At 67.7% G+C, this 55,536-nt stretch carries 64 protein-coding genes (1 of these 64 running past the window's edge); 9 read left to right on the top strand and 55 right to left on the bottom strand.

Annotated elements, in window-relative coordinates:
* The 4 genes in view from alr to IEY87_RS24995 are tightly spaced (at most 17 nt apart) and all read right to left on the bottom strand, a layout consistent with a single transcriptional unit that may run on beyond the window.
* Nucleotides 1-738, bottom strand: the 5' portion of a protein-coding gene (gene alr, locus IEY87_RS24980; RefSeq protein ID WP_189141443.1) for an alanine racemase. The gene continues 393 nt to the left of window position 1, outside the view; the window shows 738 of its 1,131 coding nt (coding positions 1-738); its start codon is at nt 736-738; the stop codon falls past the left edge of the window.
* Between the two features lie 14 nt (nt 739-752).
* The gene (locus tag IEY87_RS24985; protein WP_189141444.1) at nt 753-2,234 is read right to left on the bottom strand and encodes an NAD(P)H-hydrate dehydratase; all 1,482 of its coding nucleotides are present in this window, start codon (nt 2,232-2,234) and stop codon (nt 753-755) included.
* Between the two features lie 10 nt (nt 2,235-2,244).
* Entirely contained in the window at nt 2,245-2,595 is a 351-nt protein-coding gene (locus IEY87_RS24990; RefSeq protein WP_189141204.1) for a holo-ACP synthase, read from the bottom strand.
* 17 nt (nt 2,596-2,612) lie between these two features.
* On the bottom strand, nt 2,613-4,034 hold the full coding sequence (locus IEY87_RS24995; RefSeq protein WP_189141205.1) for a PhoX family protein: 1,422 nt from the start codon (nt 4,032-4,034) through the stop codon (nt 2,613-2,615).
* A 187-nt stretch (nt 4,035-4,221) separates the two neighbouring features.
* On the opposite strand from IEY87_RS24995, the gene coaA reads away from it, so the two are divergent.
* The 5 genes from coaA (at nt 4,222) to IEY87_RS25020 (ending at nt 8,792) form a co-directional block, all read left to right on the top strand.
* On the top strand, nt 4,222-5,139 hold the full coding sequence (gene coaA / locus IEY87_RS25000; protein ID WP_189141206.1) for a type I pantothenate kinase: 918 nt from the start codon (nt 4,222-4,224) through the stop codon (nt 5,137-5,139).
* A gap of 267 nt (nt 5,140-5,406) precedes the next feature.
* The gene (locus tag IEY87_RS25005) at nt 5,407-6,315 is read left to right on the top strand and encodes an ABC transporter ATP-binding protein (protein WP_189141207.1); all 909 of its coding nucleotides are present in this window, start codon (nt 5,407-5,409) and stop codon (nt 6,313-6,315) included.
* On the top strand, nt 6,308-7,165 hold the full coding sequence (locus IEY87_RS25010; RefSeq protein ID WP_189141208.1) for an ABC transporter permease: 858 nt from the start codon (nt 6,308-6,310) through the stop codon (nt 7,163-7,165). The genes IEY87_RS25005 and IEY87_RS25010 overlap by 8 nt, the downstream gene beginning before the upstream one ends.
* Nucleotides 7,162-8,076 (top strand): ABC transporter ATP-binding protein, encoded by a 915-nt coding sequence (locus tag IEY87_RS25015; RefSeq protein ID WP_189141209.1) that lies wholly within the window; start codon nt 7,162-7,164, stop codon nt 8,074-8,076. Before IEY87_RS25010 ends, IEY87_RS25015 begins: the two co-directional genes overlap by 4 nt.
* Nucleotides 8,076-8,792, top strand: coding sequence for an ABC transporter permease subunit (locus tag IEY87_RS25020; protein ID WP_225277653.1), 717 nt, complete (start codon nt 8,076-8,078; stop codon nt 8,790-8,792). The genes IEY87_RS25015 and IEY87_RS25020 overlap by 1 nt, the downstream gene beginning before the upstream one ends.
* Nucleotides 8,793-8,849: 57 nt before the next feature.
* Here the strand turns inward: IEY87_RS25020 and glmM are convergent, their stop codons facing one another.
* The 3 genes from glmM to rplM are packed head-to-tail and all read right to left on the bottom strand — an operon-like array spanning nt 8,850 to nt 11,203.
* Entirely contained in the window at nt 8,850-10,208 is a 1,359-nt protein-coding gene (gene glmM / locus IEY87_RS25025) for a phosphoglucosamine mutase (RefSeq protein ID WP_189141210.1), read from the bottom strand.
* Between the two features lies 1 nt (nt 10,209).
* Complete coding sequence (rpsI, locus tag IEY87_RS25030; RefSeq protein WP_189141211.1) at nt 10,210-10,731, bottom strand: 30S ribosomal protein S9; 522 nt, start codon at nt 10,729-10,731, stop codon at nt 10,210-10,212.
* Nucleotides 10,732-10,759: 28 nt separating this feature from the next.
* Complete coding sequence (gene rplM / locus IEY87_RS25035) at nt 10,760-11,203, bottom strand: 50S ribosomal protein L13 (RefSeq protein ID WP_189141212.1); 444 nt, start codon at nt 11,201-11,203, stop codon at nt 10,760-10,762.
* Nucleotides 11,204-11,512: 309 nt separating this feature from the next.
* On the opposite strand from rplM, the gene IEY87_RS25040 reads away from it, so the two are divergent.
* The 3 genes from IEY87_RS25040 to IEY87_RS25050 all read left to right on the top strand — a co-directional run bounded on the left by IEY87_RS25040 (nt 11,513) and on the right by IEY87_RS25050 (nt 16,299).
* A complete protein-coding gene (locus IEY87_RS25040; protein ID WP_189141213.1) occupies nt 11,513-12,256 on the top strand; it encodes a CAP domain-containing protein in 744 nt (247 codons plus the stop codon).
* A gap of 23 nt (nt 12,257-12,279) precedes the next feature.
* On the top strand, nt 12,280-13,491 hold the full coding sequence (locus IEY87_RS25045) for a hypothetical protein (RefSeq protein ID WP_189141214.1): 1,212 nt from the start codon (nt 12,280-12,282) through the stop codon (nt 13,489-13,491).
* Between the two features lie 102 nt (nt 13,492-13,593).
* Nucleotides 13,594-16,299, top strand: a complete 2,706-nt coding sequence (locus IEY87_RS25050; protein WP_189141215.1) for a hypothetical protein — start codon at nt 13,594-13,596, stop codon at nt 16,297-16,299.
* Here IEY87_RS25050 and truA read toward each other — a convergent pair.
* The 43 genes from truA to IEY87_RS25265 form a co-directional block, all read right to left on the bottom strand.
* Entirely contained in the window at nt 16,264-17,151 is an 888-nt protein-coding gene (gene truA / locus IEY87_RS25055; protein WP_189141216.1) for a tRNA pseudouridine(38-40) synthase TruA, read from the bottom strand. The two genes, IEY87_RS25050 and truA, sit on opposite strands and share 36 nt — an antisense overlap.
* A gap of 118 nt (nt 17,152-17,269) precedes the next feature.
* The gene (gene rplQ, locus IEY87_RS25060) at nt 17,270-17,812 is read right to left on the bottom strand and encodes a 50S ribosomal protein L17 (RefSeq protein ID WP_189141217.1); all 543 of its coding nucleotides are present in this window, start codon (nt 17,810-17,812) and stop codon (nt 17,270-17,272) included.
* 148 nt (nt 17,813-17,960) lie between these two features.
* Nucleotides 17,961-18,977 (bottom strand): DNA-directed RNA polymerase subunit alpha, encoded by a 1,017-nt coding sequence (locus tag IEY87_RS25065; protein ID WP_189141218.1) that lies wholly within the window; start codon nt 18,975-18,977, stop codon nt 17,961-17,963.
* A gap of 105 nt (nt 18,978-19,082) precedes the next feature.
* Complete coding sequence (gene rpsD / locus IEY87_RS25070) at nt 19,083-19,709, bottom strand: 30S ribosomal protein S4 (RefSeq protein WP_189141219.1); 627 nt, start codon at nt 19,707-19,709, stop codon at nt 19,083-19,085.
* Nucleotides 19,710-19,729: 20 nt separating this feature from the next.
* Nucleotides 19,730-20,134 (bottom strand): 30S ribosomal protein S11, encoded by a 405-nt coding sequence (rpsK, locus tag IEY87_RS25075; protein WP_020542285.1) that lies wholly within the window; start codon nt 20,132-20,134, stop codon nt 19,730-19,732.
* A gap of 42 nt (nt 20,135-20,176) precedes the next feature.
* Nucleotides 20,177-20,557: a 30S ribosomal protein S13 gene (gene rpsM, locus IEY87_RS25080; protein ID WP_189141220.1), complete on the bottom strand. Its 381-nt coding sequence runs from the start codon at nt 20,555-20,557 to the stop codon at nt 20,177-20,179.
* A gap of 216 nt (nt 20,558-20,773) precedes the next feature.
* Nucleotides 20,774-20,887 (bottom strand): 50S ribosomal protein L36, encoded by a 114-nt coding sequence (gene rpmJ, locus IEY87_RS25085; RefSeq protein WP_003956441.1) that lies wholly within the window; start codon nt 20,885-20,887, stop codon nt 20,774-20,776.
* A gap of 21 nt (nt 20,888-20,908) precedes the next feature.
* Complete coding sequence (gene infA, locus IEY87_RS25090) at nt 20,909-21,130, bottom strand: translation initiation factor IF-1 (RefSeq protein ID WP_012887858.1); 222 nt, start codon at nt 21,128-21,130, stop codon at nt 20,909-20,911.
* Between the two features lie 352 nt (nt 21,131-21,482).
* Nucleotides 21,483-21,899, bottom strand: a complete 417-nt coding sequence (locus IEY87_RS25095; RefSeq protein WP_189141221.1) for a hypothetical protein — start codon at nt 21,897-21,899, stop codon at nt 21,483-21,485.
* A 107-nt stretch (nt 21,900-22,006) separates the two neighbouring features.
* Complete coding sequence (locus IEY87_RS25100; RefSeq protein ID WP_189141222.1) at nt 22,007-22,438, bottom strand: DUF1707 SHOCT-like domain-containing protein; 432 nt, start codon at nt 22,436-22,438, stop codon at nt 22,007-22,009.
* A 23-nt stretch (nt 22,439-22,461) separates the two neighbouring features.
* Nucleotides 22,462-23,265 (bottom strand): type I methionyl aminopeptidase, encoded by an 804-nt coding sequence (gene map, locus IEY87_RS25105; RefSeq protein WP_189141223.1) that lies wholly within the window; start codon nt 23,263-23,265, stop codon nt 22,462-22,464.
* Nucleotides 23,266-23,375: 110 nt separating this feature from the next.
* Entirely contained in the window at nt 23,376-24,026 is a 651-nt protein-coding gene (locus IEY87_RS25110) for an adenylate kinase (protein ID WP_189141224.1), read from the bottom strand.
* On the bottom strand, nt 24,026-25,336 hold the full coding sequence (secY, locus tag IEY87_RS25115) for a preprotein translocase subunit SecY (RefSeq protein ID WP_189141225.1): 1,311 nt from the start codon (nt 25,334-25,336) through the stop codon (nt 24,026-24,028). The genes IEY87_RS25110 and secY overlap by 1 nt, the downstream gene beginning before the upstream one ends.
* 168 nt (nt 25,337-25,504) lie before the next feature.
* Nucleotides 25,505-25,960: a 50S ribosomal protein L15 gene (rplO, locus tag IEY87_RS25120; protein WP_189141226.1), complete on the bottom strand. Its 456-nt coding sequence runs from the start codon at nt 25,958-25,960 to the stop codon at nt 25,505-25,507.
* Between the two features lie 2 nt (nt 25,961-25,962).
* Nucleotides 25,963-26,145 carry a 50S ribosomal protein L30 gene (rpmD, locus tag IEY87_RS25125; RefSeq protein ID WP_189141227.1) on the bottom strand — a complete coding sequence of 61 codons (183 nt, stop codon included), beginning with the start codon at nt 26,143-26,145 and terminating at the stop codon, nt 25,963-25,965.
* 3 nt (nt 26,146-26,148) lie between these two features.
* On the bottom strand, nt 26,149-26,778 hold the full coding sequence (gene rpsE / locus IEY87_RS25130; protein WP_189141228.1) for a 30S ribosomal protein S5: 630 nt from the start codon (nt 26,776-26,778) through the stop codon (nt 26,149-26,151).
* 52 nt (nt 26,779-26,830) lie between these two features.
* Nucleotides 26,831-27,214, bottom strand: coding sequence for a 50S ribosomal protein L18 (rplR, locus tag IEY87_RS25135; protein ID WP_189141229.1), 384 nt, complete (start codon nt 27,212-27,214; stop codon nt 26,831-26,833).
* 2 nt (nt 27,215-27,216) lie between these two features.
* Nucleotides 27,217-27,759, bottom strand: coding sequence for a 50S ribosomal protein L6 (gene rplF / locus IEY87_RS25140; RefSeq protein ID WP_189141230.1), 543 nt, complete (start codon nt 27,757-27,759; stop codon nt 27,217-27,219).
* Between the two features lie 16 nt (nt 27,760-27,775).
* Entirely contained in the window at nt 27,776-28,174 is a 399-nt protein-coding gene (rpsH, locus tag IEY87_RS25145) for a 30S ribosomal protein S8 (RefSeq protein WP_189141231.1), read from the bottom strand.
* A gap of 196 nt (nt 28,175-28,370) precedes the next feature.
* Complete coding sequence (locus IEY87_RS25150) at nt 28,371-28,556, bottom strand: type Z 30S ribosomal protein S14 (protein ID WP_189141232.1); 186 nt, start codon at nt 28,554-28,556, stop codon at nt 28,371-28,373.
* A gap of 1 nt (nt 28,557) precedes the next feature.
* Entirely contained in the window at nt 28,558-29,133 is a 576-nt protein-coding gene (gene rplE, locus IEY87_RS25155; protein WP_189141233.1) for a 50S ribosomal protein L5, read from the bottom strand.
* Nucleotides 29,133-29,429 carry a 50S ribosomal protein L24 gene (gene rplX, locus IEY87_RS25160; protein ID WP_189141446.1) on the bottom strand — a complete coding sequence of 99 codons (297 nt, stop codon included), beginning with the start codon at nt 29,427-29,429 and terminating at the stop codon, nt 29,133-29,135. The genes rplE and rplX overlap by 1 nt, the downstream gene beginning before the upstream one ends.
* A gap of 8 nt (nt 29,430-29,437) precedes the next feature.
* Nucleotides 29,438-29,809 (bottom strand): 50S ribosomal protein L14, encoded by a 372-nt coding sequence (gene rplN, locus IEY87_RS25165; RefSeq protein ID WP_106253399.1) that lies wholly within the window; start codon nt 29,807-29,809, stop codon nt 29,438-29,440.
* Between the two features lie 238 nt (nt 29,810-30,047).
* Nucleotides 30,048-30,341 (bottom strand): 30S ribosomal protein S17, encoded by a 294-nt coding sequence (rpsQ, locus tag IEY87_RS25170; RefSeq protein WP_189141234.1) that lies wholly within the window; start codon nt 30,339-30,341, stop codon nt 30,048-30,050.
* The gene (gene rpmC / locus IEY87_RS25175) at nt 30,334-30,570 is read right to left on the bottom strand and encodes a 50S ribosomal protein L29 (RefSeq protein ID WP_189141235.1); all 237 of its coding nucleotides are present in this window, start codon (nt 30,568-30,570) and stop codon (nt 30,334-30,336) included. Before rpmC ends, rpsQ begins: the two co-directional genes overlap by 8 nt.
* On the bottom strand, nt 30,570-30,989 hold the full coding sequence (rplP, locus tag IEY87_RS25180; RefSeq protein WP_189141236.1) for a 50S ribosomal protein L16: 420 nt from the start codon (nt 30,987-30,989) through the stop codon (nt 30,570-30,572). The genes rpmC and rplP overlap by 1 nt, the downstream gene beginning before the upstream one ends.
* Before the next feature lie 2 nt (nt 30,990-30,991).
* Complete coding sequence (gene rpsC, locus IEY87_RS25185; RefSeq protein ID WP_189141237.1) at nt 30,992-31,849, bottom strand: 30S ribosomal protein S3; 858 nt, start codon at nt 31,847-31,849, stop codon at nt 30,992-30,994.
* Nucleotides 31,849-32,202: a 50S ribosomal protein L22 gene (rplV, locus tag IEY87_RS25190; RefSeq protein WP_189141238.1), complete on the bottom strand. Its 354-nt coding sequence runs from the start codon at nt 32,200-32,202 to the stop codon at nt 31,849-31,851. Before rplV ends, rpsC begins: the two co-directional genes overlap by 1 nt.
* 28 nt (nt 32,203-32,230) lie before the next feature.
* Nucleotides 32,231-32,509: a 30S ribosomal protein S19 gene (rpsS, locus tag IEY87_RS25195; RefSeq protein ID WP_189141239.1), complete on the bottom strand. Its 279-nt coding sequence runs from the start codon at nt 32,507-32,509 to the stop codon at nt 32,231-32,233.
* 11 nt (nt 32,510-32,520) lie between these two features.
* A complete protein-coding gene (gene rplB / locus IEY87_RS25200; protein ID WP_189141240.1) occupies nt 32,521-33,354 on the bottom strand; it encodes a 50S ribosomal protein L2 in 834 nt (277 codons plus the stop codon).
* Between the two features lie 133 nt (nt 33,355-33,487).
* Nucleotides 33,488-33,838 carry a 50S ribosomal protein L23 gene (gene rplW, locus IEY87_RS25205; RefSeq protein ID WP_189141241.1) on the bottom strand — a complete coding sequence of 117 codons (351 nt, stop codon included), beginning with the start codon at nt 33,836-33,838 and terminating at the stop codon, nt 33,488-33,490.
* Entirely contained in the window at nt 33,838-34,485 is a 648-nt protein-coding gene (rplD, locus tag IEY87_RS25210; protein ID WP_189141242.1) for a 50S ribosomal protein L4, read from the bottom strand. The genes rplW and rplD overlap by 1 nt, the downstream gene beginning before the upstream one ends.
* Entirely contained in the window at nt 34,482-35,135 is a 654-nt protein-coding gene (gene rplC / locus IEY87_RS25215) for a 50S ribosomal protein L3 (RefSeq protein WP_189141243.1), read from the bottom strand. Before rplC ends, rplD begins: the two co-directional genes overlap by 4 nt.
* Before the next feature lie 14 nt (nt 35,136-35,149).
* Nucleotides 35,150-35,458 carry a 30S ribosomal protein S10 gene (gene rpsJ, locus IEY87_RS25220; protein WP_012887830.1) on the bottom strand — a complete coding sequence of 103 codons (309 nt, stop codon included), beginning with the start codon at nt 35,456-35,458 and terminating at the stop codon, nt 35,150-35,152.
* A gap of 274 nt (nt 35,459-35,732) precedes the next feature.
* Entirely contained in the window at nt 35,733-36,926 is a 1,194-nt protein-coding gene (gene tuf, locus IEY87_RS25225; RefSeq protein WP_189141244.1) for an elongation factor Tu, read from the bottom strand.
* A gap of 111 nt (nt 36,927-37,037) precedes the next feature.
* On the bottom strand, nt 37,038-39,086 hold the full coding sequence (gene fusA, locus IEY87_RS25230; RefSeq protein ID WP_229699387.1) for an elongation factor G: 2,049 nt from the start codon (nt 39,084-39,086) through the stop codon (nt 37,038-37,040).
* 156 nt (nt 39,087-39,242) lie between these two features.
* Entirely contained in the window at nt 39,243-39,713 is a 471-nt protein-coding gene (gene rpsG, locus IEY87_RS25235) for a 30S ribosomal protein S7 (RefSeq protein ID WP_043623423.1), read from the bottom strand.
* Between the two features lie 2 nt (nt 39,714-39,715).
* Nucleotides 39,716-40,090, bottom strand: coding sequence for a 30S ribosomal protein S12 (gene rpsL / locus IEY87_RS25240; protein ID WP_189141246.1), 375 nt, complete (start codon nt 40,088-40,090; stop codon nt 39,716-39,718).
* Between the two features lie 577 nt (nt 40,091-40,667).
* The gene (locus IEY87_RS25245; RefSeq protein WP_189141247.1) at nt 40,668-44,543 is read right to left on the bottom strand and encodes a DNA-directed RNA polymerase subunit beta'; all 3,876 of its coding nucleotides are present in this window, start codon (nt 44,541-44,543) and stop codon (nt 40,668-40,670) included.
* Nucleotides 44,544-44,559: 16 nt separating this feature from the next.
* Nucleotides 44,560-48,039, bottom strand: a complete 3,480-nt coding sequence (gene rpoB, locus IEY87_RS25250) for a DNA-directed RNA polymerase subunit beta (protein ID WP_189141248.1) — start codon at nt 48,037-48,039, stop codon at nt 44,560-44,562.
* 435 nt (nt 48,040-48,474) lie between these two features.
* Complete coding sequence (locus IEY87_RS25255) at nt 48,475-48,972, bottom strand: hypothetical protein (RefSeq protein ID WP_189141249.1); 498 nt, start codon at nt 48,970-48,972, stop codon at nt 48,475-48,477.
* Nucleotides 48,969-49,469: an Rv1363c family protein gene (locus tag IEY87_RS25260; RefSeq protein ID WP_189141250.1), complete on the bottom strand. Its 501-nt coding sequence runs from the start codon at nt 49,467-49,469 to the stop codon at nt 48,969-48,971. Before IEY87_RS25260 ends, IEY87_RS25255 begins: the two co-directional genes overlap by 4 nt.
* Nucleotides 49,470-49,684: 215 nt before the next feature.
* A complete protein-coding gene (locus IEY87_RS25265; RefSeq protein ID WP_189141251.1) occupies nt 49,685-50,236 on the bottom strand; it encodes a TetR/AcrR family transcriptional regulator in 552 nt (183 codons plus the stop codon).
* An 85-nt stretch (nt 50,237-50,321) separates the two neighbouring features.
* Between IEY87_RS25265 and IEY87_RS25270 the strand changes: the two genes are divergently transcribed.
* On the top strand, nt 50,322-50,705 hold the full coding sequence (locus IEY87_RS25270) for a nuclear transport factor 2 family protein (protein WP_189141252.1): 384 nt from the start codon (nt 50,322-50,324) through the stop codon (nt 50,703-50,705).
* A 191-nt stretch (nt 50,706-50,896) separates the two neighbouring features.
* Here IEY87_RS25270 and rplL read toward each other — a convergent pair whose 3' ends face one another.
* The 5 genes from rplL to rplA all read right to left on the bottom strand — a co-directional run bounded on the left by rplL (nt 50,897) and on the right by rplA (nt 55,513).
* Entirely contained in the window at nt 50,897-51,286 is a 390-nt protein-coding gene (gene rplL, locus IEY87_RS25275) for a 50S ribosomal protein L7/L12 (protein WP_189141253.1), read from the bottom strand.
* A gap of 69 nt (nt 51,287-51,355) precedes the next feature.
* Nucleotides 51,356-51,880: a 50S ribosomal protein L10 gene (gene rplJ, locus IEY87_RS25280; protein WP_189141254.1), complete on the bottom strand. Its 525-nt coding sequence runs from the start codon at nt 51,878-51,880 to the stop codon at nt 51,356-51,358.
* Between the two features lie 242 nt (nt 51,881-52,122).
* Complete coding sequence (locus IEY87_RS25285) at nt 52,123-52,953, bottom strand: SCO4651 family lipoprotein (protein ID WP_225277655.1); 831 nt, start codon at nt 52,951-52,953, stop codon at nt 52,123-52,125.
* A gap of 99 nt (nt 52,954-53,052) precedes the next feature.
* Complete coding sequence (gene tnpB, locus IEY87_RS25290) at nt 53,053-54,426, bottom strand: IS607 family element RNA-guided endonuclease TnpB (protein WP_189141255.1); 1,374 nt, start codon at nt 54,424-54,426, stop codon at nt 53,053-53,055.
* 367 nt (nt 54,427-54,793) lie between these two features.
* Nucleotides 54,794-55,513 (bottom strand): 50S ribosomal protein L1, encoded by a 720-nt coding sequence (gene rplA, locus IEY87_RS25295; protein WP_189141256.1) that lies wholly within the window; start codon nt 55,511-55,513, stop codon nt 54,794-54,796.
* Between the last annotated feature and the right edge of the window lie 23 nt (nt 55,514-55,536).

Consider the following 55,536-nt stretch of genomic DNA (forward strand, 5'->3'; position numbering starts at 1 on the left):
CATCGCCTGCCTGAGCCCGAAGTCGCCCTGCTCGGGGATCGGGCTGAGGCCGTAGGTGGCGATGCCGCACCTGACGAGGTCGTAGTGGGCCCTGGGCAGGGTCATGGTCGCGGCGGAGTTGGCCAGGTGCCTGATCACGTGGGAACCGGCGGCGCCCGCCTGCTCGGCCAGCTTCAGCGCCGTCTCGTACGACTCGAGCTGTGCGTCGATCGCGGGGTGGCCGGGGATGTCGGCGCAGGCGAGGTGCGACCAGAGCCCGGCGATCTCGACGGCGCCCTCGGCCTGCAGCTCCAGCGCCCGGCGCAGCAGGCCCGGCCAGGCGGCGAGCGGCGAGCCGCCCCGGCTCATGCCGGTGTCGGCCTCCAGGTGCGTGCGGGCGGCGCGCCCGGTGCGCCGGGCGGCGGCGGCGATCTCGTCGAGCAGCGGCTCGTCGGACGCGGACAGCTCGACGCCGGCCTGGAGCGCCTCGTCGAGCGGCTCCCCCGGCGTGATGAGCCACGACAGCACCGGCGCGGTGATCCCGGCCGCGCGCAGCTCCAGGGCCTCGCTGACGAACGCGGTGCCGAGCATGGCCGCCCCACCCGCCAGCATGGCGCGGGAGGAGGGCACGAGCCCGTGCCCGTAGGCGTCGGCCTTGACGGCGGCCATCAGCTCGGCGCCACCGGCACGCTCCTTGAGCAGCGCCACGTTGTGCCTGATCGCGGCCAGGTCGACCCGCGCCTGCGCGGGCGTCGCCATCGGGTTGTCCATACCTACCAGTCTGTCAGTTCACGCGCGTGGTCGAGCGCGCTTTCGCCGCTCAGCGCCCGGATGGCGGCGGGGACCGCCTCGGCCACCTCGGCCGCGGTGAGCGGCGCGCCGCAGGCCGCGATCCGGGCGGCCAGCCCGTGCAGATAGGCGCCGCACGACCCGGCGTCATAGCCGCTCAACCCCTGGGCGAGCAGCGAGCCCGCGATGCCGGACAGCACGTCTCCGGTGCCGCCGGCGGCCAGCCAGGGCGTGCCGGTGCCGTTGACCCGCACCGGCGAGCCCTCCTCGGCCACGACCGTGGTGGACCCCTTGAGCAGCACCGTGACGCCGAGCTCGGCCGCCGCCGCACGGACGTGCGCCAGCCTGCCCGCCTCGATCTCGTCCCGGCCCGCTCCGGTCAGCCGCGCCAGCTCGCCCGCGTGCGGCGTGATCAGAACCGGTCCGGTACGGCGCAGCAGCGCGACGCCCTTGGCCACCAGGTTGAGCCCGTCGGCGTCGACCAGCACCGGCACGTCCGAGGCGAGCACCCTGGCGACCAGTTCGCGCGCCCAGCGGCCGGTGCCGAGCCCGGGACCCACCACCCATGCCTGCACGCGGCCGACCCCGTCGATCGACGGCTCGTCCAGCTCGGTGATGACCGCCTCCGGCCAGCGGGCGCGCACCTGCGCCGCCGGGCGGCCCGGACCGGCGTAGCGCACCATGCCCGCGCCGGCCCGCAGCGCGCCGCCCACGGCGAGCACGGCGGCGCCGGTGTACTGGTCGCTGCCGGCGGCGATGCCGACCACGCCCCTGCGGTATTTGTCGGTTTCGTGGCCGGGTCGCGGCAGCCGCCCGGCGACCCCGGCGCGGGTCAGGGCGGTGACGTCGGGGCCGGGCAGATAGGCGTCGAGCCCGATGTCGACCAGCTCGATCCGGCCCGCGAAGCCGGCTCCGGGATCGACGAGCAGGCCGGTCTTGCGGGCGCCCATCGTCACCGTCAGCGCGGCCCGCACGGCCGCGCCCGCCACCCGCCCGCTGCTCGCGTCCACCCCGCTGGGCACGTCCACGGCGACGACCAGGCCGGCGGCGGCATTGGCGGCCTCGGCGAGACGGGCATAGGGCTCGCGCAGCGCACCGGACGCGCCGATCCCGACCAGTCCGTCGACGATGAGCTCGGCCGCGGCGACGGCGTCCTCGCCCGCGACCACCCCGCCGGCCTCCTGGAGGGCGTGCAGCCCCGCCTGGTGCGTCCTTTCGCCGGCGAGCACGGCCTCGACCCTGGCCCCGCGCCGGGCCAGCACGGCACCCGCGTAGAGGGCGTCGCCGCCGTTGTCGCCACTGCCCACGAGGAGCACGACGCGGCTGCCGTACACCTTGGGGAGCAGGTCGGCGCAGGCGGCGGCGAGGCCGCTCGCGGCGCGCAGCATCAGCGTGCCCTCAGGCAGCCGGGCCATCAGCGCCTGTTCGGCGCTCCTGATCTGGTCGGCGGAGTAGGCGGCGATCATCTTCACCAAGCTATCCTTCGGCGATCACGTAAGCCATCGCCACGCCGCCGTCGTGGCTGAGTGAGACGTGCCAGCGCTTCACCCCGAGCCCGTAGGCGGCCTCGGCGACCTTGCCGGTCACGTGCAGCTCGGGCTTGCCGCTCTCGTCGCAGCGCACCTCGGCCTCCAGGTGCCCGAGGCCCCGGGGCGCGCCCAGGGCCTTGGCGACGGCCTCCTTGGCCGCGAACCGGGCGGCCAGCGAGCGCGTCGCCAGTGGCCGCTCGATCTCGGTGAACAGCCTCTCGCGCAGCGCGGGCGTCCGCTCCAGCGCGGCCTCGAAGCGCGCGATGTCCACGACGTCCACGCCGATGCCCAGGATCATCCTCCCAGGCTAACCAGCTAGAACGCGCCTCGCTGCCATGGCCCCCAGATGGCGAAGGACCTGCCCTGCCTGGACTGCACGTTCACGTACAGGGTGTGGCCGCCGGGCCCGAACGTGGAGCCCGCGAACTCCGCGCCCGCGTCGTCCGCCACCGGGGCCAGCCGGCAGAAGTCGAAGACGCCGCCCGAGCGGGTGAGCCCGCGCAGATAGTTGTCGCCCTCGCCGTCCTCGCACAGCACCAGCGTCCCGCGACCGCTGACGGTCACGTTGTCCGGCAGGTCCAGCGTCGCCGCGCGCGGCGACTGGTAGACGAGCTTCAGCCGGCCGCTCCACGTCTCGTACGCCCACACCTGCCCCCGGCCCTTGCCGAAGCCGTCCGGCGGGGTGTCGCCGGACGCCGTCTCCCCGCCCTGGGTGGAGACGAAGTAGATGGTGCCCTGGTGGTAGACGGCGCCTTCGAGCCTGGAGAAGATCGCCCCGCCCGCGACCCTGCCCTGGGTGCCGACCGCCTGCACGGCCTCGTCGTTCGACGGCTTGCCGGTGAAGGACGGGTCGGGCTCGTCGATGTCCACCCATTCGGTGCCGAAGGCGGTGCCCGGCGGGTGGCCCACCGAGAGGTCGGCGCGCTTGCGGCCCTTGACGGCGAGCATCTGGAGCCGGCCTCCGTCGAGCAGACGCCCCGCCTGCGCCGGATGCTTCGGCGGGACGTAACGGTAGAAGCCGGAGGGGAAGCCGAAGTTGTCCTCGGTCAGGTAGAGGGTGCCGGTCGCCGGGTCGAACGCCACGGACTCGTGCGCGAACCTGCCGGCGGACCTGATCGGCCTGGCGTTCGAGGTGCCCTTGAGCGGCACCTCGAAGATGTAGCCGTGCTTCTCGGTCAGCTTGGAGTTGTCGCCGCCGGTGTGGTCGTCGCCCACGTCGGGGCCGTTGACCGTCTCCTCGCAGCTCACCCAGGCGCCCCACGGCATGGGGCCGCCCGAGCAGTTCATCATGGTCCCGTTCAGCGACGGCAGGCTTTTGAGCACCTCGCCGTAGCGGCTCACCCGCAGGGTGGCGGTGCCGCCGCCGGCCATCGGATCGTAGGCCTTGGCGCGGTCGCCGAAGGCACCGACGGGGCCGTTGACCTCGTGGTTGCGGACGAGGATCGCGCTGCCGCGCGGGCCGGCGAACGCGGCCATCCCGTCATGCCGCCCCGGCACGGCGCTGCCGTCGGAGAACTTCTCCCCGGCCGCGTTGAACGAGCGGTACTTGAAGCCGTCCGGCAGGTGCAGCCGGACCTCGCCGTCACGCAGGTCCCGCACGGGTCGCAACCGCCCGTATCCGAGCGCGGGCGCGGGCTTGGCGCCGCCCTGGGCGCCCGCGCAGGCGACGCCCGCGAACGGCCCGGCGATCCCGGTGGCGACCGCGGCCGCGCGGGTGAGGAAGCGACGACGGTCCACATGGCCTCCAGGTGAGTTGCTACGGGAACAGTAACCGCAGGCTTGTCGACATATCGGCGATTCGGCCGGATCTCCCGCGTTCCCCGAACTGACTATCGGTAATCCCCCGTTTTCATCCACAGCCTGTGGATATCTCTCTCCACCCCCGGCCGGAACTCGGCTCCGGCCCCGTCGCTACGCTGCCAAGGTGAACAACGGCTACGTTGAACTGAGCAGGGAGCAGTGGAGCGAACTCCGCAAGAACACGCCCTTGACTCTCACGGCGGAGGAGCTCGAAGAGCTTCGAGGCGTCGACGATCCCATCGATCTCACCGAGGTCACCGACATCTACCTGCCGCTGACGCGGCTGCTGAACCTGCATTTCACCGGGTCCAAGGAGCGCAGCAGCGTCCTGAGCGCGTTCCTGGGCCACGCCGAGCAGCGCGTCCCGTACATCCTGGGCATCGCGGGCAGTGTCGCGGTCGGCAAGTCGACCACGGCGCGACTGTTGCACACGCTGCTGGCCAGGTGGCCCGAGCACCCGCACGTGGAGCTGATCACCACCGACAGCTTCCTCTACCCGAACGCGGTGCTGGAGTCCAAGGGCATCATGCACCGCAAGGGCTTCCCGGAGAGCTATGACCGCAGAGGGCTGGTGCGGTTCGTCGCCGAGGTGAAGGCGGGCGCGCCCGAGGTGCGGGCCCCGATCTACAGCCACCTTGAGTACGACATCGTCCCCGGCGCCGCGCAGATCGTGAAAAGTCCCGATATCTTGATTATCGAGGGACTCAACGTCCTCCAGCCGGCCCCGCCCACCTCACTGGCGGTCAACGACTACTTCGACTTCTCCATCTACGTGGACGCCAAGGTGGAGAACGTCCGCAACTGGTACGTCGACCGCTTCCACAAGCTCCGCCGCACCGCCTTCGAGGACCCCAAGTCCTACTTCCGCCACATCGCCGAGTTGTCCTACGAGGAGGCCACCGCCTTCGCGGTCAACGTCTGGCGTGACATCAACGAGCGCAACCTGGTCGAGAACATCGCCCCCACCCGGGGCCGCGCCGACCTGGTCATGCACAAGGGCGCCGAACACGCCGTGACGCGGGTGCGGCTGCGACGCACCTGAACGCGTCCTCGAACACGTAGGTCGCGAACCTGCCCGCGCACTCCTGATCGTCGATGTCGGCGAACCAGCAGTCCTCGCCGTGATCGTGGCACCTGTAGATCTGCATGACCGGCAGCTTCCCGAATCAGAGTCAATGAGGATTCAACGTCCGATCGACAGGCCCGGGACTCCACCCGTGGGCGCAGCGTGAATTCCAGCCCCAGGGATGACGTCGTTCATCCTTTTGACCGACGCCGCGGCCATATCGCTGCGGGTAGGGTCCCGGACATGCACATCCTCGCTACCGAGGGGCTGACCAAACGCTTCCCCACCGTCACGGCGCTCGACCGACTGTCGGTCACCGTCGGATCCGGCGTCACCGGCCTCGTCGGGGCGAACGGCGCGGGCAAGTCGACGCTCATCAAGATCCTGCTCGGCCTGCTGCCTGCCTCCGAGGGCACCGCCAAGGTGCTCGACCTGGACGTGGCGACGCGCGGCGCGGAGATCCGCAGGTTCGTCGGTTACATGCCCGAGCACGACTGCCTGCCGCCTGACGTGTCCGCCACCGAGTTCGTCGTCCATCTGGCCCGGATGTCCGGGCTGCCGCGCACGGCGGCCCGCGAGCGCGCCGCCGACGTGCTGCGCCACGTCGGCCTGGCCGAAGAGCGCTACCGGGCGATCGGCGGCTACTCCACCGGCATGAAGCAGCGCGTCAAGCTGGCCCAGTCACTGGTCCACGACCCCAAGCTGATCTTCCTCGACGAGCCCACCAACGGGCTCGACCCACGCGGCCGCGACGAGATGCTGGCGCTCATCCGGCGCATCGGCACCGAGTTCGGCATCAGCGTGCTCGTCACCTCCCACCTGCTCGGCGAGCTGGAGCGCATCTGCGACCACGTCATCGTCATCGACGCCGGGCGACTGCTGCGCTCCTCGGCGATCGCCGAGTTCACCCATGCCACGGAGTCCATCACCGTCGAGGTCGAGGACGGCGCCGAGCAGCTCACGGCGCGCCTGGCCGAGCTCGGCCAGACCGTCACCCCGCACGGCCGCCTGCTGGTGGTCAAGGTGCTCGGTCCCGAGACGTTCGACGCCGTCCGCGACGCCGCCGCCGACCTGGATCTGGGCCTGATCCGCCTGGAGCAGGGCCGGCACCGCATCGAGGACGTCTTCAGGGAGGAGGCGGCCCATGTCTGAGATCTACGACATCGGCTACCGCCACTACGACGGCCCACGCCTGGGCCGCGGCCACACGGTGCGGGCGCTGACCGTGCACAGCCTGCGCGGGATCTTCGGCCTCGGCCGCACCGCACGCAGCAAGATCATGCCGTTCTCTCTGGTCACCATCATGCTGCTGCCCGCCGTCGTGTCCATCGCGATGATGGCGCTGGTCAAGCAGCCCGGCCTGATCCCCTACAGCGGTTTCGCCGTCATCATGCAGGCGGTCGTGGCGATCTTCCTGGCCGCCCAGGCGCCCACGGTCGTCGCCCCCGACCTGCGCTTCCGCGTCCTGCCGCTCTACCTGTCCCGGCCCGTCACCATCAGCGAGTACGTCGGCGCCAAGGTCGCGGCGATGACCATGGCGCTGTTCCTGCTGGTCGCGGTGCCGCTGACGCTGATCTACGTGGGCGAGCTGCTGATCGACCTGCCGGGGCCGCCGGGGACCGGGGAGTTCTTCGGCTCGGTGGCCATGGCCCTGGTGCTGGCGCTGCTGCTGTCTACCTTCGGCCTGGCGATCTCCTCGCTCACCCCCAGACGCGGTCTCGGCGTCGCCTCCGTCATGGCCGCCTACCTGCTGTCCTCGGCGGCGGTCCCGGTCATCTACGGCACGCTGGAGATGTCGGGCTACGACTCCCAGGCCCGCTGGGCCTGGCTGGCCAACCCGTTCTGGCTCGTCGACGCCGTGCAGTCCTCGCTGTTCGGCACCCCGTCGCACGCCGAAGGCCCCTATCCCGGGGGCCCCATCCCCGCCGTCCTGGTCGTGGCCCTCATCGCCGCCGCCATGGCGGTCCTGGCCCTGCGCTACCGGAAGGCGGCCTCGCGGTGAAGATCGAGCTCGCGCAGGTCTCGCGCTGGTACGGCAACGTCGTCGCGGTCAACGACGTCACGATGACGATCGGTCCCGGCGTCACCGGCCTGCTCGGCCCCAACGGCGCCGGCAAGTCGACGCTCCTGCACATGATGGCCGGCTTCCTGGCCCCGTCCGGCGGCACCGTCACGCTGGACGGCACCCAGGTGTGGAAAAACCATCACATCTACCGAAATATCGGCTTAGTTCCGGAACGGGAGGGCGTCTACGGCTTCCTGACCGGCTGGCAGTTCGTCCTGTCGGCGGCCAAGCTGCACGGCCTGCCCAACCCGGCCGAGGCCGCCGGCAAGGCGCTGGCCACGGTGGAGATGGAGGAGCCCAAAGACCGCCGCGTCGAGACCTACTCCAAGGGCATGCGCCAGCGCGTCAAGGTCGCCGCCGCGCTCGTCCACGACCCACCGGTCCTGCTGCTGGACGAGCCCTTCAACGGCATGGACCCCCGCCAGCGCATGCACCTGATGGACCTGATCCGGTCCATGGGCACCGCGGGCAAGACGATCCTGTTCAGCTCGCACATCCTCGAAGAGGTCGAGCGGGTCGCCCAGCAGATCGAGGTCCTGGTGGCGGGCAGGCACGCGGCCACCGGCAACTTCCGCGAGATCCGCCGCCTGATGACGGACCGGCCGCACCTGTTCAAGATCCGGTCCAGCGACGACCGCAAGCTGGCCGCCGCCCTCATCCTCGACAGCTCGGCGGGCGGCGTCACCCTCGGCCCCGACGGCCTCGACGTCCAGGCCGCCGAGTTCCGGCGCTTCGCCCACCTGCTTCCCCGGGTGGCCCGAGCCGAGGGCGTACGACTGCACCAGGTGTCCCCCGCCGACGAGGACCTGGAGAGCGTCTTCTCCTACCTGATCAACAGGAGCACCTGATGAACACCGTGGTCGCAGGCATCACCTACCGGGCGCTGCTGGGCAGGCGCAGGATCCTGCTGCTCCTGCTGCTGCCGCTCGGCCTGATCGGCCTGGCCATCCTGCTGCGCGTCGTGGGCAGCGCCGACCAGCGCTCGGCCGTGCTGCTGATGGACACGTTCGCCATCGCCACCATGCTGCCGCTGCTCGGGCTCATCGCGGGCACCGGGGTCATCGCCCCCGAGATCGACGACGGCACCATCATCCACCTGCTGTCCAAGCCGATCTCCCGCCCGGTCATCGCCGGCACGAAATTCCTGGTGGCGGCCTCGGTCCTGGGGCTGTTCGCCGCCGTGCCCACCTACATCGCGGCCTGGCTCCTGGTCCGCAACGAGGACGGCATCGCCTTCGGCTTCGCCATCGGGGTGCTGGTCGCGGGCATCGCCTACGCCGCCGTCTTCCTGCTGCTCGGCGTCATCACCCGGCATGCCGTCGCCATCGGCGTCATCTACGCCCTCGTCTGGGAGACCCTCGTCGGCACCTTGATCCAGGGCGCCCAGAAGTTCTCCATCCAGCAGTGGGGCCAGGCCATCGCCGCCCAGCTCTCCGACTCGCCGTTCGTGGACGCGAAGGTCACCCTCGGCTTCGCCGTACCAGCACTGATCATCGTCACGGTCGGCGCGGTCCTGTGGGCGGGCCTGCGCCTGCGCACGTTCTCCCTCACCGGCGACGAATAAGCACCGGCACAAGCGACAGCTCCGGGCACGGCGTGAGCCGTGCCCGGAGCTGTCGTGTCAGACGCAGGCGACGCGGACGACGTCCGCGAGGCGCTCGGCGACCTTGGTGGCCTGGTCCTTCGAGGAGGCCTCCACCATGACGCGGATCATCGGCTCGGTGCCGCTCGGCCTGATGAGGACCCGGCCCGTCTCGCCGAGCTCCGCCTCGGCCACCGCGACCGCGTCCGTGAGCTCGTTCACGGCTGACTTGCCCCGGTCCACGTCCTTGACGTTGATCAGGATCTGCGGCAGCGGCGTCATGATCGACGCCAGCTCCTGGAGCGACGTGCCCGTACGCGCCATCACCGAGAGCAGGTGGAGCGAGGTGAGCAGGCCGTCGCCCGTGGTGGCGTGGTCGAGCATGATGACGTGCCCCGACTGCTCGCCGCCCAGGTTGAAGCCGTCGGACTTCATCCGCTCGAGCACGTAGCGGTCGCCCACGGCGGTCTCGATCACGTTGATGCCCGCATCACGCATCGCCAGCTTGAAGCCCAGGTTGGACATCACGGTCGCGACCACGGTGTCCTTGGCCAGGGTGCCCTTGGCGTGCATGTCGGCCGCGAGGACGGCCATGATCTGGTCGCCGTCGACGATCGCGCCGGTGTGGTCGACGGCCAGGCAACGGTCGGCGTCACCGTCGTAGGCGATGCCCACATCGGCGCCGCGCGAGACGACCACCTGCTGGAGCTTGTCCAGGTGGGTGGAGCCGTGACCGGCGTTGATGTTGAGGCCGTCGGGCCTGGCCCCGATCGCCTCCACCCGGGCCCCGGCCCGCAGCAGCGCCTCCGGGGCGACCATGTGAGCGGCGCCGTGCGCGCAGTCGACCACGATGTCCAGCCCGTCGAGCTGCCCGTTGACCGACGTCAGGACATGCGAGATGTAGCGGTCCACCTCGCCGTAGGCGTCCCGGACCCGGCCGACGGCCGAGCCGACCGGCCGGTCCCAGTCCTCGCCGAGTCGCCGCTCGACCTCGTCCTCGACCGCGTCGGACAGCTTGAAGCCACCCCGGGCGAGGAACTTGATGCCGTTGTCGGGCGCCGGATTGTGCGAAGCCGACAGCATGACGCCGAAATCGGCGCCGAGCGCGGCCGTGAGATGGGCGACGGCGGGAGTGGGCAGCACGCCGAGGCGCAGCACATCCACTCCGGACGACGCGAGGCCGGCGACCACAGCGGCTTCGAGAAACTCTCCCGAAGCTCGCGGGTCCCGGCCTACGACCGCTACTGGCCTCTGCCGACGGCCTGAGCCAGTAGCGGTGAACACGCCTGCATCGCCGAGGACGTGAGCCGCCGCGACCGAAAGGGCCATGGCGGTCTCGGCCGTGAGGTCGCGACCCGCGACCCCACGCACCCCGTCGGTGCCGAACAGACGCGCCAATTTAGCGCTTGCTGTACTGCGGAGCCTTACGGGCCTTCTTGAGGCCGTACTTCTTCCGCTCCGTGGCGCGCGCGTCACGGGTCAGGAAGCCGGCCTTCTTGAGCGGCGCACGGTTGGTCTCGACATCCAGTGCCGTCAGCGCGCGGGACAGGCCCATGCGCAGCGCGCCGGCCTGGCCGGTCACGCCGCCGCCGTCGATGCGCGCGATGACGTCGAACGCCTCTTCGGCGCCGAGCACCACGAAGGGCTCGTTGACGATCTGCTGGTGGACCTTGTTGGGGAAGTAGACGTCAAGCGAACGACCATTGATCGTCCACTTGCCGGTGCCGGGGACGATGCGCACGCGGGCGATCGCCTCCTTCCGGCGGCCGGTGCCGTACGAGTTGCCCGTGGTGATGGGCTTGCGCACGGGAGCGTCAGCACTTGCGGTGGACTCGGTGGTGTACTCGGAAGGGAACTCCTCGGTGGGGAACTCCTCCACCTGGGGCTCGACGGCCGTCTCGACACCGGTGGGCTCAGCCACGGTTCTCCTCTAACTCTTTCTCGGACTACTACTGGGCGATCTGGGTGATCTCGAACGGCACCGGCTGCTGAGCCTTGTGCGGGTGCTCGGCACCCGCGTAGACCTTGAGCTTCTTGGCCATCTTCCGGCCAAGGGAGTTCTTGGGCAGCATGCCCTTGACGGCCTTCTCGACAGCCTTGTCCGGCCGCTTCTCCATGAGCTCGCCGTAGCTCACGGAACGCAGACCACCTGGGTAGCCGGAGTGGCGGTAAGCCTTCTTCTGCTCGAGCTTGTTACCGGTAAGCACGATCTTGTCCGCGTTGATGACGATGACGAAGTCACCGGTGTCGACGTGGTTGGCGAAGATCGGCTTGTGCTTGCCTCGGAGCAGGATCGCGACGTGACTGGCCAGCCGGCCCAGCACGACATCGGTCGCGTCGATGACGTACCACTGACGCTGGACGTCGGCGGGCTTCGGTGAGTACGTGCGCACGGTCGTAGCCTTCTTATGCTCGCGTCTTCGGCGCGCTGCCGGATGCGACAGCGCTGGGGTCGGTCGGTGCGGGCACACGACGGCCCGGACCTTCCGTCTCCTCAAGTGATGGGAGATGACGCCGGACGCGCCGCGCATCGGTCACGCTGGACCTATGCACACAACGAACGATTAGGTTACCCGCCCTGGCGGGCGATGGTCAAAAGACCGGTAACTCTGCTGAGTCTACCCGACCACAGAACAGTTCTATTTCGTTTCCCTGGGATCCCTTCTTCACCACGACCTGACTTGCCTATCGTTGGTGGCGGTATGTGGCAGAGTTTTCACACCCGGCACACCCAGCGGAGCGCACGGCGCCGGAACCACCTGGGCGCGCTGGCCTGCCTCCTGGCGGCACTGTTCACCGGCGTTCTGCTCGGCCGCATGGCCGACCCGGTGCCGGCCGGCCACATCTACCTCAACGAGGCCACCCCCTCCCCCACGGCGAAGGCCTCCGCGCCCGCCCGGAAGAAGCCGCAACCGCTGCTGGAGGCGATGCCCAGGCAGACGACCACGGTCGCCCCGCGCACCCGGGCCAGCGTCCGGCCTACCAGGACCGCCGACGACCAGATCCCGGGCTACACCGCGGACGACCCCATCCGCGTGCACGGCGACGAGCCGGCGCCCAGGAGCATGCCCGGCGCGGCGGCCAAGGTCGTCCGCCTCACCAACGCCATCCGGGCCAAGCACGGGTGCGGCCCGCTCAGGGCTGACGCCCGGCTGACCAGGGCCGCCCGCGTCCACTCGCTGGAGATGGCGCGGTCCGGCCAGTTCACGCACGAGTCACCCAACGGCTCGACGCCGTGGGACCGGATGGAGCGCGCGGGCTACTACGCGGGCGCCGCCGAGAACATCGGCCGCGGGTACGTCTCCGCCGAGGAGGCGGTGCGCGGCTGGCTCGACAGCCCCGATCACCGTAAGAACATCCTCAATTGTCAGTTCAGGACGATCGGCGTCGGCGTCGTGTCCGGTCCCGACGGCCCCTGGTGGACCCAAGACTTCGGACGCTCGTGACCTACGCACGGTAATGTCTGCGCATGGGTTTTCCCAATGAACGTGAAAGTGGCACGGAGAGCACCCCCCGCCGTTCGCGCCGCGCGAAGGGCCCGGAGAGCACTCCACGTGGCGAAGACGCCCCGCCGAGCCCCCCGCGCCGGGCTCGGGGGGAAGACGCCCAGGAGAGCGGCCCACGCCGGGCGCGCGCTGAGGGCGCCCCGGACAGCGCCCCGCGCCGGGCGCGCGGCGAAGGCGAGCCGGAGAGCACGCCGCGCCGTTCGCGCCGGGCCGGCAGCACCGAGAGCGCCCCGCGACTGTCGCGCAAGGAACGCAAGGCCGCCGAGGCGGCCGAGGCCGACGGCGGCACCTTCGCCGGTGCCTTCACCCCCGCCGACACCGGAGCCGCGCCCCCGTCGGGCGCGCCTCCTTACGGCTTCGCGTCCGGCCCCGGCCCCGCCGCAGCCGGCGGCGCCGAGCCCAAGGCCGACGAGCGCGTCGAGACCGGGCCGACCCACAGGACATGGAGCCCCTACGACGAGGAGAACCGCTCGCGCGGCCCGCTCTGGGCGGTGCTCGGCGGCGTGGCCGTGCTGGCGCTCCTCGGCGGCGGTCTCGCGCTGATGTTCAACGCCGACGACCCGGGAGCCGCCGCCACCGACGCGAGCCGCCGCACGTCCGCGCCGATCCCGACGGGGCCTGCCGGCAAGTACGGCTACGCCGGTGCGCGCCGTACGGACCCCGACCCGCTCACGGTCCGGGAGCTGTTCAAGGCCAAGAAGATCACCGTCGCCGGTCGCGCCTACCAGCAGACCATCACCAGCAAGGACAAGAAGTGTGGCGACGGCGTCCTCGGCACGAAGATCGCCAAGGCGCTCAAGACGGGCAAGTGCACCCAGATGATGCGGGCCAGCTTCCGCGACAAGTCCGGCAAGGTGATCGGCACCGTCGGCGTCGCGAACCTCAACACGAGCAAGAACGCCACCAAGGTGGCCCGTGCGGCGGGCGCGGCCGACTACGTCAAGCCCCTCGCGGGCAAGGACGAGATCACCAAGTTCCTCGGCTCCGGCAGCGGCGGGGCGAAGGTGTGGACGCACGGCCACTACGCGGTCATGGTCTGGTTCCAGACCAAGGACGGGGTCAAGCCCGACAAGAAGGTGTCGAAGACGCTCTTCCAGGCGGCCGACGACATCACCAAGGCGACGGTCTTCAAAGCGCTCGACGCCCGCACATTGACCGGCGCTCGAGCCACCTGAAAATCGCCCTTTCAACGAGTTAAGACCACAAACAGGACGATCAATCCACCGGGAAGGTCCATACCTGCGGAACGATCTAGTTACTCTCGCTAGGCTCGTCTTATGCGTGGCCAGGGACCCGGGTCTGAGCACGAGCGTCGCAGCGAATCCGACGACTCGGCCACACCGTCGACGCCGCCGACGCCGCCGCCCAGCTTCGGCGGGCGGCCGTCCGGCGAGCAGCGCGTCCCTCGGTCGTACCCCGAGCCGCCCTCCGTCGAGGAGGCCGAGGGGTGGCTCTCCGTAGAGGGCGAGACGGGCGTCGCCGACGGATGGCAGCCACAGGACGGCGGACCACCCGCCGAGGCGTGGCTCTCCGTCCAGGATGAGCCCGCCACCCCGGAGGGCGAGACCAGCCCGTCCCTCCCCCGGCCCCCCGTCCCGGGCGAGACCCGTCCCGCGACCGCGTGGCCCCGTAAGGGCGACCGGACACGCCCCGCCGACGCCTGGCCACCGCAGTCAGGCGACCGCCCTGCCACCTGGCTCCCCGCCAAGGGCGGCACCCACGCGGCCGCCGACCCACAGGCCGAAACCCGCCCCGCCGCAGCCCTCCCCCCGCCGAGAAACACCGGCGAGACCTACCCCACCACCACCTGGCACCTCGACGAAAGCGGAGCACAAGCCGCCGCCGGGCCGCCCGCGGAAGGCGAAGCCGCCGGAGCCCGGCCGCCCGTGGACGGTGACACCGCCGGAGCCTGGCCGCCCGTGGACGGTGACACCGCCGGAGCCCGGCCGCCCGTGGACGGTGATACCGCCGGAGCCTGGCCGCCCGCGAGAAACACCGGCGAGGCCGACACCCACCCCAACACCTGGCATCCGGCCGAAAGCGGGGCGCAGGCCGCTGCCGCGCGGTCGTCGCGAGGGGAGGAGGTGCGAGCCGATCAAGGCGAACGGCTTCCCGCGCTGCCCGACTTCCCCGGTGCGCAGCCGTGGGAGGTGCGAGAGGGCGACGCCGCGCCGTACGACTGGTTCGCCGGGCCGGACGGCTTCGAGGTGCCGCCCGCGTCAGGTGCGGACGTCAGCGCGCCCGCGCACCCAGGCCACGAGGCCGCCATGCCCCAAGCCGCGCACCCGGGCCACGAGACCGCAATGTCCCAGCCCGCGAAGGAGCCCGTGGTTCCCGGCGCGCCCCGGTGGGAGCCGCCACCGGCGTTCACCGCCGCGGCGGCGGGCATGCAGGTGTGGCCCGCACCCGTCACTGACACGCCCGCCATGCCGCCCTGGCCGGCCGCGACCGGCGAACTCGACCCCGGGGACGGCGCGCACGACGCGCCCCGCAGCGGCCCCGCACGACCCGATGCCGACGCTCCCACGACCCCGGCGCAGCACGTCGACCCGCACGCCACCGCCCCGGCGCAGCACGTCGACCCGCACGCCACCGCCCCGGCACCGCAGGTCAACCCGCATGCCACGGCGCAGCACCCGACGACCGGCCGCCCACCGGCAGCAGCGTCCGGCACGAGCGAGACGGCCCCGCCGACCGCCCCACCGCACGGCACCGGCCAGGCCACGCCACCACCCGCCCCACTGCACGGCACCGGGCAGGCCACGCCGCCACCCGTCGCACCGCACGGCACCGACCAGAGCACGCCGCCCACCCCCTGGCCGGGCGACATACCGTTCGGCGCAGGCGCGATCGCCGCGCAGGCCGGCGCCGCGCCGTTCAGCGCGCCGGTGCCGGCCGACACGGACGAGGCCACCTCGCCGTCCGCCACCAGGAAGGCCATCCCGGGCAGGGCCACCCCGACCCCGGGCCCCAAGCTGCCGCCGTCCCCGCTGTTCGACCCCAACCAGGGCAGGGAACAGCCGGACGCACCCGCGGGCGACGTCCCGGTCTGGCCACCGACCCCGCACGGCGAGCAGCAGCAGGACAAGCTCCCCGACCTCCCGTTCAACCAGGAGACCTGGGGCCGGCGTCCCGCCCTGGCCCTTCCCCCCGGCGGCGCCGCGCCCCCTGACCTCCAGCCGCAAGGTGGCGCCGCGTTCAGGCAGCCGCCGTTCACTCCCCTGCAGGTGGTCGAGCAGCCGGGCAAGAGCAAGCGGGCGCTGTTCGCCACCCTGGGTGTGCTGGTGCTGGCCGGCGTCGCGACCGGCGGTTTCTTCGCCGTCCGCTCGGTCAGCGCGCCCGCCCCCGAAGCCGCCCCGGAAGCCGCGCCCTCCGCCTCCGTCTCCGCCCCGCCGTCGGCGACCCCCACGGCCGCCCCCGCCGTCCCCACCCCTGCCGAGGCCGCCGGCGCCGCCATACTCAACTCCGAGATCACCGATCCGAAGAAGCTGTCGCTGAAGGAGGCGTTCCCGAAGAAGAAGGTGAGCGCGGCGGGCGCCACCTTCACCCGGGTCAAGTCCGACGTGGCCGCGAGCTGCCAGGAGGCGGCCGCGGGCGCGTTCGCCGAGGCGCTGCGCGAGCAGAAGTGCAGCCGTGTCGTGCGCGCGACCTACGTCGACGCCAAACGCCGCTGGGCGGTGACGACCGGCATCGCGGTCCTGCCCAGCAAGGACGCCGCCCTGCGCGTCGACAAGGCCAAGAACCTCAACCGCAACCTCTGGTTCCGCGGCCTGCCCGGCTCAGCGGGCTCGGGCGGCGACCGCGTGCACATCGCGGGCGGCTACGCGGCCGGGCTGGTGTGGGGCCGCTACATCGTCTTCAGCTACGCCACCCACGCCGACGGCCACACGCCGACGGCCAAGGAGAAGACCCTGGTCAAGGTCAGCAGCGCCTTCCGCGACCAGACGTCACTGGTCCTCGAGCGCCGCGTCGCCGACAGCTGACAGCGTTCTGACCCGCCGGGTGGCGCGCGCTCGCGCCGCGAGCTCCGCCTCCGGTGGGTAGCTCACCTCTTCCAGGCACAGGCCGTGCGCGGGCGCCACATGCACTCCAGAATCGCGTACGGCCTTCGCCAGCACCTGCCCCGGCCATTCGACCGGCCGCCGCCCGTCACCCGCGGCGAGCAGGGAGCCGACCAGGGCCCGCACCATCGAGTGGCAGAACGCGTCGGCCACGACGGTGGCGACCAGCACCCCATCGCCGCCCCGCACCCAGTCGAGCCGTTGCAGCTCCCGGATCGTGGTGGCGCCCTCGCGCTTCTTGCAGAACGCCGCGAAGTCGTGCTCACCCAGCAGCCGGGCGGCGGCCGTGTTGAGCGCGTCCACATCGAGCGCCCGGTTGTGCCAGACGACCTCCTGCCGCCGCAACGGGTCAACGCCCCCGACGGCGTCGCTCACCCGGTAGGCGTACCGCCTGGACATGGCCGAGAATCGGGCGTCAAAGCCCTCAGGAGCCACCGTGACCCGAAAAACCCGTACATCTGGAGGTAGGACACCCCCGAGCCGGCGCACGAGCGCAGAGAGCCGCTCATCCGTTCCCAGCGTCCCGGCCCGATTGCCGTCGAGCTCGGCGAGCGCGTCGTCGGCCACATCGACGTGCGCCACCTGACCGCGTGCGTGCACGCCCGCGTCCGTACGCCCGGCGACCGTCAGCATCGGCGCCTCGGCGAGCCGCAGAATCTTGCCGAGCGCCTGCTCGATCTCGCCCTGGACGGTACGCAGGCCGGGCTGCCTGGCCCAGCCGGAGAAGTCGCTCCCGTCGTAGCCGAGGTCGAGTCGGAGCCGTACCACGATCATCCCTCCAGAAAGTCGCCGGACCATCGGACGCTACCGCCGGCGCCCTGACCGGCGTACATGAGAAAAGGGCCCGGCCCCCGCGGAGGGGTCCGGGCCCGATTCTGCCGGCCTGAGTGGATCAGGCCTCGTCCTTCTTCGCCTCGTCCTTGGCCTCGGCGGCGGGAGCGTCGGCGGCGGCGGTCTCCTCGGCGGGAGCCTCCGTGGCCTCGGCGGCCGGAGCCGTCTCCTCGGTCTCGGCGGCGGCCGGAGCGGTCTCCGCGGCGGCCGGAGCCTCCGTGGTGCGCGAGACGGTGACCGGGTTCAGGGGCTCGGCCACCAGCTCGATGACCGCCATGGGGGCGTTGTCGCCCTTACGCGCACCGATCTTGGTGATCCGGGTGTAGCCGCCCGGGCGCTCGGCGAACGTCGGCGCGATCTCCGTGAACAGGTGGTGCACGACGCCCTTGTCCTTGACGACGGTCAGCACCTGGCGACGGTTGTGGATGTCACCCTTCTTCGCCTTGGTGATCAGGCGCTCCGCCAGCGGCCGCAGGCGCTTGGCCTTCGTCACCGTGGTGCGGATCTTGCCGTGGCGGAACAGGTCCGTGGCGAGGTTGGCCAGGATCAGCCGCTCGTGCGCCGCGCTGCCGCCAAGACGCGCGCCCTTGGTGGGCTTGGGCATTGCTCTCTCCTTGTGAGTTCACCCGCCCCGGCCGTACCAGGTACCGGGGTCGGGCCGGCCGCGTCAGGCGACGCGGTCCGTCAGTGTCCCCGCGCCGGGCGGACGGGCCGCCCAGCACGAGGTCGTGAGGGCCGAAGCCCTCTCAGGGTCAGTACTGCTCGGTCTCGACGTACGCGCTGTCGTCGTCGTCGTAACCGGCACCGGCGACCGCGCTCGGGTCGAACCCGGGCGGGGAGTCCTTGAGGGCCAGCGTCATCTCGTGGAGCTTCTGCTTGACCTCCTCGATGGACTTGGCGCCGAAGTTCCTTATGTCGAGAAGGTCCTGCTCACTGCGGGCGACGAGCTCACCCACGGTGTGGATGCCCTCGCGCTTGAGGCAGTTGTAGGAGCGAACCGTGAGGTTGAGCTCCTCGATCGGCAGCGCCAGATCGGCGGCCAGGGCGGCGTCGGTCGGCGACGGGCCGATGTCGATGCCCTCGGCCTCGACGTTGAGCTCACGGGCCAGGCCGAAGAGCTCGACGAGGGTCTTACCGGCGGAGGCCACCGCGTCGCGGGGCTTCATGGCCGGCTTCGTCTCGACGTCCAGGATCAGACGGTCGAAGTCGGTACGCTGCTCGACTCGGGTCGCCTCGACCTTGTAGGTGACCTTGAGCACCGGGGAGTAGATGGAGTCGATCGGGATGCGACCGATCTCCTGGCCCGGCTGCTTGTTCTGCGCGGCGGAGACGTAGCCGCGACCGCGCTCGACGGTCAGCTCCATCTCCAGCTTCGCCTTGCCGTTGAGCGTGGCGATGCGCAGCTCGGGGTTGTGCACCTCGACACCGGCCGGCGGCGCGATGTCGGCGGCGGTGACCTCACCCGGGCCCTGCTTGCGCAGGTACATCACGACCGGCTCGTCGTGCTCGGACGAGACGACGAGCTCCTTGAGGTTGAGGATGATGTCGGTGACGTCTTCCTTGACCCCGGGAACGGTCGAGAACTCGTGCAGCACACCCTCGACCCGGATGCTCGTCACGGCCGCGCCCGGAATGGACGACAGCAGCGTGCGGCGGAGCGAGTTGCCGATGGTGTAGCCGAAACCCGGCTCCAGCGGCTCGATGACGAACCTGGAGCGCGTGTCGTCGATCGACTCTTCGAGAAGAGTCGGGCGCTGAGCGATCAGCATGAGTGGGTTCTCCCCTTTTTCGTGTGGCGCCCGCTATATGACGCCACTCCGATAAACAGCCTAGTTCGCGTACGGAAATCCGTACGCGAACCAGAAGACGAGCTACTACTTGGAGTAGTACTCGACGATCAGCTGCTCCTGCACCTGGGTGTCGATCTGCTGGCGAACCGGCAGCTGGTGAATCAGGACGCGGAGCTTGTCCGGCACGACGCCCAGCCAGGCCGGGACCGTACGGTCGCCGGCGGTGGCGCGAGCCACCTCGTAGGGCAGGAGGTTGCGCTTGGTCTCACGGACCTCGATGATGTCGTGCTCGCGCACACGGTAAGAAGGAATGTCGACCTTCTTGCCGTTCACCATGATGTGGCCGTGGCGGACCTGCTGGCGGGCGGCGTCACGCGACTGAGCGAACCCGGCGCGGTAGACGACGTTGTCGAGACGGCTCTCCAGAATCTGGAGCAGCACCTCACCCGACTTGCCCGCCTTGCCGGCGGCTTCCTCGTAGTAGTTGCGGAACTGCTTCTCGAGGACGCCGTAAATGCGACGGGTCTTCTGCTTCTCACGAAGCTGAAGCTGGTACTCGGACTCCTTGGGACGTCCGCGACCGTGCTCACCCGGGGGGTAAGGACGGATTTCGATGGGGCACTTGGCGGATTCGCACTTGCTGCCCTTGAGGAAGAGCTTGGTCTTCTCGCGACGGCAGAGCTTGCAGTCCGCGCCCGTGTAACGAGCCATTTCTCAATATCTCCTGGGAATCAGACGCGGCGGCGCTTCGGCGGACGGCAGCCGTTGTGCGGGACGGGCGTGACGTCCTGGATCGAACCCACTTCGAGGCCGGTGGCCTGGAGGGAGCGGATCGCGGTCTCACGGCCGGAGCCGGGACCCTTGACGAACACGTCGACCTTGCGCATGCCGTGCTCCATGGCGCGGCGGGCGGCGTTCTCGGCGGCCATCTGAGCGGCGAACGGGGTGGACTTACGGGAGCCCTTGAAACCCACGTGGCCGGCGCTGGCCCAGGAGATCACGTTCCCGTTCGGGTCGGTGATCGAGACGATCGTGTTGTTGAACGTGCTCTTGATGTGGGCGTGCCCGTGAGCGACGTTCTTCTTTTCCTTGCGGCGCACCTTCTTGGGCGCACCCTGACGGCTCTTAGGAGGCATTGGTTGCCTTCACTCCAGGTGGTTCGGTCGCGGCTGCGAGGATTACTTCTTACCGGGCTTCTTCTTGCCGGCCACGGTCTTCTTCTTGCCCTTACGGGTGCGCGCGTTGGTCTGGGTGCGCTGACCGTGGACGGGCAGGCCCTTGCGGTGCCTGATGCCCTGGTAACAACCGATCTCGATCTTGCGACGGATGTCGGCCTGAACCTCGCGGCGCAGGTCGCCCTCGATCTTGAAGGTCGACTCGATGTAGTCACGCATCGGGACGAGCTCGGTGTCGGAGAGCTGGTGCACACGGAGGTCGCCGCTGATCCCGGTGGCCTGGAGGATCTCCTGGGCGCGGGTGCGGCCGATGCCGTAGATGTAGGTGAGAGCGATCTCCAGCCGCTTGTCGCGGGGGAGGTCGACGCCAACCAGGCGAGCCATGGTCGGGCATTCTCCTTCGTTGTGGCGGAGGTCTGGCGCGCCACTTCCCCTCCCCATGCCCGGGGTGAGGGCCCCGGCCTCCGACCGGGGGTCTCCCGAGTGGTCCGCGCCCGTGAGGGCACGCCTGCTCGGGTGTAGCACGCGATTACTTGCTCAGGCTCCTCATGCGTCGAGTCCGCTCCCTGCTGGGGCGGACTCGGAGAAGCCTTGCGGCGACTAGCCCTGGCGCTGCTTGTGGCGCAGGTTGTCGCAGATCACCATGACGCGACCGTGCCGGCGAATCACCTTGCACTTGTCGCAGATCTTCTTGACGCTCGGCTTTACCTTCATTGTCCTTGTTCCTCAGACGTCTTACTTGTATCGGTAGACGATCCGCCCGCGACTAAGGTCGTAGGGGCTCAGTTCAACGACTACCCGGTCGTCAGGAAGGATTCGGATGTAGTGCATCCGCATCCGTCCGCTGATGTGGGCCAGGACCTTATGGCCGTTATCGAGCTGCACCCGGAACATAGCGTTCGGGAGCGACTCAACCACAGTGCCCTCGATCTCGATGGCGCCGTCTTTCTTGGCCAAAATCCCTCGCGTTTCACTGATCGGTCGTCTGAGGCTCCGGTTCACTAAGCAGCCGCGACCTCACGCTTCGAAGAGAGCGGCGACCGCCAAGGGTCGCCGACGCGTGGTAGTCATAGTGAGCCGACTAAGGAGTGTACGACACCTGAGAGTAGAACGCGAAACGCGTGCCAGGTGTCCTGACACAACCAGAGGCCAGTCTACCCGACCAATCTCCCACCTCACGCCATCTCCCTCGTACGGGGAGCGTTTCCTACATGGCACGGCCCGGGGTCGAACACAGCATAAGGCCCGCCGGAGAACCGGCGGGCCTTCGGGGAATGTCGGGGATCATTGGGTGCGCCACGTCACACGATCAGTAGATCCGGTGGGCCGAGCCGCAGAAGGAGAACTTGCCGCCCCAGCAGGTGTACGTCCACACCTTCTTGATGTCCCGCTTGGACCAGGTGTGGTCGTGCGAGCCGTTCCAGCCGTAGAAGTGCTTGCCGGTCCGGCCGCTGTTGTACTCGTACCGGAACCAGATGTAGCCCTGCTTGGACGTGAACTCCTTGCCGTACCAGTGGGTGTAGACCTTGCCGCCGGACTTCCAGGTCTTCCCGTAGGTGTAGGCCTTCTTGTTGCTGGAGTAGTACTTGCCCCAGTTGCCGGCCGACGTGGTCGACGTGGTCACCTCGGTGGCGCCGGAGGTGGCCGCCTGGGCTGCGGGGGCGACGGCCACACCGGTGAGAGCCATCGAGCCGGCGAGGGCGGTAGCCGCGAGGAGCTTGCGCATGGTGTGCCTCCGTGAGTGGTGTCTCGCTGAACACCGCTTACGTTAGGAACGCGCGCGATTTCACACAGTGTAGGAATACGCACTGCGCACTAGTGCACAGACGACCGCTACTTCTTCTCCTGCGGCCCACTGCCGAAAATGGTGCTGACCAGCAGGATCGCCCCCCACGGGCCCATCACCCACAGCGGCCACGGATAGATGAAGTGTTCGGCCGTGAAGCTGACGATCAACCAGATCACCCAGTTGATGGCGCTGGCCCCCGCCCACGCGCTCCAGGCCGCCTTCATCCCGGGGTGCATCCCCGTCGACTTGGCCACCGGCTGCGGTGTGATCTTCGCCGGGCGGTTGCGCAGGTCCACATCCGGGAGATCGGCCGTTAACCGGGCTAGCTCACCATAGGTCCTGCTCTTGTAGAGCTGTTCGAGCCGCTCGTTGAACTCGTCCATGGTGATGCGGCCCTCTGCGGTGTGTTCACGCAGCACCGCCGCCACCTTGTCCCTGTCGACGTCGGAGGCACGCATCTCGGGGCTCTGCGCCATACCACCCACCACTCCTGGCTCGTTTACGGCTGTGCCAGGCGCTCTTTGCCCCCATCCAGGGCGGTAAGCACCCAAGGACCATTATGTGTCACCGCGACGCTGTGCTCGAAGTGTGCGGACGCCTTACCGTCGACCGTCACGACGGTCCAGTCGTCGGCCAGCACCCGGGTGCGGTCCGAGCCGAGGTTGACCATGGGCTCGATGGCCAGGCACATGCCGGGCTCCAGCACGGGACCTCTGCCGGGCTTGCCATGGTTGGCGATCCACGGGTCCATGTGCATCTCGGTGCCGATGCCGTGGCCGCCGTACTCCTGAGGGATGCCGTAGCGGCCCTGAGATCTCACATAACGCTCGATCTCGTAGCCGATGTCCGACAGGTGCCGGCCGACGGTGAGCGCCCTGATGCCGCTCCACATCGCCTCTTCGGTGATCCGCATCAGCTCGGTCAGCTTCGGGTCCACCTCGCCCACCGGGACGGTGACCGCGGAGTCGCCGTGCCAGCCGTCGAGGATGGCGCCGCAGTCGATCGAGATGACATCGCCCTCGCGAAGCTTGCGGGCGTTCGTCGGGATGCCGTGCACGACCTCGTTGTTCACCGAGGCGCAGATGGTGGCGGGAAAGCCCTGATAGCCCTTGAACGACGGGATGGCGCCCTCGCCCCTGATCGCCTTCTCGGCGATGACGTCGAGATCGAGCGGCGTCATGCCGGGCTCGACCGAGCGCTTCAGCAGGTCGAGCGTGCGCCCGACCACCAGTCCTGCCCCGCGCATCTTCTCGAGCTGCTCAGGCGTCTTGATCTGAATTCCATGCCGGTTCTTCTTGAACACTTACGGCACCCCCAGGTGCTTCAACGGGCAGAGGCGGGAGCCCAATTCCCCCCACAATAGCCGCGAGGTGGCACGGAAATCCGTGCCACCTCCGCAGTCGGTCGTCACATCTAACCTATGAAGGGCCGAATGGCATCCATGGCCCGTTGGGTTACCTCTTCGACCGGGCCAGTCGCATCGACCCCGACGAGGATGCCCTCGTCCGCGTAGTAGGCGATCAGCGGCGACGTCTGCTCCTGATAGACCTCAAGGCGGTGCCTGACGGTGTCTTCTTTGTCATCGTCACGCTGGAACAACGCGCCGCCACAGGCGTCGCACTTGTCATCCTGCTTGTCGTCGAACTCCACATGCCAGATGCGGCCGCACTGGCTGCAGGTACGCCGGCCCGCCAGTCGTCTGACGACCTCGTCGTCGTCGACCACCAACTCCAGGACCAGGTCGAGCGCCTGTCCCCAGTCGGCCAGCATCTTCTTGAGAATCTCCGCCTGCGGCTCGTTGCGCGGGAAGCCGTCGAGCAGGAAGCCGTCCTGCGCGTCGTCCTCGGAGAGGCGATCACGGACCATGGCGATGGTGACCTCGTCGGGCACCAGATCGCCACGATCCATGTATGTCTTGGCCAGCTTGCCGAGCTCCGTGCCGCCGGAAACGTTGGCACGGAAGATGTCACCTGTCGAAATCTTCGGGATCGACAGGTTCGATGCGATGTACTGGGCCTGAGTCCCTTTACCCGCTCCAGGGGGCCCGACCAGAACGAGACGCACTACCGGAGGAAACCTTCGTAATTACGCTGCTGCAGCTGAGCCTCGATCTGCTTTACCGTGTCCAGGCCGACACCAACCATGATCAGAATGCTCGTCCCTCCGAACGGGAAGTTCTGGCTCGCACCGGCCACCGCCAGCGCGACGATCGGGACCATGGAGATCAGACCCAGATAGAGCGAGCCAGGCGCGGTCAGACGGCTGAGTACGAAACTGAGGTATTCAGCCGTCGGCCGGCCCGGGCGGATGCCCGGAATGAACCCACCGTACTTCTTCATGTTGTCCGCTACTTCAGCGGGGTTGAAAGTGATGGACACGTAGAAGTACGTGAAGAACACGATCAGCAGGAAGAAGGTGGCCATGTAGATCGGCGTGTCACCGGTGGCCAGGTTCTGGGAGATCCACTGGACGACCGCGTTCGGGTTCTCGGCGTTGGCGAACAGCGAGGTCACGAGCTGCGGAAGGTAGAGCAGCGACGAGGCGAAGATGACCGGGATGATGCCGGCCTGGTTGACCTTCAGCGGGATGTAGGTCGAGGTCCCGCCGTACATCCGGCGGCCGACCATGCGCTTGGCGTACTGGACCGGGATGCGGCGCTGCGCCTGCTCGACGAAGACGACCGCGGCGACCATGAAGATGCCGACCACCAGGACCACCGCGAAGGTGAACTTGTTCGCCTGGAAGATGTTGGCGAGCTCGGAGGGGAAGATGGAGACCACAGAGGTGAAGATCAGGATCGACATGCCGTTGCCGACACCCCGGTCGGTGATCAGCTCACCCAGCCACATGATCACGGACGTGCCCGCGGTCATGATGAGGACCATGGTGACGATCTGGAACACGTTGTCCGGGTCGAGCAGCACGTCCTGCTGGCAGTTGGGGAACAGCTGCCCCGAGCGCGCCAGCGCGATGAACGCCGTGGACTGCAGGACACCGAGAGCGATCGTCAGATAACGGGTGTACTGTGTGATCTTGGCTTGCCCGGACTGGCCCTCTTTCTTGAGGGCTTCCAGGCGTGGAATCACGACGACGAGCAGCTGAAGAATGATGCTCGCGGTGATGTAGGGCATGATGCCCAGCGCGAAAACCGACAGCTTCAGAAGCGCGCCGCCGCTGAACAGCTGCACCATTCCGTAGATGTTGCCGGTGTCGCCGGTACGGGCCTGATCGAAACAGGCCGCGAGGTTCTGGACGTGAACGCCCGGAGTCGGAAGAACCGAGCCGAGACGGAACAGCGCGATGATGCCCAGAGTGAAGAGCAACTTCTTGCGCAGGTCCGGTGTCCGGAACGCCCGGGTAAACGCGGTCAGCACGGTCCCTCCTGCGCGCCCATAAGGCGGTGTGAGTATGCGATGGTGCGGGGATCTGCCATCTGAAGTCTCAGGTCAGTCGAGCAGGACAGGATCCTGCTGTCTCGCGAACTCTAACGCACTACGGGCGTGGGGGCCCATTGTCAGAACCCCCACGCCTCGTAATGGCTCTTACAGCTCGGTAACGGAACCCCCAGCAGCGGCGATCTTCTCCTTCGCGGCGGACGAGAAGGCATGCGCCGTCACGTTCACCGAGACCGAGATGTCACCGGTGCCGAGCACCTTGACCGGCTGGTTCTTGCGGACAGCGCCCTTGGCGACCAGCGTCTCGACGGTGACCTCGCCACCGTCGGGGAACAGCTCGCCGAGCTTGTCCAGGTTGACGACCTGGTAGGTCGTCTTGAACATGGCGTTGGAGAAGCCCTTGAGCTTCGGCAGACGCCTCTGCAGCGGCACCTGGCCACCCTCGAAACCGAGGGGGACCGTCGTACGGGCACGACTGCCCTTGGTGCCGCGACCAGCGGTCTTGCCCTTGGACGCCTCGCCCCGGCCCTTGCGGACCTTGGACTTGTTGGAGCCAGGAGCAGGACGCAGGTCGTGAATCTTCAGCGGAGCGTTGTCAGTCATGACTAGTCGACCTCTTCCACGGCGACGAGGTGCGTCACCACGGAGACCATGCCACGAATCTCGGGCCGGTCCTCCTTGACGACGACGTCGCCGATTCGCTTCAGGCCAAGAGAACGCAGCGAGTCACGCTGGTTCTGCTTGCCACCGATCTTCGAGCGAACCTGAGTGATCTTCAGGCGTGCCATCGACTAGCTCACCGCCTTCGCCGCTGCGGCCTCCGCGATGCCTTCACGCTGAGCCCTGAGCATCCGGGCCGGAGCCACGTCCTCGATCGGCAGGCCACGGCGAGCGGCGATCTCCTCGGGCCGGGAAAGACCCTTCAGAGCCGCCACGGTGGCGTGCACGATGTTGATCGGGTTGTCCGAGCCGAGCGACTTGGACAGCACGTCGTGGATGCCGGCGCACTCCAGGACCGCACGCACCGGGCCACCGGCGATGACGCCGGTACCGGCCGAGGCCGGGCGGAGGAAGACGACACCGGCCGCCTCCTCACCCTGCACGATGTGCGGGATGGTGCCCTGGATCCGAGGCACCTTGAAGAAGTGCTTCTTCGCCTCTTCGACGCCCTTGGCGATGGCCGCGGGAACTTCCTTGGCCTTGCCGTAGCCGACGCCGACCATGCCGTTGCCGTCACCGACGACGACCAGGGCGGTGAAGCTGAAGCGACGACCACCCTTCACGACCTTGGCCACTCGGTTGATCTTCACTACGCGCTCGATGTACGAGACGCCCTTGTCGGCGGCGCCGCCGCGGCGATCGTCACGACGGTCACGCCGCTCGCCACCGGTGCCGCCACCGCGACGCGGAGCTGCAGCCATCAGTGGTTCCTCATCTCAGTTGCCAGTATCAGTTGCGATTGCCGGGCCCGCATCAGAACTCGAGCCCGCCTTCGCGAGCGCTGTCCGCCAGGGCGGCGATGCGCCCCGCGTAGCGGTTGCCACCACGGTCGAACACGACCGCCGTGATCCCGGCTTCCTTGGCCCGCTGAGCGAGGAGCTCGCCGACCTTCTTGGCCTTCTCGGTCTTGTCCGCCTCGAGCGTGCGCAGCGAGGAGTCCATGGTGGACGCGCTCACCAGAGTGTGGCCGACGGAGTCGTCCACGATCTGCACGAACAGGTGACGGGTCGAACGGTTGACGACCAAGCGCGGGCGCTGGGCCGTACCGACGACGTTCTTGCGGACGCGGCGGTGACGGCGGGCCCGCGAGACGGTGCGGGCAGCCGTGTGCTTGCCGAACGCAGTCTTCGGAGCCATGCCTACTTACCAGCCTTTCCGACCTTGCGGCGGATCTGTTCGCCCTGGTAACGCACACCCTTGCCCTTGTACGGGTCGGGCTTGCGCAACTTGCGGATGTTGGCCGCGACCTCGCCGACCTTCTGCTTGTCGATGCCGTCCACATGGAACAGGGTCGGCTTCTCGACGCGGAAGGTGACGCCCTCAGGGGCGTTGACGATGACCGGGTGACTGAAGCCCAGTGCGAACTCCAGCTGCGACGGGCCCTTGGCCTGAACGCGGTAACCGACTCCGACGATCTCCAGGGTCTTGGAGTAGCCCTGGGTGACGCCCTGCACCATGTTGGCGATCAGCGTCCGGGACAGCCCGTGCAGCGCACGGACCTTGTTCTCGTCGTTGGGACGAGTCACTGCGATGGCGCCGTCATCGTCGCGGTCCACCGCGATGGGCTCGGCGACCGTGTGAGAAAGCGTGCCCTTCGGGCCCTTGACCTGGACATCCCGACCGTTGATCGTGATGTCTACGCCGCCGGGCACAGGGATGGGCAGCCGTCCGATTCTCGACATGCTGTATTCCTCCCCTCTACCAGACGTAGGCGAGGACTTCCCCGCCTACACCACGCTTGCCGGCCTGCTTGTCGGTCATGAGACCGGCGGACGACGAGATGATCGCGACGCCCAGCCCTCCCAGAACTCGGGGCAGGTTGTCCTTCTTCGCATAGACCCGCAGTCCGGGCTTCGACACCCGGCGCAGGCCAGCGAGCGACCGCTCACGGGTCGGACCGAACTTGAGCTCCACCACGAGGTTCTTGCCAACCTTGGCGTCTTCGACGGCCCAAGACTGGATGTATCCCTCCTGCTGGAGGATCTCGGCGATGTGCGCCTTGATCTTCGAGTACGGCATCGACACGCTTTCGTGGTACGCCGAATTCGCATTGCGCAGACGTGTGAGCATGTCTGCGATCGGGTCGGTCATCGTCATGGCCAGTGGCCTTCCTCGCCGCGGTTTCCAGTCGGCCAAGTTTCAGCGTCCGGCACTGCTGCCGGGCACTGCTCTGCCGGTGGACCTTCGGCGCGGTCATGGGTGCTCTCTAGGAGAGCCCCCTGGTTTTGACATTTACGGATATGTACGGCCAGCTGCCGCCTTCAGGGACGACACGCGCCGCCCCCAAGAGTAACTACCAGCTGGACTTGGTGATGCCAGGCAGCTCGCCCCGGTGCGCCATCTCGCGGAAGCACACACGGCACAGGCCGAACTTCCTGTAGACGGCCCTGGGACGCCCGCAGCGAGTGCAGCGGGTGTAGCCGCGGACGTTGAACTTCGGCTTGCGCGCCGCCTTGGCGATCAGCGACTTCTTCGCCATATCAGGCCTCCTTGAACGGGAAGCCGAGAAGCTTGAGCAGCGCCCGGCCCTGGTCGTCAGTCTTCGCGGTGGTCACGACCGTGATGTCCATGCCCCGCGGCCGGTCGACCTTGTCCTGGTCGACCTCGTGGAACATGACCTGCTCGGTCAGACCGAAGGTGTAGTTGCCGTTGCCGTCGAACTGCTTCGGCGACAGGCCGCGGAAGTCCCTGATGCGCGGCAGCGCCAGCGACAGCAGCCGGTCAAGGAACTCCCACATGCGGTCACCGCGGAGAGTGACGTGCGCGCCGATCGGCATGCCCTCACGCAGCTTGAACTGCGCGATGGACTTGCGGGCCCGGACGACGGCCGGCTTCTGGCCGGTGATCACGGTGAGGTCGCGGACAGCGCCCTCGATGAGCTTCGAGTCGCGAGCCGCCTCGCCGACACCCATGTTGACCTTGATCTTCACCAGGCCGGGGATCTGCATGACGTTCTCGATGCCGAAGTCCTCGCGAAGCTGAGCCGCGATCTCCTCGCGGTACTTCGTCTTGAGGCGCGGCGTCGGGCGCTCGGTCTCAGTGGTCGTGGCAGTCATCAGCTGTCCTCACCCGTCTCGTCGGCCTTGTCGGCCTTCTTGTCGGCGGGCTTTTCGGCGGGCTTGTCTTCCTTGAGCTTCTTCACGTTGCTCACGTGAATGGGAGCCTCCATGGTCTGCACGCCACCCGCCTGGGTGCCGCGCGGACCCTGCTGCTCCTTCTGGTGCTTCTTGATCATGTTGACGCCCTCGACGACCACGCGGTCCTCGCGCGGGAAGGTGGCGATCACATGCCCCTTGGCACCCTTGTTCTTACCGGCGATGACCTGGACCAGGTCGCCCTTCTTCACATGCAGCTTCGGCATTACAGCACCTCCGGCGCGAGCGAGATGATGCGCATGAACTTCTTGTCGCGCAGCTCACGGCCCACCGGGCCGAAGATACGGGTGCCGCGAGGGTCACCGCTGTCCTTGATGATGACGGCGGCGTTCTCGTCGAAGCGGATGTAGGAGCCGTCGGGCCGGCGACGCTCCTTGACCGTGCGGACGATGACGGCCTTGACCACATCGCCCTTCTTGACGCCCGTGCTGCCGGGCAGGGCGTCCTTGACAGTGGCGACGATGATGTCACCGATACCGGCGTAGCGTCGGCCAGAGCCACCGAGAACGCGGATGCAAAGAATCTCCTTGGCACCCGTGTTGTCGGCGACCTTGAGCCGCGACTCCTGCTGGATCACGTTTTAACTCCTGTTAGTCGCGCTGGTTCTCATCGCTGAGCCTGGCGGAACCCGATGTTGTCTTGTTCCTCCGGCCACAGCGCCACGCGCACGCTCGTCCGTACCTCTCGATCCGGACGGAACGGGCTACGCGGCGCCGCACCGCAGGCGACGCGAGGCCTTGCGGCCCCGCGTCCTTGGACGCCGTCGTGGGGATGTCGCCACCCCCACGAGGCGCGGTATATCCGAGAAGCGAGTGTTACTTCGCCTTCTCGAGGATCTCCACGATCCTCCACCGCTTGGTAGCGGACAGAGGGCGGGTCTCCATCAGAAGCACGCGGTCGCCCACGCCACAGGCGTTGGACTCGTCGTGTGCCTTGTATTTGGTCGTACGGCGGATGACCTTGCCGTACAGACGGTGCTTGACGCGGTCCTCGACGACGACGACGACGGTCTTGTCCATCTTGTCGCTGACGACCAGGCCCTCGCGGACCTTGCGGAACTTGCGGTCGTCGACTTCGGCGCCCGTCTCGGTGGTCTCGGTCTCAGCCATCGCTCGTCTCCTTCTCGACCGTGACGATGCGAAGCTCGCGCTCGCGCATCACGGTGTAGATACGGGCGATCTCGCGGCGGACGGCCCGCAGCCGCCCGTGGCTCTCCAACTGACCGGTCGCTGCCTGGAAGCGGAGGTTGAACAGCTCCTCCTTGGCCTCCTTGAGCTTCTGGACCAGAGTGTCCTGGTCCTCCACTCGCAGCTCGCCGGCGGTCAGGCCCTTAGCCATCACGCCTCACCCATTTCACGCTTAACGATCTTGCACTTCATCGGGAGCTTGTGGATCGCGCGCTGCAGCGCCTCACGCGCCACAGTCTCCGTCACGCCGGACAGCTCGAACATCACGCGTCCGGGCTTGACGTTGGCGATCCACCACTCCGGAGAACCCTTACCGGAACCCATGCGGGTCTCGGCGGGCTTCTTCGTCAGGGGACGGTCGGGGTAGATGTTGATCCACACCTTGCCGCCGCGACGGATGTGACGGGTCATCGCGATACGAGCGGACTCGATCTGGCGGTTGGTCACGTAAGAGTGCTCAAGCGCCTGGATACCGAACTCGCCGAAGACGACCCTGGTGCCGCCCTTGGCGGCTCCGCTGCGGTCAGGCCGGTGCTGCTTGCGGTGCTTGACCCTGCGCGGGATCAGCATGGTCAGCTCCCTTCAGCACCCGGCTGCGCAGCCGGGCCGGTCTCGGGGGCGGCCTGAGCGGCCGCCTCAGTCCTGGGGGCGCGGTCGCCACGACCACCGCCACGGCGGGCGCCGCCACCGGCGCCACCGCCACCACGGCGCGGACGGTCGCCGCCGCCGCCACCCCGACGGTCATCACGCTCACGACGCTGGCCGGCACGAGCACCGGCGGCAGCCGCCTCGCGCTCGGCGCGGCTCGTCGGAGCCTCACCCTTGTAGATCCACACCTTCACGCCGATCCGGCCGAAGGTGGTACGGGCCTCGTAGAAGCCGTAGTCGATGTCCGCGCGCAGCGTGTGCAGCGGCACCCGGCCCTCGCGGTAGAACTCCGACCGCGACATCTCGGCGCCGCCCAGACGACCGGAGCACTGCACCCGGATGCCCTTGGCGCCGCTCTTCATGGCCGACTGCATCGCCTTGCGCATGGCACGGCGGAAGGAGACACGGCTGGAGAGCTGCTCGGCGACACCCTGCGCGACGAGCTGGGAGTCGATCTCGGGGTTCTTCACCTCGAGGATGTTGAGCTGAACCTGCTTCTTGGTCAGCTTCTCCAGGTCGCCACGGATACGGTCGGCCTCCGCGCCGCGGCGGCCGATGACGATGCCCGGGCGCGCGGTGTGGATGTCGACCTGAACGCGGTCGGTCGTACGCTCGATCTCCACCTTGGAGATACCGGCCCGCTCCATGCCCTTCTGCAGCATGCGGCGGATCGACACGTCCTCAGCGACGTACGACTTGTACAGCTTGTCGGCGTACCACCGGCTCTTGAAGTCGGTCGTGATGCCGAGGCGGAACCCGTGCGGGTTAACCTTCTGGCCCACTATCGGGTCCTTCCCTTCGGCTCGCGGGACTCCACGATCACGGTGATGTGGCTCGTCCGCTTGTTGATCCGATAGGCACGACCCTGCGCGCGCGGCCGGAACCGCTTCAGAGTCGGGCCCTCGTCGACCCACGCGCGGCTCACGACGAGCGTCTGGGGGTCGAGATCGAAATTGTGCTCTGCGTTCGCCATGGCGCTCGAGAGCACCTTGTAGATCGGCTCGCTCGCCGACTGGGGAGCGAACTGCAGCACGGCCTGCGCCTCCGAAGCGGGCAGCCCGCGAATAAGGTCCACCACACGGCGGGCCTTGAGGGGCGTGACGCGGACGAACCGCGCCTGAGCCCTGGCTTCCATCGCTTACTCCTCTTACTTCTGAAGGCGCTTATCGCCGGCTGCGGCGGTCATCCTTGACGTGGCTCCGGAACGTCCGCGTGGGAGCGAACTCTCCGAGCTTGTGGCCGATCATCGACTCGGTGACGAACACCGGGACGTGCTTGCGGCCGTCGTGCACGGCGATCGTGTGCCCGAGCATGTCGGGAACGATCATGGAGCGCCGCGACCACGTCTTGATGACGGTCTTGGTGCCCTTCTCGTTCTGCGTATCCACCTTCTTCTGAAGGTGGCCGTCAACGAAAGGGCCCTTCTTAAGGCTACGTGGCATTTCGGCTGCTCCTACCGCTTCTTCTTGCTGCGCCGACGGATGATCAGCCGGTCGCTGGCCTTGCTGGCCTGACGGGTGCGGCCCTCGGGCTTGCCCTTCGGGTTGACCGGGTGGCGACCACCGGAGGTCTTACCCTCACCACCACCATGCGGGTGGTCAACGGGGTTCATCGCGACACCACGGACGGTCGGGCGCTTGCCCTTCCACCGCATGCGGCCGGCCTTGCCCCAGTTGATGTTGGCCTGCTCGGCGTTGCCGACCTGACCGACCGACGCGCGGCAGCGCACGTCGACCATGCGCATCTCACCGGACGGCATACGCAGCGTGGCGTACTGGCCTTCCTTGGCGAGTAGCTGAATCTGAGCTCCCGCGGAGCGGCCCAGCTTGGCGCCACCACCCGGACGGAGCTCCACCGCGTGGATGAAGGTACCGGTCGGGATGTTGCGCAGCGGCAGGCAGTTGCCCGGCTTGATGTCGGCCGTGGCGCCGTTCTCGATGCGGTCGCCCTGCTTGAGGCCGGTCGGCGCGATGATGTAGCGCTTCTCGCCGTCGGCGTAGTGCAGCAGAGCAATATTGGCGGTGCGGTTGGGGTCGTACTCGATGTGAGCGACCTTGGCCGGAATGCCGTCCTTGTCATGCCTACGGAAGTCGATGATCCGGTAGGCGCGCTTGTGACCGCCGCCCTGGTGGCGTGCGGTGACCCGGCCGTGTACGTTACGGCCGCCCTTGCCATGAAGGGGTGCAAGCAGCGACTTCTCAGGCTCGCTGCGGGTGATCTCGGTGAAGTCCGAGACACTCGAGCCGCGGCGACCTGGGGTCGTCGGCTTGTACTTACGGATGCCCATCTTTTTCGTTCATCCTTCGTCGATATCCAGAATCCAAAAACTCTGGATCTCTTGTCTCAATCGTGCGAGGCCCCAGGCCGTCGTCGCCAGAGGCGACACCATGGGGATCGCGGGGGGCAGCGCCCCCCGCGTATCAGCCGATCTGACCGAAAATGTCGATCCGATCGCCCTCGGCCAAGCTCACGATCGCGCGCTTGGTGTCGGGACGCTTGCCGAAACCGGTCCGGGTGCGCTTGCGCTTGCCCTGCCGGTTGATCGTGTTCACGCTGGTGACCTTGACCCCGAAGATCTTCTCGACCGCGATCTTGACCTCGGTCTTGTTCGCGGTCTTCTTCACCAGGAACGTGTACTTGTTGTTCTCATCGATCAGGCCGTAGCTCTTCTCAGAGACGACCGGCTTGATGATGACGTCGCGCGGGTCGACGACCCTCGCCAGTCGGCCCACAGGCTTCTCGGCGGTCTGCTGATCGGTGCTGTTGTCCATCAGGCGTCTTCCTTCTCGCCCTGGCCCAGCCGAGCCACGACCTGGTCGTACGCCTCCTGGGTGAAGACCACGTCGTCAGAGCAGAGCACGTCGTAAGTGTTGAGCTGCCCGGAGTCCAGCAGGTGGACCTCGGGAGCGTTACGCAGGCTCAGCCAGGTCAGCTCGTCGGTGTCAGCGACCACGATGAGCACGGACTTGGCCTCGGTGATCGCGCGCAGCGCCTGGAGAGCGGTCTTCGTCTTCGGCGTCTCGCCGGAGACCAGGCTGCTCACCACGTGCACGCGACCGCCGCGAGCCCGGTCGGACAGGGCGCCACGCAGGGCGGCGGCCTTCATCTTCTTGGGCGTCCGCTGCGAGTAGTCGCGCGGAACCGGACCGTGGACGACGCCACCGCCGGCGAACTGCGGCGCACGCGTCGAACCCTGACGGGCGCGGCCGGTGCCCTTCTGGCGGTACGGCTTCTTGCCGCCGCCCCTGACCTCACCACGGGTCTTGGCCTTGTGCGTGCCCTGCCGACGAGCGGCGAGCTGCGCCACGACCACCTGGTGGATCAGCGGAACGTTGACCTTCGCGCCGAAGATGTCCTCGGGCAGGTCAACGGTGCCGGTCTTGGCGCCGCTGGCGTCGAGGACGTCAATGCTAGTCACTTGGCAGCCCCCTTCTTGGCGGCGGTGCGAACGAGGACCAGGCTGCCGTTGGCGCCGGGAATCGCACCCTTGATCAGGATGAGACCCTTCTCGACGTCCACGGCGTGAACCTTGAGGCTCTGCACGGTGGTGCGGACGTTACCCATCCGACCAGCCATACGCAGACCCTTGAATACGCGTCCCGGGGTGGCGCAGCCACCGATGGAACCCGGCGAGCGGTGCTTGCGCTGAGTACCGTGCGACGCGCCCAGACCCTTGAAGCCGTGACGCTTCATGACACCGGCGAAGCCCTTGCCCTTGCTCTTGCCCGTCACGTCGACGAACTGGCCGGCTTCGAAGGTGTCGGCCAGCAGTTCCTGGCCCAGGTTGTAGTCGCTCGCGTCGTCAGTGCGGATCTCCGCGAAGTAACGGCGCGGGGTGATGTCGTGCTTGCGCAGGTAGTCGCCGAGCGGCTTGTTGACCTTCCGCGGGTCGACCTGTCCGAAGCCGAGCTGGATGGCGGCATAGCCATCCTTTTCAGCGCTGCGGACGCGGGTCACCACGCACGGACCGGCCTCGACCACGGTGACCGGAACCATCCGGTTGTCCGCGTCGAAGACCTGGGTCATGCCGAGCTTCTTGCCCAGGACGCCCTTGATCGTCTTAGCCATGTCAGTGCGTTCCCTCAGAGCTTGATCGAAATGTCGACGCCAGCCGGGAGGTCGAGCCGCATGAGCGAGTCAACCGTCTTGGGCGTCGGGTCGATGATGTCAATGAGCCGCTTGTGCGTGCGCATCTCGAAATGCTCGCGGCTGTCCTTGTACTTGTGCGGCGAGCGGATGACGCAGTACACGTTCTTCTCGGTCGGCAGCGGCACCGGGCCCGCGACCTTCGCGCCAGTCCGCGTCACCGTCTCGACGATCTTCTTGGCCGAGCTATCGATGACCTCGTGGTCATAGGCCTTAAGCCGGATGCGGATCTTCTGTCCCGCCATAATGGCCTCGGTGTCCTTCGCTGTCGTCTGAAAAAGTATCGTGCGGCCTTTTGCCGCGTGCGGGTCGAGCCCGCACGACTCCACGAAGCAGACGTAAACGATCTGCCTTTTCTTCCGTGATCCGGCAGTTACTTCGGTCACCGACCGAAGCGACTGCTGGATCACGGCTTTCCCCGTGAAGCCTTCCGGAACGGAAGCCGTATGGACTTCTGTCCCGTTCGTGACGCGGCGGCCGGCCTCTGATGTGGAGGCCGACCGCCACCCCGCGATCGAACTACTTGATGATCTTGATGACCCGGCCGGCGCCGACGGTGCGGCCACCCTCACGGATCGCGAACTTGAGGCCGTCCTCCATGGCGATGGGCTGGATCAGCTCAACGCGCATTTCGGTGTTGTCGCCCGGCATGACCATCTCGGTGCCCTCGGGGAGGTTCACCACACCGGTCACGTCAGTCGTACGGAAGTAGAACTGCGGGCGGTAGTTGTTGAAGAACGGCGTGTGGCGGCCGCCCTCGTCCTTGGACAGGATGTAGACCTGGCCCTCGAACTCGGTGTGCGGGGTGGTCGTGCCCGGCTTGATGATGCACTGGCCGCGCTCGACCTGCTCGCGCTTGATGCCGCGGAGCAGCAGGGCGGCGTTGTCGCCGGCCTGACCCTCGTCGAGCATCTTGTTGAACATCTCGATGCTGGTGACGGTGGTGGTCGTCTTCTCCGGCTGAATGCCGATGATGTCGACCTGCTCGTTGACCTTGACGATGCCACGCTCGATACGGCCGGTGACGACCGTGCCGCGACCGGTGATCGAGAAGACGTCCTCGACCGGCATGAGGAACGGCTTCTCCGTCTCACGCGGCGGCTCGGGGACGTTCTCGTCCACGGCGTCCATCAGCTCGACGATCGTGTCGGCCCACTTCTGGTCGCCCTCAAGAGCCTTGAGCGCGGAGACGCGGATGACCGGAAGGTCGTCGCCGGGGAACTCCTGAGCGGACAGGAGCTCGCGAACCTCGAGCTCGACGAGCTCCAGGATCTCCTCGTCGTCCACCATGTCGGACTTGTTCAGAGCCACGACGATGTAGGGGACGCCGACCTGGCGGGCCAGGAGGACGTGCTCCTTCGTCTGGGGCATCGGACCGTCGGTGGCGGCGACCACGAGGATCGCGCCGTCCATCTGAGCGGCACCCGTGATCATGTTCTTCACGTAGTCGGCGTGACCGGGGCAGTCCACGTGAGCGTAGTGGCGCTTCTCGGTCTGGTACTCGACGTGCGCGATGGAAATCGTAATGCCGCGAGCCTTCTCCTCGGGCGCCTTGTCGATCTTGTCGAAAGGCGTTGCCGCGTTCAGCTCGGGGTAACGGTCGTGGAGCACCTTGGTGATCGCCGCGGTCAGCGTGGTCTTACCGTGGTCGATATGCCCAATGGTGCCGATGTTCATGTGCGGCTTGTTCCGCTCGAACTTGGCCTTGCCCACTGGTTCTCTCCTTGAGAATCTGACTGACTTTCGTCTGCACACTCGGGCCCGGGTGTTCCCGAACCCCTAGGCGGCGGGACGGTCTCGCGACCGTCCCGCCAGGGACCGGAACTATTCGCCCCGGGCCTTCGCGACGATCTCCTTGGCGATGCCCGGGGGCACCTCCGAGTAGGAGTCGAACTGCATGCTGTAGCTCGCGCGTCCCTGCGTCTTGCTACGCAGGTCGCCCACGTAGCCGAACATCTCAGACAGCGGCACGAGCGCCTGGATGACTCGGGCGCCTGCCCGCTCATCCATCGCCTGGATCTGCCCGCGGCGACCGTTGAGGTCACCGATGACATCACCCATGTAGTCCTCGGGCGTGGTGACCTCGACGGCCATCATCGGCTCAAGGAGCACAGCGTCAGCCTTGCGCGCGGCCTCCTTGAAGGCCATCGAGCCGGCAATCTTGAAGGCCATTTCCGAGGAGTCGACATCGTGCGCGGCACCGTCGGTCAGCGTCACCTTCACGCCCACCATCGGGTAGCCGGCCAGCACACCGAACTCGGCGGCCTCCTGAGCGCCCGCGTCGACCGAGGGGATGTACTCCCTCGGGACACGGCCACCCGTGACCTTGTTCTGGAACTCGTAGCCGTCGTTGCCTTCGCCCAGCGGCTCCAGATTGATGATCACCCGCGCGAACTGACCGGAACCACCGGTCTGCTTCTTGTGGGTGTAGTCGACCTTCTCCACCTTGCGGCGGATGGTCTCCCGGTAGGCGACCTGAGGACGACCGACGTTCGCCTCGACCTTGAACTCGCGCCGCATGCGGTCGACGAGGATCTCCAGGTGAAGCTCGCCCATGCCCCAGATGACCGTCTGACCGGTCTCCTCGTCACGGCGGACCTGGAAGGACGGGTCCTCCTCGGCCAGCCGCTGGATCGCGATCGACAGCTTCTCCTGGTCGCCCTTGGTCTTGGGCTCGATGGCGACGTTGATGACCGGAGCCGGGAACGTCATCGACTCGAGCACGACCTGGTGGGTCGGGTCGGAGAGGGTGTCACCGGTGGTGGTGTCCTTCAGACCCATGACCGCCACGATCTGACCAGCGATCGCCGTGGGGCGCTCTTCGCGCTTGTTGGCGTGCATCTGGTAGATCTTGCCGATCCGCTCCTTCTTCCCCTTCACAGAGTTGATGACCTGTGAACCGGTCTCGAGCGTGCCCGAGTAGACGCGGATGTAGGTGAGCTTGCCCAGGTGCGGGTCGCTCGCGATCTTGAAAGCCAAGGCGGAGAACGGCTCGGTCGGGTCCGCGTGCCGCTCGATCACCTTCTCCTCGTTGCCGACCGCGTGGCCCTTGAAGGCCGCGAGGTCGGTCGGCGCGGGGAGGTAGGCGACGATCGCGTCGAGCAGGGGCTGCACGCCCTTGTTCTTGAACGCGGTGCCGCACAGGACCGGATTGATGGCGCTGGCCAGCGTCGCGCGGCGAATGGCCGCGACCAGCTGCTCCTCGGTGGGCTCAGTGCCCTCGAGGAAGAGCTCCATCAGCTCGTCGTCGTTCTCGGCGACCGTCTCGATGAGCCGGTCACGCCACTCACGAGCGGCCTCGGCGTGGTCGGCCGGGAGGTCGACGACGTCGTACATCTCGCCCTTGGCCGCCTCGGCGCTCCACAGGAGGCCCTTCATCGTGATGACGTCGATGACGCCCTTGAAGTCGGCCTCGACGCCCCACGGCAGCTGAATGACCGCCGGGGTGGCGCCCAGGCGATTGATCATCATATCGACGCAGCGGTGGAACTCCGCGCCGACCCGGTCCATCTTGTTGACGAAGCAGATCCGGGGAACCTCGTAGCGGTCAGCCTGCCGCCACACCGTCTCCGACTGCGGCTCGACACCCGCGACGCCGTCGAACACGGCGACGGCACCGTCGAGGACGCGGAGCGAGCGCTCCACCTCGATGGTGAAGTCGACGTGTCCCGGGGTGTCGATGATGTTGATGGTGTGACCGTTCCACTCGCAGGTCGTCGCGGCAGACGTGATCGTGATGCCGCGCTCCTGCTCCTGCTCCATCCAGTCCATCGTGGCTGCGCCCTCGTGGACTTCACCGATCTTGTAGTTGATGCCGGTGTAGAACAGGATGCGCTCGGTCGTGGTGGTCTTGCCCGCGTCGATATGGGCCATGATCCCGATGTTGCGGACCTTGGCCAGGTCAAGAGCGGTCGTGGTGGCCACTTCTCTCGCGTCCTCGTCGTCTTGTCTCCTGCGGGGGCTCGCCCCCGCACGCCCCCTAAGTGCGAGGGCCTTCGGTCGTCTTGTCGACCACCGCTGGTGTGATGCCTACCAGCGGTAGTGGGCGAAGGCCTTGTTGGACTCGGCCATCTTGTGCGTGTCCTCGCGCTTCTTGACGCTCGCCCCGAGGCCGTTGCTGGCGTCGAGGAGCTCGTTCATGAGGCGCTCGGTCATGGTCTTCTCGCGGCGGGCGCGGGAGTACTGCACCAGCCAGCGCAGGGCCAGGGTGGTGCTGCGCGCCGCGCGCACCTCGACCGGCACCTGGTAGGTCGCGCCACCGACGCGACGGCTGCGGACCTCGAGAGTCGGCTTGACGTTGTCAAGCGCGCGCTTGAGGGTGACGACCGGGTCGTTGCCGGTCTTCTCCCTGCAGCCCTCGAGAGCGCCGTAGACGATCGACTGCGCGATAGAGCGCTTGCCGTCCAGAAGCACCTTGTTGATCAGAGCGGTGACCAGCGGCGAACTGTAAACCGGGTCAGACATGAGCTGACGACGGCCAGGAGAACCCTTACGAGGCATAGTTAGCTCTTCTCCCTCTTCGCACCGTAGTGGCTGCGGCCCTGCTTGCGGTTGCGGACACCCTGGGTGTCCAGCGAGCCGCGGATGATCTTGTAGCGAACACCCGGCAGGTCCTTCACACGACCGCCACGCACGAGCACGATCGAGTGCTCCTGCAGGTTGTGTCCCACACCGGGGATGTAGGCCGTGACCTCGATGCCGTTGGTGAGCCGCACACGGGCCACCTTGCGCAGTGCCGAGTTGGGCTTCTTCGGGGTCGTGGTGTAAACGCGCTGGCACACACCGCGCCGCTGCGGACTCCCCTTGAGGGCAGGAGTCTTGGTCTTGGTGACCTTGTCCTGCCGGCCCTTGCGGACCAACTGCTGAATAGTGGGCACTGCCACTCCGTTTCGTGCTGGCCGGTGTTACGTCTGGTTGAGCAATTCGCAGGTTCTGCCGGTGTCATGACCTGCGCATTCGCCTTGCTTCCGCGCCCCCGCGCTCGGGCGTGTCGCGCTATTCGCAAAACACAGCCACGAGGACTACGAGCCAGGAAGCCGACCCGCGCTCCGATATCAGCGCACGATCGAGAGCCCGCTAGCAACGGGCACGATGCTCAAGACTACCCAGGCCCGCGCGACACGTCAAAACGGCGCGGGCAGGCTCTTCAAGCCTTCCCACTCCGGCCGGCGGGACCCCATCCATCAAAGGCCCGGCTGCTGCTCCTCGGCAATGATATAGGCACTGACCGCATGCCGTCCCCCATACCAAAGAATCACCTACTCTACACGCCCCTCGGCGAGCTACGAGCGGGCCGACAGTGCCCGGCACCCTGCGGATTCGACTCCCGGGACCACCCTGACAGAGCGCCGCCGCACGACGGCCTACAGCGCCGTTCACGTACGAACCGAAAAACGCGCGCCCGGGCCCCTCAGTGAGGGACCCGGGCGCGCGCCACGGCTGCTTACGAGATGGTCACCGGTTGTACTGACCGAAGTCGTACTCCTCCAGCGGCACGGCCTCGCCGCTGCCGGTGCCGAAGGTGTAGTCGGCCGCGGAGCCGTCGTAACCGCCCACGGTGTACATGGCGGCCTTGGCCTCCTCGGTCGGCTCGACCCGGATGTTGCGGTACTGGGGCATGCCCGTACCGGCCGGGATGAGCTTGCCGATGATGACGTTCTCCTTCAGGCCCAGGAGCGAGTCGGACTTGGCGTGGATCGCCGCGTCCGTCAGGACCCTGGTGGTCTCCTGGAAGGAGGCCGCCGACAGCCACGACTCGGTGGCGAGCGACGCCTTGGTGATGCCCATGAGCACCGGACGACCGGCGGCCGGGGAGCCGCCTTCCGCCACGGTCTCGCGGTTCATCAGCTCGAAGCGCGGACGCTCCACGAGCTCGCCGGGCAGCAGGTCGGTGTCACCGGACTCCAGCACGTTCACGCGCTTGAGCATCTGCCGCACGATGATCTCGATGTGCTTGTCGTGGATCGACACACCCTGCGAGCGGTAGACCTGCTGGACCTCCGCCACCAGGTGCAGCTGCACGGCCCGCGGGCCGAGGATGCGCAGCACCTCGTTGGGGTTGACCGCACCGGCGACGAGCTGCTTACCGACCGTCACGCGCTGGCCATCGGTGATGAGCAGGCGCGAGCGCATGGAGACCGGGTAGGCGATCTCCTCCGAGCCGTCGTCGGGAGTGACGACGAGCTTGCGGGACTTGTCGGTCTCGTCGATCCGGACCCTGCCCTCGGCCTCGGAGATCGGGGCGACACCCTTGGGGATGCGCGCCTCGAAGAGCTCCTGGACTCGGGGCAGACCGTGGGTAATGTCGGCGCCCGCCACACCACCGGTGTGGAAGGTACGCATCGTCAGCTGCGTGCCGGGCTCGCCGATCGACTGGGCGGCGATGATGCCGACCGCCTCGCCGACGTCCACGAGCTTGCCGGTGGCCAGCGAACGGCCGTAGCAGGTCGCGCAGACCCCGATCTTGGCCTCGCAGACGAGCGCACTGCGGGTACGGACGGTCTCGACGCCGGCCTCGACCAGCGCGGTGACGTGGATGTCGTTGATGTCGACACCCGCGGGCACGATGACCTTGCCGTCGACCTCGACGTCCTCGGCCATGATGCGGCCGTGCACGTTGGACTCGGCGTTCTCGGCCTTGACCAGGGTGCCCGAGGTGTCGCGCTCGCCGACGTGCAGCGGAACGCCACGGTCGGTGCCACAGTCGATCTCGCGCACGATGACGTCCTGCGCCACGTCCACCAGACGCCGGGTGAGGTAACCCGAGTCCGCCGTACGCAGCGCGGTGTCGGCCAGACCCTTGCGCTGTCCGTGGGTGGAGATGAAGTATTCCAGCACCGACAGGCCCTCGCGGAACGAGGCCTTGATCGGCCGCGGGATCGTCTCACCCTTGGTGTTGGACACCAGGCCACGGATGCCGGCGATCTGACGCACCTGCATCTTGTTGCCTCGGGCGCCGGAGTTGACCATCATCCAGACCGGGTTGGTCGCCGGGAAGGCGTTGACCATGTCGGTCTCGACGTCGGCCGTGGCGTGCGTCCAGATCTCGATGAGCTCCTGACGGCGCTCCTCGTCGGTGATCAGACCGCGCTCGTACTCACGCTGCACCTTGTCGGCGCGGCGCTCGTAGCTCTCCATGATCTCGGCCTTGTTGGGCGGCGCGATGACGTCGTCGATCGAGATCGTGACGCCGGAGCGGGTCGCCCAGCGGAAGCCGGCGTCCTTGAGCGCGTCGAGCGCGTTGGCCACTTCGACCTTGGGATAGGTCTCGGCCAGCTCGTTGACGATCGTGGACAGCTGCTTCTTGCCGACCTGGAAGTTGACGAACGGGTAGGACGCGGGCAGCGTCTGGTTGAACAGGCACCGCCCGAACGTCGTCTCCAGGCGGATCGGGTCGCCCTGCTCCCAGCCCTCGGGAGCCACCCAGTCACGCGGCGGCAGGACGTCCTTCATCCGGATCTGGATCTTCGCCTGGATGTCCAGCTCGCGGCGGTCGAAGGCCATCTGGGCCTCGGCGATCGAGCCGAAGACCCGGCCCTCGCCGATGGCGCCGTCCTTGTGCGTGGTCAGCCAGTAGAGGCCGATGACCATGTCCTGGGTGGGCATCGTCACGGGCTTGCCGTCGGCCGGCTTGAGGATGTTGTTGGTCGAGAGCATCAGGATGCGTGCCTCGGCCTGGGCCTCAGCCGACAGCGGCAGGTGCACGGCCATCTGGTCGCCGTCGAAGTCCGCGTTGAAGGCGGTGCAGACGAGCGGGTGGATCTGGATGGCCTTGCCCTCGACGAGCTGCGGCTCGAACGCCTGGATGCCCAGACGGTGCAGCGTCGGCGCGCGGTTGAGCAGCACGGGGTGCTCGGTGATGACCTCTTCGAGCACGTCCCACACCACGGGCCTGGCGCGCTCGACCATCCGCTTGGCCGACTTGATGTTCTGGGCGTGGTTGAGATCGACCAGCCTCTTCATCACGAACGGCTTGAACAGCTCCAGCGCCATCTGCTTGGGCAGACCGCACTGGTGCAGCTTGAGCTGCGGGCCGACGACGATGACCGAACGGCCGGAGTAGTCGACTCGCTTGCCCAGCAGGTTCTGGCGGAAGCGGCCCTGCTTGCCCTTGAGCATGTCGCTGAGGGACTTGAGGGGCCGGTTGCCGGGACCGGTGACCGGGCGGCCACGACGGCCGTTGTCGAACAGCGCGTCGACGGCCTCCTGCAGCATCCGCTTCTCATTGTTCACGATGATCTCGGGCGCGCCGAGGTCGAGAAGTCGCTTGAGGCGGTTGTTGCGGTTGATGACCCGGCGGTAGAGGTCGTTCAGGTCGGAGGTGGCGAACCGGCCACCGTCGAGCTGAACCATCGGCCGCAGGTCCGGCGGAATGACCGGAATGCAGTCGAGCACCATGCCGCGCGGCGAGTTGGTGGTGCTGAGGAACGCCACGACGACCTTGAGCCGCTTGAGCGCGCGGGCCTTCTTCTGGCCCTTGCCGCTGCGGATGGTCTCGCGCAGGTTCTCGGCCTCCTGGGCGAGGTCGAAGCTGATCAGGCGATCCTGGATCGCCTGCGCCCCCATGCCGCCCTTGAAGTAACGGCCGAAACGGTCCCGCATCTCGCGGTAGAGCAGCTCGTCGCCCTCGAGGTCCTGGACCTTGAGGTTCTTGAAGCGGCTCCAGACCTCCTCGAGCCGGTCCAGCTCACGCTGGGCCCGGTCGCGGAGCTGGCGCATCTCGCGCTCGGCGCCCTCGCGGACCTTGCGGCGCTGGTCGCCCTTGGCGCCGGCGGCCTCGAGCTCGCCCAGGTCGCTTTCGAGCTTCTTCTGCCTGGCCTCGACGTCGGCGTCACGGCGCTGCTCGATGTGCTGCCGCTCGACGGAGATCTTCGCCTCGAGCGAGGGCAGGTCACGCTCACGCATGTCGGTGTCGACATGCGTGATCATGTACGCCGCGAAGTAGATGACCTTCTCCAGGTCCTTCGGGGCGAGGTCGAGCAGGTAGCCCAGACGCGACGGGACACCCTTGAAGTACCAGATGTGGGTGACCGGCGCGGCCAGCTCGATGTGGCCCATCCGCTCACGACGCACCTTGGCGCGAGTGACCTCGACGCCACAGCGCTCACAGATGATGCCCTTGAAGCGGACGCGCTTGTACTTGCCGCAGTAGCACTCCCAGTCGCGGGTCGGGCCGAAGATCTTCTCGCAGAAGAGTCCGTCCTTTTCCGGCTTGAGAGTCCGGTAGTTGATGGTCTCGGGCTTCTTGACCTCACCGTGCGACCACTGACGGATGTCGTCGGCCGTCGCCAGCCCGATCCGAAGCTCGTCGAAGAAGTTGACGTCCAGCATGCTTGCGATCTCCCCCTCAGACTTCTTCCACGCTGCTCGGCTCACGCCGGGACAGATCGATACCGAGCTCCTCCGCGGCGCGGAAGACGTCCTCGTCGGTGTCCCGCATCTCGATGGACATGCCGTCGCTGGAGAGCACCTCGACGTTGAGGCAGAGCGACTGCATTTCCTTGATGAGGACCTTGAAGGACTCCGGGATGCCCGGCTCGGGAATGTTCTCGCCCTTGACGATCGCCTCGTAGACCTTCACGCGGCCGAGGACGTCGTCAGACTTGATCGTCAGCAGCTCCTGCAGTGCGTAGGCGGCGCCGTACGCTTCCAGCGCCCACACCTCCATCTCACCGAAGCGCTGGCCACCGAACTGGGCCTTACCGCCGAGCGGCTGCTGGGTGATCATGGAGTAAGGGCCGGTCGACCGGGCGTGGATCTTGTCGTCGACCAGGTGGAGGAGCTTGAGGATGTAGATGTAGCCGACCGCGATCGGGTAAGGGAACGGCTCGCCGGAGCGGCCGTCGAACAGGCGGGCCTTACCGCTCTGCTGCACCATCCGGTCACCGTCGCGGTTGGCGACGGTGCTGCCGAGCAGGCCGACGATCTCCTCCTCGTGCGCGCCGTCGAAGACCGGCGTCGCCATGGCGGTGAACGGCTCGACCTTGTCGTGGCCCTTGTCCCGCAGCCGCTGCGCCCAGGCCTCCTGGACCCCGGAGATGTCCCAGCCACGCGCGGCGATCCACCCGAGGTGGGTCTCCAGCACCTGACCGACGTTCATCCGGCCGGGCACGCCCAGCGGGTTGAGGATGATGTCGACCGGGGTGCCGTCCTCAAGGAACGGCATGTCCTCGACCGGCAGGATCTTGGAGATGACGCCCTTGTTGCCGTGCCGGCCGGCCAGCTTGTCACCATCGGTGATCTTGCGCTTCTGCGCCACGTAGACGCGGACCAGCTCGTTGACGCCCGGAGGAAGCTCGTCGCCCTCCTCGCGGGAGAACACGCGGACCCCGATGACCTTGCCCATCTCGCCGTGCGGCACCTTCAGCGAGGTGTCGCGGACTTCACGGGCCTTCTCCCCGAAGATCGCGCGCAGCAGGCGCTCCTCCGGCGTCAGCTCGGTCTCACCCTTGGGCGTGACCTTGCCGACGAGGATGTCGCCGGGGACGACCTCGGCGCCGATGCGGATGATGCCGCGCTCGTCCAGGTCGGCCAGGACCTCTTCGGAGACGTTCGGGATGTCCCGGGTGATCTCCTCGGGGCCCAGCTTGGTGTCACGGGCGTCGACCTCGTGCTCCTCGATGTGAATCGAGGAAAGGACGTCGTCCTGGACCAGCCGCTGGGACAGGATGATCGCGTCTTCGTAGTTGTGACCCTCCCACGGCATGAACGCCACGAGCAGGTTCTTGCCCAGCGCCATCTCACCCTGGTCGGTGCACGGGCCGTCGGCGATGACCTGGTTGATCTCCACCCGGTCGCCCTCGGCCACGATCGGCTTCTGGTTGAACGAGGTGCCCTGGTTGGAACGCTTGAACTTGGCGACGCGGTAGGTGGTCCGCGTGCCGTCGTCGTTCATCACGGTGACGTAGTCGGCGGAGACCTCCTCGACCACGCCGGCCTTCTCCGCGCTGATGACGTCACCGGCGTCGGTCGCGGCACGGTATTCCATGCCGGTGCCGACCAGCGGCGCCTCGCTCTTGAGCAACGGCACCGACTGACGCTGCATGTTGGAGCCCATGAGCGCGCGGTTGGCGTCGTCGTGCTCCAGGAACGGGATCATCGCCGTGGCGACCGACACCATCTGACGTGGCGACACGTCGATGTAGTCGACCTCCTCGGCACGAGCCAGCTCGGTCTCACCGCCCTTGGTACGGACCAGAACGCGGTTCTCGGCGAACGTGCCGTCCGGGTTGAGCACCGTGTTGGCCTGCGCCTTGACGAAACGGTCCTCCTCGTCGGCGGTGAGGTAGTCGACCTGGTCGGTCACCTTGCCGTCGACGACCTTGCGGTAAGGCGTCTCCACAAAACCGAAGGCGTTGATCCGCCCGTAGGACGCGAGCGACCCGATCAGGCCGATGTTCGGCCCCTCAGGCGTCTCGATCGGGCACATCCGGCCATAGTGGGACGGGTGCACGTCACGGACCTCGAAGCCGGCCCGCTCACGCGACAGACCACCGGGGCCCAGCGCGGACAGACGCCGCTTGTGCGTCAGGCCGGCCAGCGGGTTGGTCTGGTCCATGAACTGCGACAGCTGCGAGGTGCCGAAGAACTCCCTGATCGACGCCACGACCGGGCGAATGTTGATCAGGGTCTGCGGCGTGATCGCCTCGACGTCCTGCGTCGTCATCCGCTCGCGGACGACGCGCTCCATCCGGGCCAGGCCCAGGCGGACCTGGTTCTGGATGAGCTCGCCGACGCTGCGCAGACGGCGGTTGCCGAAGTGGTCGATGTCGTCGACCTCGACGATCACCGTGTCGATCGGCGCGCCCTCGGCCGCGGGCATCGCGTCCTCGCCCGCGTGCAGGCGGACGATGTATTCGATGGTGGCGACGATGTCCTGCTCGGTCAGCGTGCCCTGAGTGATCTCAGAGTCGGCGCCGAGCTTCTTGTTGATCTTGTAACGACCCACCTTGGCGAGGTCGTAGCGCTTGGGATTGAAATAGAGGTTCTCCAGCAGGGTCTGCGCCGACTCCTTGGTCGGCGGCTCACCCGGCCGCAGCTTGCGGTAGATGTCGAGCAGGGCGTCATCCTGACCGGCGGTGTGGTCCTTCTCCAGGGTGGCCCGCATCGACTCGTACTGGCCGAAGCGCTCGAGGATCTGCTCCGTGGTCCATCCCAGTGCCTTGAGAAGCACAGTGACGGCCTGCTTGCGCTTACGGTCGATGCGCACACCGACGCTGTCGCGCTTGTCGATCTCGAACTCGAGCCAGGCACCCCGGGACGGGATGACCTTGCAGCCGTAGAGGTCCTTGTCCGACGTCTTGTCGACACTGCGGTCGAAGTAGACGCCGGGCGACCTCACCAGCTGGGAGACCACGACACGCTCGGTGCCGTTGATGATGAAGGTGCCCTTCGGCGTCATGAGCGGGAAGTCGCCCATGAACACCGTCTGACTCTTGATCTCACCGGTGGTGTTATTGATGAACTCCGCCGTGACGAACATCGGGGCGGAGAAGGTCATGTCCTTGTCTTTGCATTCATCGACTGAGTACTTGGGCGGCTCGAATCGATGGTCGCGGAACGACAAGGACATGGTCCCCGAGAAGTCCTCGATCGGACTGATCTCTTCGAAGATCTCTTCGAGACCCGACTGGGTCGGGACGTCCTTGCGACCGGCCTGACGAGCCGCCTCGACCCGGCCCTTCCACTTCTCGTTACCGAGCAGCCAGTCAAAAGACTCGGTCTGCAGGGCGAGAAGGTCAGGAACTTCGAGGGGCTCCTGGATGCGCGAAAACGAGACGCGACTGGGACCGGCGGGTACGGCGGAGGCGTTGCGCGAGGCTGCCAACAGATGTCCTTCCGAGGGCTCGCGGCGGACTGACTACACGCACGCCAGACAACCTCGCAACGTGAGCAGCGGAGCGGGTCGTCAAAGGGCAGCGCAAAGGGGCAGTGTAGCCGAACGGCACACGCCTGTCCACTTCGCTCTCGCTGCATGCTTCACGTTGGTCGCAGCATCGCCCGTCCGAGCGTAAACGTCAAGCCCGAAAGCTCGACTTTTAGCTGCCTCAGGGCCTGGACGCTGGGTTTTCTTCCTTGTGTGATCGGTCGTCTGCCGCCCGGCCCAAGACGATACCCGCGAACGGGGGCGGCTAACGCTCCGTCACACCGGGGGTCGAACCCATGCTGACAACCGGTGTAGCTAGGAGCTGGATACCCGCGACCTGGTGTCCGCGAAACCTGGATTTTAGTAACAATTGAACTAAGCGGCGCGCCCGGCCCCTCACGCGGTCCCGATCAGAGTCGACAGATCGGCCACCAGCCAGCGCGATCCTTGCTCGATCATGACGAACCTGGCCCGGTTCTGGCTGACCTGTTGCTGCGGCTCTGCCTTGCCGGCGATCTTCTTTACCGTACCCGTGTTCACGAACATCAGAACCTCCACGCGGCCGGGTTCGGCACGCTCCACGGCGACGGCCGCGACCGAGGTGGTCTGTACGGTCCGCTCCGCTTTCGCCTTGGCCACCAGCGTGCCGGACAGCTCCTTGTAGTGGCTGGTGAGCGCGCCCGTCGTGTGCCCCGCCGCCCGCGCCAGATCCTGCTCGATCGTGCGGTAGTCGTAGGACAGCAGATCGGGGGCGACGGCCTTGGCCGCGGCCATCGCCTCGGCGCCCGCCGTCTCGCCGCCGCGCATGGCGCGCAGGTCCAGCCAGAGCACCCCCGTCACGGTCGCCAGGGCCAGCACCAGGACGGCCAGCGAGGCGACCGCGGCCCTCCTCACGAGACCTGCACCGCCTTGGAGACCAGCCACGTGCCCGAGACCTTGGTCAGGTCCATCGACCATCGGTAGAACCGCTCCTGCGGCGCATTGTCGGAGCCGTCCCAGCGGATCTCCACATCGGCGACCACGAGCGCCTTGGCCGTGCTCTCCGACAGCGACACCAGTCCGGCCGCACGCAGCACGCCTTCCTGCACGACCTTGTCGGCGACCGTGGTGCTCCTGAGCTTGCTCGCGCCGGCCTCGTAGCCCGCCTTCGCCGCGCCCGTCGACGTGGCCAGAATGCGCTGAAGGTCGGCCTCCACCGTCCTGTGGTCGAGTGAGAGCAAACTCACAGCGTGGGTGCCCGCCGCGAGCAGCGCCGCCTGCCGGTCGTCCGCCCTGGCCTGCGCGTCGCGCGCCTGCATGACCAGCCAGACGACGGCGCCGATCAGCAGCGCCGCCGCGACGGCGAGCGCCGGGACCGCGTGGCGGGCCAGCCGAGCCACGATCTCGGCCACGTCCGCACCCCCTTCCCCGCACCGATTCGCCGGGATCATAACCCGCGGGCCGCGGCAGGGACGGGCGAACCAACCGATGCCGTCGATATGGGCCTTGATCAGGCACGAATACCGTTCAGCCCGGTTGCGACCGACCGGCGCGCCCCTCAGGCGGCCCCTGAGGCCGCGGACGCGTGCCCTACTCCCGAAACGCCACAGCGTGCCCGTGGAGCGCGTCAGCCCTCGCTGAGCGCCTGCAAGCAGGGTCGCAGCAGTCGGGCGATGTCTTCGGGCGGCACATCGCGCAGTTCGTCGAGCTCCAGTAGCTGATGTCCCACGGCCACGCCGAGCATGATCATGGTCATCAGCGCAGCCCGCAGCCGGGCCCGCTCGCCGGGCAGCGACCGCCCGACCCGCTCGATCTGCCTGCCCAGCACGCCGCGCGCCGACGCGGCCGCCTCGGGGTGGGTCAGCATGGAGCGCATCATCGCCAGCGACGCCGGCGGCAGCTCCCCCAGCTTCACGTCGAGCGAGCCCAGAAGCTCCTCGATCAACTCCTCGGGACCCGCCTCGCCCGCAGGCGGCTCGGCCACCCGCACGGCCGCGTCGAACAGGCGCTGCTTGCTGCCGTAGTACTGCATGACCAGGGCCGGATCCACCTCGGCGGCCTGCGCCACGGCACGGATGGTGGTGCGCTCGAAACCCCGCTGGGCGAACAGCTCGCGCGCGGTGTCGAGAATCCGCCGCTCGGTCCGCTGCCGCCGCTCGGCCCGCGAAAGCTCACTCACACGCCGACTCTACATCCGTTGACCGAGCTCACTATTTCGCTCTACGCTCGTTGAGTCAACGACTGTTGAGCGAAATGAGACCCTCATGTCAGAGATCGTCACCGCCTACCACGACGCGATGTCGCGCAAGTCGCCCGACGCCCTGGCGGACCTTTACGCCGAGGACGGCCTGCACGAGTTCCCCTTCGGCGGCCTGCCGCCCTATCAGGGACGGGAGCGGATCCGCGACGGCTACCGGGCGTCGTGGGGCACCAGTCCCGCCGAGGTCCAGGAGATCCGCAACGTGCTGATCCACCGCTCCACCGACCCAGAAGTGCTGATCGTGGAGCAGGAGACGGTCGTCAAGGTGGGCGACCGCTCGATCACCGTGCCCGGCCTGCTGATCCTCCGGATCCGCGGCGGCCTGATCGTCCACACCAGGGATTACATGGACGCCACCGCCATCGCCGGCGTCCGCGCCGCCGCCTGACCTCTCCGGCCGTACACACCTTCATCCCTGTACGAGATCCGCGTAGACCCCCATCCCGTACGGATCGGGGCCGGGCATGCGAAAGGGGCGGCACACCCGGCACCTGGGTGTGACCGCCCCTTTGCGATGAAGCGATGAAGCGATGAAGCTGAAGCGTTGAGCCGCCTCGTGACGCGTTCTGAGCGAACGAGTTACTTGACGGTGACGCTGGCGCCGGCGCCCTCGAGGGCAGCCTTGGCCTTCTCCGCCTGCTCCTTGTTGACCTTGCCGTCGAAGACGGACTTGGGAGCGCCGTCCACCAGGTCCTTGGCCTCCTTGAGGCCGAGGGAGGTGAGGGCGCGGATCTCCTTGATGACCTGGATCTTCTTGTCGCCGGCACCCTCGAGGATGACCTCGAACTCGTCCTGCTCCTCGACGGCGGCGGCCTCACCGGCGCCACCGGCGGGGGCTGCGGCGACCGCGACGGGGGCGGCGGCCTTGACGTCGAAGACCTCTTCGAACTGCTTAACGAACTCGGAAAGCTCGAGGAGGGTCATCTCCTTGAACGCGTCGAGCAGCTCGTCGGTGCTGAGCTTCGCCATGATGGTTTCCTCCGTATGGGACTGTGAAAATTTAGGAACGGGACCGCGGGTGTTGCGGCAATCCCCGTCTTACTCGCCCGACTCTTCGCGCTTGGCGCGAAGAGCGTCGGCCAGCTGAGCCATGTTGGTGGGCAGCGCGGCGAACATCGCAGCAGCAGAGCTCTGCTTCGCCTTGATCGCACCAGCAAGCTTCGCGAGGAGAACCTCACGGGACTCAAGGTCAGCGAGTTTGGTGATCTCGGCGGCGTCCAGCCTCTTACCATCGAGGACGCCTCCCTTGATCACCAGGAGGGGATTGGCCTTGGCGAAGTCACGCAGACCCTTGGCCGCCTCGACAACGTCTCCGTTGACGAAGGTGATCGCGGTCGGACCGGTGAGCAGCTCGTCGATGCCGGGCAGACCGGCCTCGTTCGCTGCGATCTTGGTCAGGGTGTTCTTCGCCACGGCGAACTTCGCATTCTCACCGAGAGAAACGCGCAGCTGCTTGAGCTGAGCGACGGTGAGACCGCGGTACTCGGTCAGAACGGCCGCAGCGCTGCCTTCGAACTCGCTTCTGAGCTCGGCAACCGCTGTCGCCTTATCCGCCCTCGCCATGGGCCTCCTTCCAGATGTGCCACCGGCGAAGGGTCCCTGACATGAGAACAGCCCCGGGCGCAGGGCGCACACGGGGCTCACGCACATGATTCACATCATGCGAGGAAACTCGTATCACACCTGCGCGGGCCGTCCACATGAAGTGGATCCTTCGGTCGCCAGGCTTTGAGGCACCTGACGACGACCGGCGGTCTTCGGCAACGACCACACTACGGGGTGGCCGCCGAGTTTCCAAATCGTTCTCAGTTGGTGGTGCCCTTGGGCAGCTCACCCACCTGGTCGGCGGGCGGGGCCTGGATGCTGACGGGCTCGTTGTAGCCCTTGAACATCAGGGTCGCGTCCATCGAAGCGTCCTTCTCCGAGCCGCTCATCGTGACCTTGCGCGGCAGCTTGTCGGCGCCGACCCAGATGTCGAACTTGACGTTCTTCAGCTCGGCGAGGTTGGTCCGCGCCCGCTCCTGCTTGTCGGCGGGCAGCTGCTTCACCGCCGCGTCCACCGGGAAGGTGCCGGCGTAGTGCGTGGTGTCCTCGCCGCCGACGTTCTCGGTGCCGACCGACTTGACGTCCTGCGAGGCGGTGACCATCTCCGTCACGCCGCCCAGGTCGAACTGCTGGATCTGGCTGAGAAGCTGGTCGATCTGCCCTTGGTCGTCGCCCATCTCCTTCAACGGCACCTTGACCCACGGCTTGGTCGCGCCGAGCATCTTGTTGAGTGCCTCGACCTTGACGTAGACGGTGTCGCCCTGCAGCACGATCCGCGCGCCGCCGGGCAGACCCTGGCCGCCGAAGTCGGCGCTGTCGATGGTGAGGTCCACGGCGAGCTCCGGCTTGCTCTGATAGAGCATGCGGCCCTGAGCCTTACCGGAGCTGCCGTTCGGGTCCTTCACGTTGACGACCGCGTCAACGGTGTAGGAGGTGACGTCAGCCGTCTTCTGCGCGGTCTGCGCCAGCACCTCCGAGGCGGCCAGGTTGACCTGGATGGGCTGCGCGGTCGTTCCGCAACCGGCGACCGTGACCGCGACAAGGGCGGCGCCAGCCGCGGCAGTGGCGAGAGAAATCCTGCGCTTCAGCATGCTTTGAACCCTACGTGCCGGGGATCTTTTCGGAGCGACTTCCCCGTACTTCTCATGGATAACTAAGGGTTATCCCTGACCTCACTCCGTTCACTGATTTCAAGGATTCTCAGTGATTCGCCCCGGTGTGGGCGAAGGTCCCCGTCTGATCCAGGCAACAGATGCCCGGTGCGGGGTTGACGTTTCACGGCCACCTGCCCCGCCAGGCGGGGTCTTACGGTCGGCTCCACGTCCGTTTCGGGTCTCCGGGCCACTCCCGGCGACCGTGTGTTTCACCAGCGAAGCGAGGTTGCGTGCGGCGTTCTCGTCGCGGTCCATCGACAGGCCGCACCCCTCACAGACGTAGGTGCGTATCCGCAAGGGCAGTTTGGTTTTCACTGCCTGGCAGGATGAGCAGGTCTTGGAGGAGGGGAACCAACGGTCGGCTACCAGCAGCCGGCCGCCGTTCCAGCCGGTCTTGTAGGCGAGTTGGCGGCGGATCTCGCCGAAACCGGCGTCGGAGACAGCTTGGGCCAGTCGCCGGTTGCGGATCATCCCGGCCACGTTGAGGTCTTCGACCACGATGGTGCCGTAGGTGCGGGCCAGGCTGGTGGTGAGCTGGTGGATGCCGTCGCGGCGCAGCGCCGCCACCCGATGCTCCGCCCGGTTGCGGGCGGCGTTCGCCCGCAGCCACCGCTTCGAGGGTTGTTGCCGGGTGCGCCGGTCGGGGCCGTGTTTGCGGGAGGCCGCTCGCGACAGGCGGCGTAGTTTACGCGCGGCGGCATTGAGGTGGCGGGGATTGGCGACCGGCGGTCGTCCGTCGGAGAAGACCGCCAGCGTCTTGATGCCGAGGTCCACCCCGATCACCGCATCCGGCCGCGCAGGCGAACCCTGGGCGCGTTCGGCGTGCACAATGAAGCTGACGTGCCAGCGGCCCTCCTGCCACCGCACCGTCGCCGAAGCGATCCGCGCACCTTCGGTAAGCAGGCGGGCGAGTTCGCCGACCGGCTCGTGCGTTTTGATCCGGCCCAGCACCGGCAAGACCACGTGGGTGTGGCCGTCCAACCGGATCGTCCCGGTGGTGAAGCGCACCGACCGGGCCGCGCGGCGTTTGGTCTTGAACCGGGGAAAACCCACCTTCGGGCCCTGACGCTTACCGCTCTTGGAGTCACGCCAGTTCGCCAGGGCGTCGGCCAGGCGGGCCAGCCCGCACGCGTAGGACTCCTTGGAGTTGCCCGCCCACCACGGCGCCACCTCGTCCTTGACCTGATTCCAGCGCTTGCGCAGGCCGTACATCGACCACGACAACGCCGGGGTGAGCCGGTCGTCGGGGATGCCGTAGGAGCGCTCGGCCTCCCGCTGCGCCAGATTCGCCCGCACCTGCGCCAGACCCCAGTTGAACGCCACCCGCACCGCCCCGCAATGCGAAGCCAGCGCGGCGGCCTGACGTGCGGTGGGGTCCAGCGCGAAACGGTAGGCCTGCACGGCACGCACGACGATCCCTCTCCCCCGTATTCGAGAGTGTGTGCGAACGACTCTACCAGCATGACTGCACACTGGGTAAGGCTTCGCACGCGTATCGTGACGATTGAGAGATGGGGCAGGCAGCGCCGGCCAGACACGGCGCCAAGCCGCGGGCCCCTACAGCGCCCCTCTTCTGCCGTCCACCAGCGCACAGACCACCGAGCCGACCCCGATCACCACGCGACAGACCGCGATCACGTTAGAGATAACCAGATGAAGACCGACGAACACTGATACGAACCACAGCAGTTGCCAACCCCCGGACACGACGAACCCTCGGACACGACGGAGCCCCCGCCGCGGTGTGCGGCGAGGGCTCGGTGCGGGCCTGGCGGCCTTATGCCTCCACGTCGGCGGTGAGGCCGCGGGTGGCGTTGGGGTCGACCGGGACGCCGGGGCCCATGGTCGTCGAGAAGGTGACCTTCTTGACGTAGCGGCCCTTGGCGGCCGACGGCTTGAGACGTAGCACCTCGTCGAGGGCGGCGGCGTAGTTCTCGATGAGCTGACGCTCGGGGAACGACGTCTTGCCGATGACGAAGTGCAGGTTGGCCTGCCGGTCGGTGCGGAACTCGATCTTTCCGCCCTTGATCTCGGTCACGGCCTTGGCGACGTCGGGGGTCACCGTGCCGGTCTTGGGGTTGGGCATGAGGCCACGCGGGCCGAGGACGCGGCCCAGCCGGCCGACCTTGCCCATGAGGTCCGGGGTGGCGACCACGGCGTCGAACTCGTTGAGCCGGTTGCCCTTGGCGATCTCGTCGATCAGCTCGTCGGCGCCGACGATGTCGGCGCCCGCCTCGCGGGCCGTCTCGGCACGGTCGCCGGTCGCGAAGACCAGGACCCGGGCGGTCTTACCGGTGCCGTGCGGGAGGTTGACCGTGCCGCGCACGATCTGGTCGGCCTTGCGAGGGTCGACGCCCAGCCGCAACGCCACCTCGACGGTGGAGTCGAACTTGGTGGTGGACGTCTCCTTGGCCAGCTTCGCGGCCTCGGCGGGACTGTAGAGCTTGTCGCGGTCGATCTTGGCTTCCGCGTCCTTGTGCGCCTTGCTGCGCTGCATGTCTGTCTCCTTGTGGTGCGCGG

This window comes from Nonomuraea glycinis (assembly GCF_014646515.1).
In the GTDB taxonomy this organism is placed as follows: domain Bacteria; phylum Actinomycetota; class Actinomycetes; order Streptosporangiales; family Streptosporangiaceae; genus Nonomuraea; species Nonomuraea glycinis.

Coding starts and splice junctions, on each gene's coding strand:
- IEY87_RS25095 (WP_189141221.1), bottom strand. CDS start 21,899: ATGCGCAAGCTCCTCGCGGCTACCGCCCTCGCCGGCTCGATGGCTCTC.
- IEY87_RS25020 (WP_225277653.1), top strand. CDS start 8,076: ATGAACACCGTGGTCGCAGGCATCACCTACCGGGCGCTGCTGGGCAGG.
- IEY87_RS25040 (WP_189141213.1), top strand. CDS start 11,513: ATGTGGCAGAGTTTTCACACCCGGCACACCCAGCGGAGCGCACGGCGC.
- rplE (WP_189141233.1), bottom strand. CDS start 29,133: ATGACTGCCACGACCACTGAGACCGAGCGCCCGACGCCGCGCCTCAAG.
- IEY87_RS25065 (WP_189141218.1), bottom strand. CDS start 18,977: ATGCTGATCGCTCAGCGCCCGACTCTTCTCGAAGAGTCGATCGACGAC.
- IEY87_RS25100 (WP_189141222.1), bottom strand. CDS start 22,438: ATGGCGCAGAGCCCCGAGATGCGTGCCTCCGACGTCGACAGGGACAAG.
- rplR (WP_189141229.1), bottom strand. CDS start 27,214: ATGGCTCCGAAGACTGCGTTCGGCAAGCACACGGCTGCCCGCACCGTC.
- rpmJ (WP_003956441.1), bottom strand. CDS start 20,887: ATGAAGGTAAAGCCGAGCGTCAAGAAGATCTGCGACAAGTGCAAGGTG.
- rplW (WP_189141241.1), bottom strand. CDS start 33,838: ATGGACAACAGCACCGATCAGCAGACCGCCGAGAAGCCTGTGGGCCGA.
- rplA (WP_189141256.1), bottom strand. CDS start 55,513: ATGCAGCGCAGCAAGGCGCACAAGGACGCGGAAGCCAAGATCGACCGC.
- rpsM (WP_189141220.1), bottom strand. CDS start 20,557: ATGGCTCGCCTGGTTGGCGTCGACCTCCCCCGCGACAAGCGGCTGGAG.
- rpsS (WP_189141239.1), bottom strand. CDS start 32,509: ATGCCACGTAGCCTTAAGAAGGGCCCTTTCGTTGACGGCCACCTTCAG.
- rpsJ (WP_012887830.1), bottom strand. CDS start 35,458: ATGGCGGGACAGAAGATCCGCATCCGGCTTAAGGCCTATGACCACGAG.
- IEY87_RS25005 (WP_189141207.1), top strand. CDS start 5,407: ATGCACATCCTCGCTACCGAGGGGCTGACCAAACGCTTCCCCACCGTC.
- IEY87_RS25050 (WP_189141215.1), top strand. CDS start 13,594: ATGCGTGGCCAGGGACCCGGGTCTGAGCACGAGCGTCGCAGCGAATCC.
- IEY87_RS24985 (WP_189141444.1), bottom strand. CDS start 2,234: ATGATCGCCGCCTACTCCGCCGACCAGATCAGGAGCGCCGAACAGGCG.
- IEY87_RS25045 (WP_189141214.1), top strand. CDS start 12,280: ATGGGTTTTCCCAATGAACGTGAAAGTGGCACGGAGAGCACCCCCCGC.
- rpsQ (WP_189141234.1), bottom strand. CDS start 30,341: ATGGCTGAGACCGAGACCACCGAGACGGGCGCCGAAGTCGACGACCGC.
- fusA (WP_229699387.1), bottom strand. CDS start 39,086: ATGGCCCATATCGACGCGGGCAAGACCACCACGACCGAGCGCATCCTG.
- IEY87_RS25245 (WP_189141247.1), bottom strand. CDS start 44,543: ATGCTGGACGTCAACTTCTTCGACGAGCTTCGGATCGGGCTGGCGACG.
- rplC (WP_189141243.1), bottom strand. CDS start 35,135: ATGGCTAAGACGATCAAGGGCGTCCTGGGCAAGAAGCTCGGCATGACC.
- rplF (WP_189141230.1), bottom strand. CDS start 27,759: ATGTCGAGAATCGGACGGCTGCCCATCCCTGTGCCCGGCGGCGTAGAC.
- rpsK (WP_020542285.1), bottom strand. CDS start 20,134: ATGCCTCCTAAGAGCCGTCAGGGTGCGCCCAAGAAGGTGCGCCGCAAG.
- rpmC (WP_189141235.1), bottom strand. CDS start 30,570: ATGGCTAAGGGCCTGACCGCCGGCGAGCTGCGAGTGGAGGACCAGGAC.
- IEY87_RS25270 (WP_189141252.1), top strand. CDS start 50,322: ATGTCAGAGATCGTCACCGCCTACCACGACGCGATGTCGCGCAAGTCG.
- truA (WP_189141216.1), bottom strand. CDS start 17,151: ATGATCGTGGTACGGCTCCGACTCGACCTCGGCTACGACGGGAGCGAC.
- rplP (WP_189141236.1), bottom strand. CDS start 30,989: ATGCTGATCCCGCGCAGGGTCAAGCACCGCAAGCAGCACCGGCCTGAC.
- rplV (WP_189141238.1), bottom strand. CDS start 32,202: ATGGAAGCCAGGGCTCAGGCGCGGTTCGTCCGCGTCACGCCCCTCAAG.
- IEY87_RS25285 (WP_225277655.1), bottom strand. CDS start 52,953: ATGCTGAAGCGCAGGATTTCTCTCGCCACTGCCGCGGCTGGCGCCGCC.
- IEY87_RS25150 (WP_189141232.1), bottom strand. CDS start 28,556: ATGGCGAAGAAGTCGCTGATCGCCAAGGCGGCGCGCAAGCCGAAGTTC.
- IEY87_RS24990 (WP_189141204.1), bottom strand. CDS start 2,595: ATGATCCTGGGCATCGGCGTGGACGTCGTGGACATCGCGCGCTTCGAG.
- rplJ (WP_189141254.1), bottom strand. CDS start 51,880: ATGGCGAGGGCGGATAAGGCGACAGCGGTTGCCGAGCTCAGAAGCGAG.
- rpsG (WP_043623423.1), bottom strand. CDS start 39,713: ATGCCTCGTAAGGGTTCTCCTGGCCGTCGTCAGCTCATGTCTGACCCG.
- rpsD (WP_189141219.1), bottom strand. CDS start 19,709: ATGGCTCGTTACACGGGCGCGGACTGCAAGCTCTGCCGTCGCGAGAAG.
- rplL (WP_189141253.1), bottom strand. CDS start 51,286: ATGGCGAAGCTCAGCACCGACGAGCTGCTCGACGCGTTCAAGGAGATG.
- rpmD (WP_189141227.1), bottom strand. CDS start 26,145: ATGGCACGCCTGAAGATCACTCAGGTTCGCTCGAAGATCGGTGGCAAG.
- rplQ (WP_189141217.1), bottom strand. CDS start 17,812: ATGCCCAAGCCCACCAAGGGCGCGCGTCTTGGCGGCAGCGCGGCGCAC.
- IEY87_RS25010 (WP_189141208.1), top strand. CDS start 6,308: ATGTCTGAGATCTACGACATCGGCTACCGCCACTACGACGGCCCACGC.
- rpsE (WP_189141228.1), bottom strand. CDS start 26,778: ATGGCTGCAGCTCCGCGTCGCGGTGGCGGCACCGGTGGCGAGCGGCGT.
- rpsH (WP_189141231.1), bottom strand. CDS start 28,174: ATGACGATGACCGACCCGATCGCAGACATGCTCACACGTCTGCGCAAT.
- rplO (WP_189141226.1), bottom strand. CDS start 25,960: ATGACTGACAACGCTCCGCTGAAGATTCACGACCTGCGTCCTGCTCCT.
- rplB (WP_189141240.1), bottom strand. CDS start 33,354: ATGGGCATCCGTAAGTACAAGCCGACGACCCCAGGTCGCCGCGGCTCG.